The following is a 57671-nucleotide window of genomic DNA, read 5'->3' as shown; positions in this document are numbered from 1 at the left end:
TCCCTGCACTCCGCCGCCACGGCCGGCCGCCGCGAGCTCCTGGACGCACTGGAGAAGATCCCGCGCGCGGACGTCTCGGTCCGCGCCCTGGACGAGGGTCACCCGATCACCGCCTCCTTCACGCCCCAGGACGGCGCGGACCTGGTCGCCCTCTCGGTGCCGCTGCCGGCCTGGGGCCGGGTCTACGGAGTGGCTCTCGCCCTGCGTACCGGCCGCCCCTTCGAGGACGACGAGACGGCGGCGGCCCACTTCGCGGCACGGCTGGCCGCCGTGCACCTGCGGCACGCCGACGAGCACCGGGAGGTCGGCGCGCGGGTGTGGGACCTGCAGCGGGTGCTGCTGACCGACCCGGGGCGCCCGCACCCCAACGTGGACCTGGCGACCCGCTACCTGCCCGTGGGCAGGGGCACGCTGGTGGGCGGAGACTGGTGCGAGACCGTGCGCCTGCACTTCGGCCGGACCCTGCTGGTCATCGGCGACGTCATGGGGCACGGCCTGGACGCGGCGGTCGACATGAACGCCTACCGCTCGATGCTGCGCTACGTCGCCTCCACCGATCTGCCCCCGCACCGCATCCTGCGCCGGGTGGACGCCGCCATGTCCGAGGAGAGCGGCCGGCGCCCGGCGACCTGTCTGCTGGCCCTGGTGGACCCGGCACGCGCCACGGTTGCCTTCGCGAGCGCGGGGCACCTGCCGCCGGTCGTCTTCCACCGCGACGGCAGCGCCGGCCTGGTCCCGCTGCCCGTGGGGCCCCCGCTCGGCACGGGCCTGGGCACCTACGAGGTGTCAGCGCTGCCCCTCGCCCCGGACGACACGCTGATGATGTTCACCGACGGGCTGGTCGAGCGGCGCGGCGAGGACATCGACACCTCGCTCGCCCGGCTGTCCGCACTGCGGGTACGGCCGGGGCTGGAAGTCTCGGCCCTGCTGGACGAGATCCTGGACCGGCTGGGCGCCGAGCAGGCGGGCGACGACGTCGCCGCGCTCGCGGCCCGTCTGCGGCCCCGGCCCTGAGGAGCCGGGGCCGCCCCCGCTCACTCGGTGCCCTCGCCCGTGCCCGTGTCCGTGACTCCCGCCGGGGCGGCGACGGCGGGGGAGGAGGCCCACAGGTCGCCGGTGAGGCCGACCGGGTTGCCGGAGGGGATCAGCCCGGAGTCCAGCACCGCCCTGGCCAGCGGCTCCAGAAGAGCGGCCAGACGTGTGGTGCCGTCCCTGCCCAGGGCGGTCCACGGCCGTTCGGCGGCCGCGTCCGGCCGGGCCTCCACGTCGGCGTGGACCGCTGCTCCGGCCGCGGTCAGGGTGCCGTCCTCGCCCAGCCACCCGCGCTCGCGCAGCCCGGCCTCGGCCGCCCGCCACGCCGGCAGGTCCCACTTGCGGCCCTCGCGCAGCAGCGCCGCGTCCGACTCGCCGGCGGCGGCCTTCAGCACCATCGCGGCGACCGGTCCGAGGCCCTGGGCGACCAGGACGGCCACATGCCCGTCGCCGCGGTGCTCGCGCAGTGTGGTCAGGGCCTGCCAGAGCCGGACATGCGGCTCCTTGGGGCGGTCGAGAGCCTGGTTGGCGGCGCCGAGCACACGGCCCGCCGTGTCGGCGGCCGTCGCCGCCCGCCACGCCAGGTCGGCCGCCTCGGTCATGCGCCAACCCGTGACGGCGTCCGGTCCGAGCACCCGGGTCAGCGCGGCGTCCATCGCCCGCTGCCGGGCCGCGAGGACCTCGTCCGGGGCGGCGTACCGCCAGGCGTCCGGCAGGGCCCGCGCCACCCGGTCCGGATGGAAGACGTAGAAGCAACTGGTGACCACCGGCGCCGCGACCGGGCCGAGTGGGGCCGCGCGCAGCGCGAAGTAGCCCATCCAGAAACCCCGGAGGCCGACCTCGTCCGCAGCCCGACGGGCCTCCGGCGCGAAGTAGACCAGATCGTGCACCGGCTCGTACCGCTCCCACAGCGCCCGTGCCAGGACGTCACCCACGCCGGCTCCTCCCGTCTTGGTGTGACCGCGATCGGGTTGGTGGGACCACGGTCAGGAGCAGGATGCGTCATGACGGCGGTCATAACAACCCTCTGCCGCGTGACGGGACGTCGTAACCCCTGGGCACGCGCCGCACGGAGGCCCGACACTGGAGGGCATGACCCGTCGGCCCGAGCCCGCCGTGCCACCGATCGGGCGCCGTGCCGTGCTCCTGGGCACGGCCGGAGCCCTGCTCGGCGCGGCGGGCTGCGCCGGCGGCACGAGGGGGCGCCCGAACACCGCAGCCACGCCGACGGCCCCGGCACCCGGCTCGTCCCCGGCTCCCTCGAACCTCTCGGGCCCCGGGACGCCCTCGCCCACCGCGACCCCGGCCCTGCCCCGCACCGCGCCCTGGCAGGTCACGTCCGCCGAGGTCCACCCGGAGGTGAAACGGCGGGCCGTCGCCCTCGTCGAGGCGATCGGCGCCTGGCCGGACGGCCGGGGTGGTGCCCCGGCCGCCCGGGCCCGGGTGACCGCCCTGCGTCTGCCGGCCGCCCTGGTGGCACAGGCCGGACCGCTGCTGCCGGCCGCCGACGAGGCGGTGCTCCAGGTGGTGGACGCCCAGTACGGCGGGATCCTCGCCGACTCGGCCAGCGTGCTCGTGGTGTGCCGGCAGTGGACCCGGCGCGGCGGCGCGGTCCGGGCGGGCGGCACGACGGTGGACGTACGACTGGCCCGGACCGGGACCGGATGGACGGTCACCGACCTGCACCCGGCCCGGCCCGGCGCCCCGGCGGCCGCACCGCCGGCCCGGGTGCGCAGGGTGCTGGCCGATTCCCGGATCGTGCTGCCGCCCGCGGCACGGGCCGATCTGCGCAGCGGCCGGGTGCACGACAGCGTGCTCACCGCGATGCTGCACCTGGCGGGGAGGTACCGGATGTACGTGAGCGTGGTCCGCTCGGGGCATCCCCTGGACGTCTTCGGCACCAGCCGGCCCAGCGACCATCCGCCCGGGCGGGCCTTCGACGTCTGGCAGGTCGACGGCCACGCGGTCGTCGACCCGGCCACGCCCCGCACCCTCGTCGAGCGCTTCATGCGGGACGCGGCGGCCACCGGCTCCTACAACGTCGGCGGCCCGGTCCCACTGTCCGGCGGCAGCACCCCGGACCAGTTCTTCAGCGACGCCACCCACCACGACCACGTGCACCTGGGCTTCCGCGGCTGAGATCCACCGCGCCGCGCCCCCTCGCCGTCACGGCACGCCTGGAGCGGTCGCACACGCAAGCCGGCCATGCCCCCGGAGGCTGCCGGTGGCGGCTCGCGCGCGGGCGTCGTTCGCGCGCAGCAGGAGTACGGCGATGTCGTCGGTGTAGCGGCCCGTCGGCCAGGTGCGGTCGATGAGGGTGTCGACGAGCTTGTCCAGGTCGCGTTCGCCGCTGCCGGCCAGGAGCCGGGCGAGGTCGTCGACCGTCTCCCCGGCGTCGGTGCCGCGGACCTCCACCAGGCCGTCGGTGTAGAGGGCCAGGATCGCGTCCGGGGGCAGGGCGGCGCCGGTCACCGGGTAGCGGGCCCCGATGTCGACGCCGAGCAGCGGACCGGGGTCGACGTGCACCACACTCGCCCGGTGCGGCGGCAGGCGCAGCAGCGGGGGCATGTGACCGGCGCTGGCGAGCGTGACGTGGTGCCGGGCCAGGTCGAGGTGGACGTACAGACAGGAGACCAGCAGATCGGACTCCAGGTCGGCGAGCAGCCGGTTGGTGCGGGCCAGCACCTGGTCGGGCGGCGCGCCGGCGGTGGCGTGCGAGTGGATGGCGGTGCGCACCTGGCCCATGAGGGCCGCCGCGGCGATGTTGTGGCCTTCGACGTCGCCGATGACAGCCGCCGCGGTGGTGTCGTCCAGACGCAGCAGATCGTAGAAGTCGCCGCCGATCTGCAGGCCGTGACCGGCGGGCAGGTAGCGGGCCGCGACGTCCAGGCCGGGCAGGGCGGGCAGGGTGCGCGGGAGCAGCGCCCGCTGGAGTTCATGCGCCAGATGGTGCTCACTGTCGTAGAGCCGGGCCCGGTCCAGGGCCTGGGCGATCAGGCCGGACAGGGAGGTCAGGACGGCCCGCTCGTCGGCGGTGAAGGCGTGCGGCCCCTCGAAGGAGAGGACGCAGCAGCCCACCGGCCGTCCCATGACGACCAGCGGCAGGAAGGCCCAGGCATGCTTCCCGCTGATCCGGGGCGCCCGCGGATATCCGCGGGCCAGCTCCGCCGGGTCGGCGAAGAAGGCCGGGATGCCGCTGGTCAGGACCTGACCGGCCGGGGTGAGTTCGGTGTCCAGAGGCAGCCCGTCGAGGCGTTCGATGACGTCGGCCGGGTAGCCGCAGGATCCGGTGATCTTCAAACGGCCCGCGTCCGCGGCGGACAGCACCAGGCCCTGGGCGCCGAAGGCCGGCAGGACCTGGTCGGCCATCAGATCGACCAGGTCGTCCACGCCCACGGCCTCCGTGAGCGCGGTGGCCAGATGGACCAACTGGTACAGACGGCCGGTCGCGGCGATCTCGGGACGCTGCCCGGCAGGGTGCGGCGCGACGGCGGCCGACTGCTGCGCGCCGGGCAGGATCCGCACGCTGATGCCGCTGGCGTCCGGGTGGAGCTCGAAGGTCAGCCATTGGCCGGGCGGGCGCAGTGCGGAGAAGGACAGGGGCGCGCGGCTGACGACCGCAGTGCGGTAGTGGTCCTCGTAGACCGGGTCGTCCAGCCAGCTGAGGGCCCGCCAGGGCCGGGTGCCCAGCAGCAGTCCGGCGTCCCGGCCGAGCAGCCGGGCCGCGGTGGAGGTGAGGAAGGTGATCCGGCCCTCCAGATCGAGCGCCAGGGCGCCTTCGGGGAGGCGTTCGGCGTAGTCGGCGGCGGCCAGACCGGTCTGCGCGGGGTGCCGCGGGGTGTCGATGGTGACCACGCGCGGCTGGGCGGGCGGCGCCGGCGGCCGGGGCGCGTCGTCCAGGATCCGCGCCAGGCGGCGGGCGTGGGAGATCAGGTGGCCACGTTCGCGGGCGGAAGGCTCCCGCGTCCGGTCGGTGGGCCACATCAGGACCAGCCCGCCCCAGCAGCGCCGGACCCCGGCCAGCGGCAGGGCGGCGAGCGCGAACGGGTAGGGCAGCACGGCGGACACCCGTGGGTAGCGGCGGGCCATCTCGGCATGGCTGCCGACCCATACCAACCGGTTCTCCCGCACGGCCTCGGACAAAGGCAGCGGCGCGCCGATCGGCATGTGCTGCCAGGGGGCGGTGAACTCCACCGGCAGTCCGCACACCGTCACCAGCCGCAGCACCGGCCTCGCCTCCTCCGTCAGGAACAGGCCGCCGATGGAGGCGCCGGTGCCGCGCACCGTCTCGGCCAGGGCCGTGCCGAGCGCGTCGTCCACCGGCCCGGTGGCGTCCGGTGGCTTGTCCGTCCCGGACATGGCGTCCTCCTGTCCGGTGTCGTGGCGGGCGGCGATCCGCTGCACGGGGCACGGGCGCGGCGGCCGCGCCGCACCGGGAACAGGTCACTTCTACCCGGACCGTACGCCGGGATACGGAACCGTGCAGGAGCAAGCACGCCCTCTCTGCCCCACGTCCGCTCCGCGGGGCGTTGCTCCCGCGGCCGTCCGGTGTCGATCACGCCAGCGCCATCACCAGTGCGGCCACCACGGTGAGCGTCGCCACGGGCACCATGACCAGGCGCGCGCGGTGCACCCAGCCCGGCAGACTCCCGCCGCCGGTGCCGGGCCGACCGATTCGGCGCCCGGTATCCGGCTCGCCGAGGGCGCGGCCGGGCCCGAGCAGCGAGCGGCACCAGGGACAGTCGCCGTCCTCCCAAGCTTCCATCCACGCTTCCATGCCGCGCTCAACGACCCGTCCCGGCGCGGGCAACGCCCACGCCCACCACCGTGATGCCGTCGGCACCAGACCGTGAGCGGACGGTGCCCAGGGCGATCCGCGCAGCCCCGAGCGGCGCTCCGGGCCCGGCCCGGCGGCTTCCCCGGCCGGCCTCACAGGCCCCAGATCCCACGGGGCACGGGCACGGCGGGCACCGCCCCAGCCGTCGGTCCCCACCGGTCCGCGCCCGCCCCGGTGCCCCACGGCCGCAGCAGCGGCGTGCGGGGTTGCTGATCGGCGGGGGCGCGGGGCGCGGTCGGCTCGGCGTATGCGAAGGGCACCCACGGCATCCGGGACGGTTCGGGTCCCACGCGCCCCGTGGTCTGCCCCTGGGGTGTCGCCACGGCCGCGGGCGCGGCGGCTTGGGACGGTGACTGGTTGCCGGGACCGCCGGCCGCCTCCGTGCGGGGCCGGTCCACCGGGGGGCGGCCGGGGGAGCGCGGCAGGGCCCGAGAAGTGCTCTCCATACCGGAGCAAACGGCTCTTGCGCCCGGTCCGTACGCGTCGTGCCCCGGCCGCTCACCGCATCAGGTGAGAACACCCCTCGAACGGCCGCTTACGCTCATGCGACAAGCAGCCCGGACGGACCGCGCGGACGATCCGCGCGGACGATCCGCGCGGACGGACCGCCCGGAAGGCGGGCTGATTCCCCCGGTGACCGCCCCGCCCACGGAGAGACCACTGTCGTACCAGGTCCGGGAGGGTGTCACCGGGGCGTGGGCGCCGTACCGGCGCAGCGAGTCGCACTCGCCCGGTAGCAGGCCCGGTGTGCGTCCGGCGTCCGGCGGCCGCCGCCGTGGCGAGGCCGCCGAGCACGTCCGCGCGGTGCCGCAAGGCGGCCGGGGGGCAGCCGGTGCCGAGGACGACCTCGGCCGGGCCGCCCCCGGGGGCCGGGCTGGTGGGCTGCTCCAGGCAGTGCGTGAGCGGCCATGCGCTCGATCGCCGCGCAGCCGCGGGTCGTCCACGCGCGGCGGCCGCGAGCCGTCGTGAGCCTTGGTTCCGGGACGAGTTCGGGGACACCCCGGTCGCCGGGTGCCCGGCCGTGGTGAGGCGCGGCCGGCTGTCGGTGCCGGGGGCGTCGGTCCGGTCCTGCGCCCGCCCGCCGCGGCACACCCGGAGGCCACGGCGTCACCGCGGGAGTCCGGCTGAGCGGCTGAGACTTTCCCGTCGGGAGCGCGGTGGGAGTGCCCGCGGGCCGGAGGGCGGCGGCCGGTGGCCCGTGGCCGGCGACCGGTAGCCGGTAGCCGGTAGCCGGTGGCCGGTTGGGTCGGCCAGTTCTTCCCCGATCCCCCGGTCGTTCAGTTCTTCCCAGGTGTCAGCTCGGCCAGCAGCAGCGTCCGATCGTCCCTGACGTCGTCGGACGCCGAGACGTCGAGCAGCCGGCGGCACAGCGCCGGCAGGGCGTCCGGGCGCGTGATGTCCGGCAGGCCGGCGGCACCTGCGTCCAGGGCGCGGGCGAGCCGGGTGATGCCCTCGTCGATGTCATGGGTGCGGGACTCGACCAGCCCGTCGCTGTAGAGCAGCAGCAGGGTAGGTTCGGACAGGTGCAGCACGGTCGGCTCGTAGCGGCCCGTGCCGAGCCCGAGCGGCAGTCCGGCGCTGGCCAGGTCGACCCGCTCGGCCGGGTTGCCGGGCCCGCGGAGCAGCGGCGGCGGGTGCCCGGCGCCGACGAAGGTGCAGGTGTGCGCATCCGCGTCCCACTCCGCGTACATGCAGGTGGCGAACGAGGCGCCGGGGGTGTCGCCGGCCACCGCGTCCAGCCGGTCCATGAGCTCGGCCGGGCCGATGTCGAGCGCCGCCAGGGTGCGGACGGCCGTCCGCAGCTGGATCATCGCCACGGCGGACTCCGGCCCGTGCCCCATCGCGTCACCCACGATCATGGCGAGCCGCCGGCCCGCCCGGGGAAGGACGTCGTACCAGTCCCCGCCGATCACGTCGTCCTGCCCGGCCGGCCGGTAACCGTGGGCGACCCGGCAGCTCTCGAAGGCCTGCCCGGTGTCCGGGAGCAGGCTGCGGCGGATGGCGAGCGCGGTGCGGCGCTCGCGTTCGTAGCGCCGGGCGTTGTCGAGCGCCACGCAGGCCCGCGCGCCGAGCGACTCCACGGCCACCGCCTCGGTGCGCGCGAACGGCTCCTTGTCCGGCCCGCGTGTGCAGGCGATGAAGCCCACGGCCGTGCCGCGCAGCCGCAGCGGGACGATCAGGAAGGAGGCACTGCGCAGCAGGGCGTCCACCCCCGCGTCGCCCCGGCCGGTCCTGCGCAGCCGTTCGAAGGTGTGCCCGTCGACGCCGTCGAGCAACTGCGTCTGGCCGGTGGCGAGGGCGCGCGCGTACGGCGTCTCGCGGGGGAAGACCAGGACCTCGCCGACCGGCAGCAGGTGCTCCCAGTCCTCCGAGGTGTCCGACCCTATGCGCAGGGCGAGTCGGCGGGCCTCGATCTGCGGTGGATCGGCCGCCCTGCGCCCCTGCTCCTCCAGCAGCCAGCGCTGGAGCAGGTACACCGAGGCGGCGTCGCAGAAGCCCGGTGCGAGGGCGTGCGCGACGTGCCGGCCGGTCAGGTGCAGATCGAGCTCGGAACCGATGGCGTCGGCCGCGGGGGAGAAGTACGACCGGCGGCGCAGCGGCGCTGGGGAAGGAGCGTCGTCGGGCTGACTGCGTTCTGTGTTCCGCAGGGTCGTTGCCTTCCGGGTGGGGCCGGTAGCGGTGGGGGCGTCCGGCTGTTGCGGGCCGTCGGGCGGTGCGTCGTCGTATGCCGGGGGCAACTATATGATGCCCAGTCAAGGTCACCGAGCAGCAGGGGGAGTTGGTCATGCCGGACGGGGACGGGCTGCCACGGGGCGTGGATCCGGGCAAGGCCAGTGTGGCCCGTATGTACGATGCCATGCTGGGCGGCGAGCACAACTTCGCCATCGACCGGGAGGCGGTGGCCGCGTTCACCGCGATCGACCCCCAGGTCCGCACCCTGGCCCGCGCCAACCGCGCCTTCCTGGGCCGTGCCGTGCGCTTCCTGGTCGACTCCGGCGTGCGCCAGTTCGTCGACCTCGGCTCCGGCATCCCCACCCAGGGCAACGTGCACGAGGTCGCCCAGGCCGCCGGCCCCGGCGCCAAGGTGGTGTACGTGGACAACGACCCGGTCGCGGTCGCGCACAGCGAGGCGCTGCTCGCCGACAATCCGGACGCGGCGATCGTGGCCGCCGACATCCGCAGACCTGCCGAGATCCTCTCCTCGCCCCGGGTGCGGGCGCTCATCGACTTCGGGCAGCCGGTCGCCGTCCTGATGATCACGATTCTGCACTTCGTCACGCCCGAGGAGGATCCGGCCGGCATCGTGGCCGCCTTCCGGGACGCACTGCCTGCGGGCAGCTGGCTGGCCCTGACCCACGCCACGGACGAGGACCGCCCGGACACGGCGGCCGCCGTCGGGCAGTTGTACCGCGACCGGGCCACCTCTCCGGTGACGGCCCGCTCCCACGACCAGATCGGGGCCCTCTTCGACGGCTTCGACCTGGTGGACCCCGGCCTGGTCTACGTCCCGCTGTGGCGCCCGGACCGGGCGGAGGAGATCCCCGAGAACCCCTCCCAGTACTGGGTGTACGCCGGAGTGGGCCGCAAGAGCGCCTAGCTCGCCGCGCGGGCGGGCCGTGCGCCGGTGCTGCGATCGGAAGGGTTCACCGGCTTGCGACGCCCGGCACGGCACCTCGCCGCGTTGTCGCAGCACCCGGGTACGTCCAGTACGCGGGCGATGCTCCGCCTTGCGATGCACCGCACCGGACGCCGCGAGCTTTCCGGCAAACCCTTCCGGCCACAGCACTGGGCGCACGGCACCGACCAGCCCGCGCCCGGCGCACGGCACCGACCAGCCCGCGGCGGGTGCCGGCCGCGGCACCCGGGCCGGCGTGCCGGGCCCGAGTGCCCGCCCCGAAATCTTCGGTCACGGGGCCTCAGGCGGGCCGGATCGCGCTGTGGATGGCCTGGGGGCCCGCGAAGAAGATCGACTCCTCGCGTATCGGTGCCCCCGGACTCGGGGCGTGGACCATCGTGCCGTTGCCGCCGTAGAGGCCGACGTGGCTGACGTCGCCGTGGAAGAAGACCAGATCCCCGGGCCGCAGCTCGGCCAGCTGGATCGGGGCGCCGGAGCCGGACTGCTCGTAGGCGGTACGTGGCAGTGCCACCCCGGCGACCCGCCAGGCGGTCTGGACCAGGCTGGAACAGTCGTACGAGTCCGGTCCGGTGGCGCCCCAGACACACGGCCGGCCGATCTGCGCACGGGCGAAGGCGAGCGCCTTGACGGCCTTCCTCTCGTAGGCCGAGGCGGCTGTTGCGCCGAGGTCCACGGCTGGGGCGGGGGCGGTGGGCGCGGTGGGGGTTGCGACGGCAGGGACACCGAGGGGAACACCGGCGTCCGCGGCCGGTCCCCGGCCGCCCGTCGGGCCGGAGTCGAACAGCGCGGTGGCGCCGAGTGACGGGACGGCGTCGTAGGAGGGGGCGAAGGAAGCGGCGGCGTCGAAGGAGGGGGCGGCGTCGAAGGAGGGGGCGGCGTCGAACGAGGGGGCCGTCCCGGGAGACGGTGACGTGCCCAGGGCCAGCGGCGTGCCGAAAGCCGGAGACGCGCCGGGTGCGGCGTACGAGCCGGCTGACGCATACGTGCCCGGTGACGACGGCGTGTCCATGAGCGCGGTCGCGTCCGGGCGGGCGGCCGTGTCGAGGGATGCGACGGGCTGCGGCGGCCCCTGCGCCGGTCCCTCGGAAGGAGCGGTCCAGGATTCCTCGGCGGTGGACCAGGATTCCTCGGCGGCGGGCCGGAGCCCCCTCACCGAGGCTAGCCAGGACTCCTGCTCGGCCGGCCGGGCCCCGGCCACGGCGAGCGGCTGCGTGGCGTGCGGTGCGGCCTGCCCGGACAGCAGCTCGCGGGCCCGGGTGAGCTTGCTCTGCAGCTGGTCCTTGGAGGACCGCAACGCGGGCTGCCAGGGCCGGGCGGCGGACGCGGACGACGCGGCGCCGGCGGCCTCCGTCCGCGGCTCGGGCACGGCGGGCAGCGCCGCCAGGGGCGCGGCGGGCAGTTCCGCGACCGGCCCGGCGGCCACCGCGGTGGCGGCGGGCCCGGCGGTCAACTCCGGTACGGGCCGTGCCGTGGCCGTCGTGTCCGTCACTCCGGCGGTCAACTCCGGTACCGGTCTGGCGGGAGCCGAAGCCGCGGGGCCGGCGGTCAGTTCCAGCAGGGACGGGCCGGTCCCCTCCGGTCCAGGTGTCCGCGGACCCTCCACGGGGCGCCTCCGCGGCCCCGCACCCCGGGAGTTGGCGGGGTTCGGCCGGCGGCCGGGCGGCAGTGCGGCGGGCACGCTCGGCCCCAACTGGGCACGTGCCACGTCGAACCACTGCTTGGCCACGCTCTCCAGGGTCGGATCGGCCCGCCTGGCGGCGCCCCCGAGCGCCGAGTCGGGCCTCGTACGCCCGCCCTTGCTCATCGCGCGGGTGGCGTTGTAGTTCCCCGTGGCGGTCTCGGCCTGGTCGTAGAGGCTGTTGATCCGCCGCTCAACCTCGGGCGAGGGTCGTTCCGGCGCCAATGAAGACGCACTCCTTCCGTAGCCCGCCTACCGGGTCAGCTGTCGGGTTCGGGCGGGTGGTGCTTCGGAAGGCGTGCCCTACGTCCCTTGCGCCGATGGGCGGTTGGGCCGATTCACCCCAATGTCGGTCGGGTCCCCGGCTCCGGCCGGCCGCTGGGCGGACCGGACTCGGCGGAGGTCGCACGATCCGACGGGACTCGCCGGAGGCAATCGTGCGGCCTGGACGTCAACTTAGCGAACGTGTGTGCCTCGTGTGAAGGTTGAAGGGCGAAATGTCCGATACGTTTTCGTGACCTTTCCGGGTCGGGTGTCACCAGCCCGTCAGCAGCAGGTGGTTGAGCAGCAGCGCAAGCAGGGTCTGGGCGGCCAGCCAGCCCCGGGGGCGGGTGAGCAGGGCGCAGGCCGGAAGCAGCCACATCGCGAAGGGGAGCCAGATGCGTTCCGTCTCCGCCTTGCTCATGCCGGAAACGTCGGCGGCGAGGAGCGCGAGCAGGGCGCAGAGCACGAGCAGGCCGAGGCGGGCCTCGGCGGTCGCCGGACCGCCGGCCGGGCTCGGCCCCGGCTTCGTCCTCCGTCCTGCATCCGGGGTCGTGGGGTTGGTCTTCGGGCCTGCATCCGGGGTCGTGGGGTTGGTCTTGGGGCATGCATCCGGGCTCGTGGGGCTTGGGCTCGCTCCGGCATCCGGGCTCGCGGGGATCGGGCGCGGGCCGGTGTTCCAGGCCAGGACTCCCCTGCGGTGGCGGACCGTCGCGGTGCCTGCCCGGAACAGGCCGGCCGCCGTGGCCGGCCCCGTGATCAGCACGGTGCAGGCCAGGTTCGCCCACACCCAGTAGCCGTAGGGCCGGATGCCACCGATCCCCTGGTAGTACCGCGTGACCAGCAGCCGGTAGGCCTCCCACCAGTTGAAACCGGCGAGCGAGAACAGCACCGGCACGACGGCCAGCCCGGCGAGGAGCAGCGGCAGCCCCCGCAACAGCGCCCCTGCCCGCACGCGCCCCAGCAGCACCACGCCCGCCCCGATCACCGCGAACAGCGTGAGGCCGTACGACAGATAGCAGGTCAGGCCGAACAGCAGCCCTGATCCGAAAGCGGCCGCCGCCCGGGTTCCCGGGCGCGACCGCCCCGCCACCGCCAGGGCGAGCAGCGCGACGGACCAGGCGGCCGCGGCCGCGAACCAGCCGTCGGCCGACGCGCCCACCCACACCGCGGCCGGTGCCGCCACCAGGAAGGGCGCGGCCCGGCGCGCCAGGTCCTCCCCGGCCAGCGTACGCACGGCCACCAGTACGGCCACGCACGCCGTGGCTCCCAGGGTGATGCACCAGGCGCCGGCCCAGCCGCCGCCGCGCAGTCCGGCGCGGTCGAGCAGGACGAAGGTGAGCGTCGCGGCCGGGGGATGGCCGGCGATGTGGGCGGGCCAGGGGGCTGGGGAGCCCTCCACGATGTGGTGGGTGAAGTCGCGGAGCGTGGCCGGGATGTCGTGGAAGCGGCCGATCACCCGGAGGTACTCGTTGGTGGCGGTGAGCCGGGTGGCCACCCCTCGGTTCCAGCCGTCGACCAGCGCGAGCGACCAGGTCCAGGCCATCGCCGTGACCCAGGTGGCGGCGAGCAGAGGGCGCCACGGCAGCCGCCGGGCGAGTGGTGGCCCGAGGGCCACCACGGCGACCGCCAGCAGCACGGCGGCAGGTGTGCCCGGTCCCAGGTGCGGGTCCCACACGGCGAACAGCGGAGGCCAGCGCACGAACAGGGTGTGGTGGGCGGACTGGATGCGGCGGCCGACGAGGACGGCCGCCAGGACGAGCACGGCGGCGGCCAGGGCGGCGGACATGTCGCGAAGCAGAGGGTGAGGACGGCGGGTCACATCGGAACGCTAGGTCGGCGGACGGCGAACCGCCGGTCGCACGGCCCGGATGTCAGCGTTTCGTCATGGGTTGCGGACCCTCTTCGGCCCCGTCCCGTCCTACGGTCGGGACATGAGCGATCAACGGCTCCCCACCTCCCCCGGCTTCTGGCGCAGCCCCCTGCGCGGCCCCTGGTTCACCTCGGTGCTGGGCCTCGTCCTGCTCGTCGGCATCACCGTGCTGTTCGTGACGGGGCTGGTCTCCTACGCCGCCTACAACCCGGGCCTGTCCGCGGTGAACGACCAGACTCCCGGCAAGGGCCTCCTCGGCTTCTACCTCTTCACGTGGCCGACGCGTCCGGTCTGGCTGTACCGGCTCACCCAGAACGTCCACGTCACGCTCGGGATCACGCTGATCCCCGTCCTGCTGGCCAAGCTGTGGTCAGTGGTGCCCAGACTGTTCGCGCTGCCCCCGGCCCGCTCGCTGGCCCACGCCCTGGAGCGGATCTCGCTGCTGCTGCTCGTCGGGGGCGGCCTGTTCGAGTTCACCACCGGGGTGCTGAACGTCCAGTTGGACTACGTCTTCCCCGGTTCCTTCTACCCGCTGCACTTCTACGGCGCATGGGTGTTCTTCGCCGCCTTCGTCGTACACGCCGCCCTGAAGCTGCCCGCGGCTGTGCGCAACGTGCGGCGGACGCGGGCGAAGGCGGAGCCGGCGACGGTGCGGGAGACGGGAGACCTGGTCTCCCCGAGGCCCGACCCGCCCACCGTGTCGCGTCGCGGGGCGCTCTGGCTGGTCGGCGGCGGCTCGCTGCTGCTGTTCGTCACCACCGCCGGCCGCGGCTTCGACGGACCACTGCGGCGAACCGCCCTGCTCGCCCCGCACGGCGGGGCCGAGCCGGGCAGCGGGCCCGGCGGCTTCCAGATCAACAAGACCGCCGAGTACGCGGGGATCGACGCGGCCGAGACCGGTGAGGAGGCGTGGCGACTGGTCGTCACCGGCCGCACCGGCACCGTCCGGCTCAGCCGCGCCGACCTGCTGCGGCTGCCGCTGCACAGCTCGGCGCTGCCCATCGCCTGCGTGGAGGGCTGGTCGACCTCCGACCAGTGGTGGCGCGGCGTGCGACTGCGCGACCTCGCGGCGCTGGTCGGCCACGACGACGCGCCCGACGTCCTGGTGGAGTCGCTCCAGCGGCACGGCGCCTTCCGCCGGGCCGCCCTGCGCGCCAACCAGGTCCGCGACCCGCTCTCCCTGCTCGCCCTGTACGTCAACGGCGAGGACCTGACACCGGACCACGGCTACCCCGCCCGCGTCATCGTGCCCGCGGCGCCCGGCGTGCTGAACACCAAGTGGGTGGCCCGGATGACCTTCGGAGACCTGTGATGACGCCTCGCACGCCGCGACCGGCCGGCCTGCCCGGCCGACCCCGTCCGCCTCACCGGCCCCGCAGGCCCCGCCTGCCCCGTCTTCCGGTCGGCAGCCCCCTGCAACTGCTCCTGCTCGTGTGCTCGTTCGCGCTGGCCGGATACGCGGGGGTGCGGCTGCTCGCGGGCGACTGGCTCCCGGTGGTCCTGTGGATCGTCGGCGCCGCGCTGCTGCACGACCTGGTGCTGCTGCCGCTGTACGCGTCGGCCGACCGCGCCGTGGTACGGGCCTGGGGCGCGGCCGGCCGCCGGGAGTGGGCGGTGTACGTCCGCGTCCCGGCGGCCCTGTCGGGGTTGCTGCTCCTGGTGTGGTTCCCGCTGATCAGCGGACAGGTGGACCAGCGTTACCGGCTCGCCACCGGGCTGTCGGCGGACGGCTTCCTCGCCCGCTGGCTGCTGATCACGGCCGTGCTCTTCGGAGGTTCGGCGCTGGTCCTCGTGCTGCGGCTGCGCAGGGCGACGAAGCACCGGCCGCCCGCCGTCCACTGATCGCCGGGCCGCCAGCCCGCCCGGGCGGCGTGGCGCAGCAGGGCGGGAGTGCCGACCCGCGCCCACGGGAAGGGGCTGCCCGCGCCGCCGCCGGCGTCGCCCGTGTGGACGACCTGGACGTCGACGCGCTCGTCCACGTCCACCGGCGCGGTCTCGGCGATCAGCAGACCGCCCGGGCGCAGCAGCCGGGCGAGCCTGCGGAGCAGGGCGCGCGGATCGCCGCCGATGCCGACGTTGCCGTCCATCAGGAGCGCGGTGTCCCAACGGCCCTCGCCGGGGAGCGGTTCGAAGACCGAGCGGCGCAGCGCGGGGCCGCCGATCCGGGTCGTCCGGCCGATGGCGGCCTCACTCACATCGATGCCCAGGACGTGCCGGCCCCGGGAGGCGAGTGCCGCGACCAGCCGGCCCGGCCCGCACCCCACGTCGAGGACCGCGCCCTCGCAGCGGCCCAGCACCTCCAGGTCCACAGGGTCCGGCTCGGCGCACCACCGTTCGACCTCCAGTGGCAGCAGCCAGCCGTCGGTGCGCCGCAGGAACAGCGGGCCCCGGCCGGTGCGCAGGGCGGCCGAGTAGGGCTCGTCGGCGGCCCAGGCGGGCACGGACGGCGGTGCGGACGCCGCCGGGGAATGCACCGGCGCGATCTCGTGCGGGGTGGTCATCGGGCCGGTCTCGTGGCCGGTGCTCAAAGGGCGGGTCTTGTCTGCGGTGCTCACGGGGACGGTCCCGGGTGCGGTGCTCATCGGCCCACGACCGCTCCGAGGCGGGCGAGCCGCGCGGCGAACCGGCTGCGCGGAGCGCGCTCGGCGACGGCCTTGGCGTCGGCGGCGGTGTCGACGTCACGCAGGCACGGCAGATCGCGCACGCGCAGGCCCGCGGCCACCAGCCGCTCCCGCTGCACGGCGCCGGTGGCGGCCGTCGACATGGGCACGCCGCGCAGCAGCGTGGGGTCGGGTGAGGCCAGGCCCAGGGCCCAGAAGCCACCGTCCTCGGCCGGTCCGAAGTACGCGTCGCAGGCGGCGAAGTCCACGGTGAGCAGCTCCGGGGTCACCTGCGGAGTGTCCATCCCGATCAGCAGCGCCGGGCCGGAGCAGCCCGCGAACGCGGCGGCCAGCCGTTCGTCCAGGCCGCCCTCGCACTGCGGTACGACGTCGAAGCCGGGCGGCAGCCAGGGGCCGGGCGAGCCGTCCAGGACGAGGACGCGCCGGGCGGCCGGGGCCGCGGCCACGGCATGCAGGGTGTCCGCCAGGGCCGCCTCGGCGAGCGCGGCCGCCTCCCGTGGGGTGAACGGCGGGGTCAGCCGGGTCTTCACCTTTCCCGGCCGTGGTTCCTTGGCGATGACGAGCAGCGTGGTCACCGTGGGACTCCTCCTGTGCCGTGCGGGGCCGTGCCGTGCGGGGCCGTGCCGTGCGGGACCGGGGTGTCAGGGCCCTCGGTGTGCGGGTCCCCGTTGTGCGGGACCCCGCTCTGCGAGGGCGGTTCGGCCAGTACCCGGCTCATGTCCCGGACCGCCTGCCAGGTCCCGCGCCAGGTGCCGGTCACCTTCGAGGCTCCGGTGCGGGGCAGGTACGGCACGTCGTGCTCGGTGATGCGCCAGCCCGCGTCGGCGGCCCGTACCACCATCTGCAGGGGGTAGCCGCTGCGGCGGTCGGTGAGCCCCAGGGCGAGCAGCGGCGCGCGGCGGGCGGCGCGCAGGGGACCGAGGTCGTGCAGGCGCAGGCCGGTGCGGCGGCGCAGCATCCGGGCCAGTGCGAGGTTCCCGGCCCGGGCGTGCGCCGGCCAGGCGCCCCGGCGCTCGGGACGGCGCCGGCCGAGCACCAGGTCGGCCGCGCCGGCGTGCACCTCGTCGACGAAGGGCACCAGCAACGCCGGATCGAGGGAGGCGTCGCAGTCGCAGAAGCAGACGATGCCGGCGGTGGCGGTGGTCAGCCCGGCGTGGCAGGCGGCGCCGAACCCGCGGCGCGGCTCGTGCACGACGGTCGCGCCCAGCTCACGCGCAAGCTCGGCCGAGCCGTCGGTGGAGCCGTTGTCCACGACGAGGGCGCGCCAGCCCGCCGGGATCCGGGCGAGCACCCAGGGCAGGGCGCCGGCCTCGTTCAGACACGGGAGCACCACGTCGACGTCCGATGGTGTGGGAGAGGTCGTCACGGGTTTCACCCTACGAACGCAAACCAGGCATTTCGGGCATGGGCTCCTTACGAAACGCGGACGTCGGGGGCCGGGTGGGGTCCGGAGGCGGCAGGGCCGGGGGCGTGGTGCCAGGCTGGACGCATGCAGCAGCCGTACGAGCCCATCGAGGCCGGCCCCACCGATCGGCGGTCCGGTCCGGCCGCCCGTGTCCTGGTCGTCGAGGACGACCCCACCGTCGCCGAGGTGGTAGCCGGCTACCTCGACCGGGCCGGTCATGTCGTGGACCGGGCCGGGGACGGGCCGGCGGCGCTCGCCCGGGCCGCCGCCAACTGGCCGGACCTGGTGGTGCTCGACCTGATGCTGCCGGGCATGGACGGCCTGGAGGTGTGCCGCCGGATGCGCGGACAAGGGCCCGTGCCGGTCATCATGCTCACCGCCCGAGGTGACGAGGACGACCGCATCCTGGGGCTTGAGGTCGGTGCCGACGACTACGTCACCAAGCCGTTCAGCCCCCGTGAACTCGTGCTGCGCGTGGAGTCGGTGCTGCGCCGCACCCGGCCCGCCGCCGCGCCGCAGCCACTGGCCACAGCCGGTCTCGCCGTCGACCCGGCCGCCCGGCGCGCCACCAGGAACGGTACCGAACTCGCCCTGACCCTCCGCGAGTTCGACCTACTCGCCTTCTTCCTCCGCCATCCCGGCCGGGCCTTCAGCCGAGAGGACCTGATGCGTGAGGTGTGGGGCTGGGACTTCGGTGACCTGTCCACCGTCACCGTCCACGTCAGGCGGCTGCGCGGCAAGGTCGAGGACGATCCGGCGCGGCCCCGCCTCATCCAGACCGTGTGGGGCGTCGGGTACCGGTTCGACCCGGTCGGCCAGGAAGGGAGTTGACCGTGCGCGACACCCTGCTGATCGCTCTGTACGCCTTCCTCGGGGCCGCCGCGACCGGCCTGGTCGGGGCGGGCGTGCTGCGGCTGATCCGGCGGCGCTCGCTGACCGCGTCGCTCACCGTGGTGGCGGCCGTGGCGGTGGGCGCGATGCTGGCCGGCACGCTGGCCGTGGCCGAGGCGATGTTCCTGTCCGCGCACGACCTGTCCGTGGTCACCACGGTGGTGGCGATGGCGGCGGTGGTGTCGCTGGCGACCGCAATGCTGCTGGGTCGGTGGGTCGTGGCGCGCAGCCGGGAACTCGCCCGTGCCGCCCGCTCGTTCGGCGACGGCGGCGACTTCGCCGTGCCGCCCGTTCCGGCGACCGCCGAACTGGAGTCGCTGAGCCGTGAGTTGGCGGCGACCAGCGCCCGGCTCGCCGAGTCGCGGGAGCGCGAGCGCGCCCTGGAGTCCTCCCGACGTGAACTCGTCGCCTGGATCTCGCACGATCTGCGCACCCCGCTCGCCGGACTGCGCGCCATGTCCGAGGCGCTGGAGGACGGGGTGGCCCCGGACCCGGACCGCTACCTCAAGCAGATCCGCACCGAGGTGGAGCGCCTGAACGACATGGTCGGCGATCTGTTCGAGCTCTCCCGCATCCACGCCGGCAGCCTCGCCCTCACCCGCTCCCGCATGTCGCTGTACGACCTGGTCGGCGACGCCCTCGCGGGCGCGGACCCGCTGGCGAAGGAGCACGGAGTGCGTCTCGTCGGCGACCGAGTGGAGCCGGTGCCGGTCGAGGTGGACGGCAAGGAGATGAGCCGGGTACTCGGCAATCTGCTGGTCAACGCGATCCGCCGCACACCGGCCGACGGCACGGTCGCCATCGCCGCCGAGCGCTCGCCCGAGGGCGTCGTGCTCTCCGTCAGCGACGGCTGCGGCGGCATCCCGGAGGAGGATCTGCCCCGGGTGTTCGACACCGGCTGGCGCGGCACCCATGCCCGCACACCCCCGGCGGGGGCGGGCCTCGGCCTCGCCATCGTCCGGGGCATCGTAGAGGCGCACCAGGGACACGCCGTCGTACGCAACATCCCCGGCGGCTGCCGCTTCGAGGTGACGCTGCCCACCGCGGAGCGGTGAACCGCACGGCGGCGACGAGCCCTGGCCGAGGCGCGCACCGGCGCGCACAGGAAGGAAGCGGGCTGGAAGAGAGGGGTGCCCGGGATCCGGCGCCGCGGCGCCATGAAGCCGCGACGCCGTGAAGCCATGGAGTCGTGAAGCCGTCGGAGGCTGTTCGGGATAGCCCGCGCGGCCGAAGCGAGACCGGCGCCCCACGGAGCCGGAGCCGGAAGCCCCCGGGGCCGAGCCGCACAGACGGCCGGCTCCGCGGGCCTGCCGGTCCCACGGGGCCTGCCGGTCGTACGGGGCCTGCCGGTCGTACGGGGCCGGGCTCAAGAGGCCCTGCCATCTCTTTCGGCTGTCACTCGGCCGACCCTCCCAAGGCTGCATCAGCCGCAGTGCCAGCCGGTCTCTTCCTCATGTGCGACCAGTTGTTCGAAGGCCGGGCGCAGCCCGCGGATGAGACTGGTGCACAGGTTCTCCCACGGGAAGTTGCCCAGGTTCTCCCAGGGGAGGCTGGTGCCGGGCGTCCGGGTGAAGGTGGGCTCCCAGTCCGCGGAGAAGTGGATGACACCGATCACTGGATCGACGAATCGTCGATGGGACGCGCAGTCAGGGAGGGAGGGCGGGGTTTTGCCCTTCCACGTCTGGTTCCTTCTGGATTCTGGAAGAGCCCGTAGAGCCGTTTCATGCTTTTTTCGGATCGTCTCGTACTCTTCCTCGTGCATCATCCCGGGCACAAACAGGAGCAGGCGCTGGGGCGGGAGAATACGCACGGCTTCGGAGAGTTCCCACATTGTTCCGGCGCTTGAGCCCAGCGTGAGGGTGACCAGGCGGGCCCGCTCCATGAGTTGCCTTACTGGTTGATGCCAGGATGTTTTCGGCAGATACATGCGCACTGCTCCTGCAAAGGGAAGGATTTCGCCAGGGGCGCCGACGGCGACCATCGGCCCGACGGGGCGCAGTGCGTCAGCGATGTGTTCTTCCTCATCGCGGCTGGACGTGACCAGGCCGATCAAGCCGCCCGTAGCATCGGGCCCCGTACCAAGGTGATCGAAGAGTTGCTTCTGCAGTGCGGTACGCGCTTTGTCGTCCTCGAATGATCTCAGGTACAGCACGTAGGAGCCGGGGCGGAGAACATTCGGTGAGGCAATGGGCAGTTTGAGATGCCTGCGGCCTCTCAGGAACAGCTTCCGACTCTGATTGAGCGCGGACACGCCCATCATCGCCAGTATGAGGAAGAAGCCGCTCGTCGACGAGACAGGAGTAGCCAGGAGGTGGTGAGCTCCCCAGAGCGATATTCCGAGAGCTGCCAGGCAGAACAGCCAACCGGCCAGCCACATCACGACCCCCCTGAACGGGGACTGACCGGGAAGGAGGGCGTAACGAGGGCCCTGCTGCGTGTCGTCCTTGGTCCCCAAGGTCCGTGCCCGGGCGCGCGTTCTGCTCTCGCCGGCGTGGCGGCGGCTCTGCGGGACCGGCTGGCCTGAGTCGGCGTGCAGACTTACGGCTGAATTCGCGACAACTTGTGATGGCTCCGGCGGTGTGGTGAGAGGGTAGGGGAAACTCCAGGAGCCCTGCCAGGACAGCCTTTTGCCGTACGGTAGAGCCCAGAAGATGCCTGCCGTAGAGAGCGAGAGTGTCAGGAGGATCGACCACCACCCCCCAGGATCTTCGCTGATTTTTCCGGACAGGGACAGCAGGATGCGGATGGCCAGAGCGACCAGCAGGACGGGCACGAGTACCCGCAGCAGCACGCCGGCCAACTGGAAACGGGTCTTGTAGTGCGCCAGGAACGCCACCAGCGCGTGTCCTATCAGAAGACCATAGAAGTAACTGTGGGCAACACCCAGAGCGGCGAAGAATAAGAAAGTGACGGGAAACCGCAGACTGCGGCCCGGTCGGAAGGGGGCCCTGGGCGGCGCATGGAAGAGGGTCCTGGGCGGCACGGGGATCTGTATGACCCATGCCGTCAAGATTCCGAGGACGTAGCCTGGTGCGGGGATCACATCGGTGAGCTTGGGTCCCCCCGCACCAGCGAGAGTGCTGTAACAACTGACGCCCAATGTTCCTCCCCGCGGCGGATCTGCTGCTGTGGCGAGAGTTCGCTTGTGCGGCAGCCCCCCCCACTGACGACGAAGTGTGCCTTGCCGTCCCAGCCGACTCATCTTGTGTCGGCTGACACTTGGGCGGGCATCGATGACGATGCCATCTCACCGCCCTGCGGTTCCAGGCGCGGCGCAGAGTGGGGCTGCAGTCGAGGATCGGTCACGCTTGCTGACCTTGGGGCGCGCCACGTCCTGACGGCGCGAGGTGGCCGCCGCGCCGCGTGCCCGGCGGCCGTCGGAGATGCGCGGCAGCAGGTCGAAGTTCGGCAGCCGGGTGATGCCGAACCCGACCGACTGGCGTGCGAATCGGTGTAGTTGGCCTCGATGTCCATGGTGGTGCGGTGCCGCATCGCGCCTCGACCATCGGGGCGGCCTCGGAGGCAGTGCAGTTGATGAGCTGGGAGCGGATGGCCAGGGACTTCTTCTCCACGTGCCGAGATCACCGCCGTTTGCGGCTGGTGACAGGGTTCCTACCGACACCCCCGCCGGCGCGTCGCGCTCCCGCCCGTCTCGTCCCCCCGGAGTCCCGCCCGGGCGAACTCCCGCATCCCCTCATCGAAGCCGACTTCGGCCTTCCAGCCCAACTCGGAGCGCAGTCGTGAGGAGTCCGCGGTGATGTGCCGTACGTCGCCCAGGCGGTACTCGCCGGTGACGACGGGTTCGGGGCCGCCGTACGCGGCGGCGAGCGTCCGTGCCATCTCGCCGACCGTGTGCGGTTCGCCGCTGCCGGTGTTGTAGGCGGTGAGGGCGCCCCGGGCCGCGTCCGCCTCCAGCGCCGCGACGTTGGCCGCGGCCACGTCCCGCACGTGCACGAAGTCCCGTCGCTGCCGGCCGTCCTCGAAGACGCGCGGGGCCTCACCACGGGCCAGGGCGGAGCGGAAGAAGGAGGCGACGCCGGCGTACGGGGTGTCGCGCGGCATCCGGGGCCCGTAGACGTTGTGGTAGCGCAGGGACACCGCCGACCCTCTCGTCGACCGTGCCCACGCGGCCGCCAGGTGCTCCTGGGCCAGCTTGGTGGTGGCGTACACGTTCCGCGGATCGGCGGCGGCGTCCTCGCCGACCAGCCCGGGGAACAGCTCCGCGCCGCACACCGGGCAGGCCGGCTCGAACCGGCCCGCGTCCAGGTCGGGTACGGCCCGCGGCCCGGGCCGCACCGGCCCGTGCTCCCGGCACTCGTAACGCCCTTCGCCGTAGACGACCATCGAGCCGGCCAGCACCAGGTGCCGTACACCCGCGTCGGCCATCGCGGTGAGCAGTACGGCGGTGCCCAGGTCGTTGCGGGAGACGTACTCGGCCGCGTCCGCGATCCCGTTGCCGAGACCGACCATCGCCGCCTGATGGCACACCGCGTCCGCCCCCACGAGGGCGCGGCCGACCGCAGCACGGTCCCGTACGTCCGCACCCGCGTCCGTGCGCACGTCGAAGACCACGGGCTCGTGCCCGCGCTCCGCGAGCGTCTCTACGACATGGGACCCGATGAACCCGGCACCGCCGGTGACCAGTACGCGCATGCGCCCACGCTAGGCCCGCGGGCGCGCCGGACCGTGCGACCCGCCCGCCACGTCACCACTCCGTAAGACGGTGTGAGACCGGACGTCGGACGAGCAGCGTGGCACCCTGGCCCCATGTGCGGTCGCTATGTCTCCGCCCGTGGTGCCGAGGACCTGGTCCAGCACTTCAGGGTGACCGAGTGGCGTCCCGAGCAGGCACTGGAGCCGAGCTGGAACGTCGCCCCGACCGACGAGGTGTGGGCCGTACTGGAGCGCGTCCCGCGCGAGGACGGCGACGCGGGCGCCGTACGCAGGGAACTGCGGCCACTGCGCTGGGGGCTGGTTCCGTCCTGGGCGAAGGACGTGCGGACCGGCGCCCGCATGATCAACGCCCGGGTCGAGACCGTGCACGAGAAGCCGGCCTTCCGCCGAGCCTTCGTCAGGCGCCGCTGTCTGCTGCCCGCCGACGGCTTCTACGAGTGGCAGGAGGTCAAGGCCGCGGACACCGGCCGGACCCGTAAGCAGCCGTACTTCATCCACCCCGAGGACGGCGGGATCATGGCGCTCGCCGGGCTGTACGAGTACTGGCGCGACCCGGCGGTGACGCGGGACGACGACCCCGCCGCCTGGCTGACGACCTGTACCATCATCACCACCGAGGCCACCGACGCGGCCGGCCGAGTGCACCCCCGCATGCCGCTCGCGCTGACCGAGGACCACTACGACGACTGGCTCGACCCCCGCCACCAGGACCCCGGCGAGCTGAGGGAACTGCTGAGCCCCCCGGCGGGCGGCCACCTGGACGCGCGGCCCGTGTCCCCGGCCGTCAACAGCGTCCGCAACAACGGACCCCAGCTTCTGGAGGAGACGGCGCCGTAACGCGCCCGGGCATCCCCGCACCTGCTCCGGACGAGCATCCGTCACCCCCGCCGACCGGCCGTCCGGGCGTTGCGCCCGGGCCTCAGCCGGGTCGGCGCTTACCGTGCTCTCAAGGTGACCGTCGGTCGGGAACGGGAGGCGTGGTGGCGGATACGGGCGGTCCGGCGGCCGGGCGGGGCCATGCGCGCCGCGCGGGCGGCGTGGTGCTGGGCAGCCGGCCGGCGCGCCCCGGACGGCTTCCACCGCGCCCCCGCTCCGCGCCCCCGCCCACCGGGCACCCGGTGCCCTGGCTGCGGATCGCCGCCGCCTACTCCTGGCGGCTCATCCTCGTCGGCATCGTCGTCTACGGCGTCTTCACCGTCCTCGGCCGTTTCCGTCTCATCGCGGTGGCCCTGTTCCTCGCCCTGGTCCTCACCTCGCTCCTGCGCCCCCCCACCGACCTGCTGAACCGCCTCTTCCCCAGGCCGCTGTGCGTGGCCGTCGCCCTGGTCGGCAGCCTGCTCCTGCTGCTCGCCCTGCTGGCCCTGGTCGGCAACGCGGTGGCGGGAGCATGGGGGACACTCGCGGGTGAGTTCGGCGGCGGCATCCAGCGGATCGAACAGTGGCTCCAGCGGCCCCCGTTCCGGCTCGGTCCGGGCAAGCTCTCCGACCTGCAGAAGCAGATCCTGTCCTACCTGTCGGCGCACCGGGCCGGCCTGCTCAGCCGGGCCCTGAGCGGCATCGGGCAGGTCGTCGAATGGGCCGCCGCGGGCGTGCTCGCCCTCTTCTCGTCCGTCTTCTTCATCCACTCCGGGGAGAACCTCTGGCGCTGGGGCCGGGACCAGTTGCTGCCCAGCGGGGCCCGGCAGGTGTGGGACCGGGCCGGCCACGCCGCCTGGCGGACGTTTGCCGGCTACACACGAGGCATCATCATCGTGGCCGCCACCAACGCCGTACTCGTCGGCGTCGCCCTGTTGATCCTGCGGGTACCGCTCGCGCTGCCGCTGACGCTGCTGGAGTTCTTCGCCGCCTTCGTGCCCCTGGTGGGGTCACCGGTCGCGCTCGGCGTGGCCACGGTGGTCGCCCTCGCGGGACGCGGTCCGCTCACGGCGGCGGCCGTGCTCGCGCTCATCGTCGTCATCGGCCAGATCGAAGGGCACCTGCTGCATCCGCTGGTGATGAGCTGGGCGGTCCGCCTCCATCCGCTCGTGATCGCCATCTCCGTGATCGCGGGCAGCATCGTCGGGGGCGTGATCGGCGCCGTTGTCGCCGTCCCGTTCGTCTCGGTCGTCTGGGCCGTGCTCTCCGCGCTGCGGCCCGCGCCGTCGTAGGACCCCGCGCGCCGCGCCGGTCGCCCGTACCCGGTGCCACGGGCGACCGGCGCGGCGCGCGGGGCGGAAACCGGCAGTGGCGGCCCGCCCGCGCCGGGCGCCGGGCTTTTCGGCCACTGCCGAAAGGGGCACGCGTAGGTGGTACGCCCCCGATCGGAGGAACGGTGCCGCGATGGCCGAGTACGAACGTTCACGCACCATGCCCGCGCAGCCCGAGCACGTCTTCGACCAGGCGGCCAACGTCGCCCAGCTCGGCGCCTGGCTGCCGGACGATCTGCACGTGCACGCCGAGGAACCCCCTGCCGTCACCGTCCACGAGGACCACACCGACCAGGACACCGCCGCCGTGCTGCGCGCCGAACGCGACCGGATGCGGATCGAGTGGGGCACCCGCGAACAGGGTGGTTACGCGGGCTGGCTGCAGGTCGCCGGGCTGAGCAGCGGGGCCAGCGAGGTGACCGTCCACCTGTCGTTCTTCGAGGACAGCCACGACCCGGGCGAACATGCCGTCCGCGACGCCCTGGACAGCAGCCTGCGGCGGCTGGAGGAGCAGGTGAGGCTGCGGGTCGACAACACGGCCGGCTGACCGTGGACCGCGGCCGGCGGACCGTGGACCGCGGCCGGCCCTCACGCCACCCGGCTGCGGTAGGACTCCGGATACCGGTCGGTGAACTTGACCGCCCAGACCAGAAGGACGACCGGGACGACCCAGTTGAGCCAGTCGCTCGCGGTGGGCGCCCGTACGGCCAGCCAGGTGGAGACGGCCATGACGGCGAACACCGTCGCCCACACCGTGGTCAGCACCACGTTGATGTGCTTGAAGACGGGTGACCCCCAGAACTGGGGCGGGGTGACCTGCCGCGCGTACGGCGCCGTGAAGGGATCGAACAGCAGGGACGCGTAGGCGACCACCGCCACGGCTCCGTTGGAGATCACCTGGGCGTACGTCTCCAGCCAGATCAGCTGCTGCCGGTTCAGGGCGAGCGCCAGAACGGTGACGACGGCGAAGAACACGATGGCCGTCATGTCGAGGATGTACAGCCGGCCCCGGGCGATGTCCCTGGCGGAGAGTCCGATCGCGGCGATGAGCGCGGCCAGCGCGGCGTACTTCCACGTACTGGGGCTCGCGACGACCCCGAAGACGATCCAAGGGGCGAAGGAGTAGAAGACACCGGCGTTGCCGACCGGCCTGCGCGGCGGTGCCTCCGTCGCCACCTGCTGTTCCATGGGAAGCCTCTCCGTCTCGAACCCGGCGCGTGCGAACGGCTGCTGACCGGCCGTCATCCCCGTCGTCTCGCGCAAAAGGCGCGGCGCGGGAGTGATGGCCGCGGCCGCCGGCCTGAGATGTACGGCGCGGTGGGCCGGCCGTCGCCGAACGGGGAGGAGCACGTCCTGGTCCCGACGCCGCCGTGCCGCCCCTGTGACGTTCCGCGGGCGGGCCCTGCGGCAGCGGGCCCCGTTGTGGAGGCCTCGCCGGACGGGGCGGGCCACGGTTGCGGCTCTCTCCGGTAGACGCTAGTCGCCCGTTCGCGGGTCGGCATCCCGAGCGGAAGCGCGGGTCAACGCCGCTGTCCGCGGTGGCGGAACGCCGTGTGGCGGGACCCGCGCATCACCCTTTCGGAGTAGTTGGTCAAAGGTGGGCGAATGCGCATAAGACGCCCGTCGCCGGGCACCCGGAAGATGCACAAGGGGGTGCGTCACATGTCCACGGGAACACTTCTCGCGATCATCATTGCAGTCGTCGTACTCGCCCTGATCGCCGTGGCAGCCTCACTGCTGATGCGGCGCCGGCGCCTTCGTGAGCGCTTCGGCCCGGAGTACGAGCGGACGGTCGAGGGCGCCGAGAGCCGGCGGGCCGGCGAGCGTGAGCTCAAGGCCCGGGAGAAGCGGCACGACGCCCTGGACATCAAACCGCTGCCCGACGTCACACGCGACCGCTACTCACGGGAGTGGAGCAGCGTCCAGCAGGAGTTCGTCGACCGGCCCGAGGACGCGGTGCACGACGCGGACCGGCTGGTCACGTCCCTGATGCGCGAGCGCGGCTACCCGACCGAGGGATTCCAGCAGCAGGCGGAGGTCCTCTCGGTGGAGCACGGCCGCACCCTCGAGCACTACCGCGCCGCTCATGAGATCGAGACGCTCAGCACGAGCAGCAGGGCCACGACCGAGCAGCTGCGGGGCGCCATGGTGCACTACCGCGCACTCTTCGACGAACTGCTCTCCGACGGAGGGCGCACCCAGCACGCCCCGTCCTGAGACCGGACTCCACCCCGAACGCCGGCCGCCCGTGACGGCGGCCCGCAGGGAGGAACACCCCATGCACAGCAATGAGGAACGGCGCCGCGCCGGCGGCGGACTGTCCACAGAGGATCTGGCCCAGCCTCCCGGCAGCCCGGCCGAGGGCGACGCCCCGGTACAGGGCGGACCGGTACAGGAAGGCAGGGGCGGACCGGTACAGGAAGGCAGGGGTTCCCGGGCCCCGGTCTTCCCCGGCGAGAGCACGGGGGAGGCGGCACCCGGGCAGACCGCCGGGCAGCCCACCCCGGAAGCCACGGGAGAGCGGCCCGCGACCACCGGGTCCGAGACCACGGACACCACCGGCGAGGAGACCCCGCGGCTGCTGACCGCCGACGAGGAGCAGGATTTCCGTGACCGTTGGCAGGAGGTCCAGGGCCGGTTCGTGGACGACCCGCGCGAGGCCGTGCACACCGCCGACACCCTGGTCGCCGACGTCATGCAGACCCTGGCCGCCACCTTCGCCCGGCACAAGCAGGAGCTGGAGGGCCAGTGGAGCCAGGGTGAGCGGGTGGACACGGAGGACCTGCGCAAGGCGCTGCGCCGCTACCGCTCGTTCTTCAACCGTCTGCTCAGCAACTGACGGCCTTCGGCGGTCACCCGGCCACCGTGGTGGTGACCCGTACGACGCACGGCTCGCGTGGAGTGGAGCCGAAACCGAACCGCACGGGAGGCGTGACCGCCGCCAGCGGCCCGAGATCCTCGCCCTCGAAGGCGGCGGTGGCCCGTCCGACCGGGCGGAGGTCCTGCGCGCCGTACCACTCGTACCGTCCGCCGCCGGCGCTGCCGCAGGTGCGCACACCCCGCAGCAGGCGTGCCGGCCGGTCGAGGGCCTGGATCCAGCGGGGACTGGCGGCCAGCGCGCGCGGCACCGTCCTGAGTGCGAGCCCCAGCGGGCCGCGCGGTCCGGTGGTGAAGCCCAGGGTCAGCGACGGTGTGCCGACGGTCCAGGAGTTGCTCGTGACCGTCACGCCGACCGGTTCGATCCGCACTTCGTCGAAGGAGTAGGTGTCCGCGATGAAGCGTGCCGTCTCGCGTCCGGGGGCCAGCAGGATTCGGTGACCGTCGTTCCGCTCCAGCATGACGTCACTGAACGGCCCGAAGGGCGAGCGCGCCCAGTGGCCCAGCGCCAGCCGCGTACCGGAGGCGGTGCCGATTCCCGCGATGAAGCCGTCGAACACCCAGCGTGTACGCCCGGACGGACGTCCACCGGCGCCGCCCCGCCGGCGACGGACACTGCGCGGACCGCCGTTCACCCGACACCTCTTCACTCGATGCACTCGATGCACTCGGATTCGCTCGGATCCACCCGGATCCACCCGGATCCACCCGAATCTACCCGGATCCACCCGGACCGTCCCGCGCGGGTGCGCGGCTGACGGGGCGGACGGCGCCGCCCGTGTCGGCGGCGTTCACGGCGCTCCGGCGCTCCGGAGTTCACGGCGCCCGGGCGGGTTCCCGCTGCCGGCACCGCGAAACGGCGGCTCCCGCGTCCGGACGTATCGGCCGCCGCTGTCCGGGTACACGTGCGGCACCCGCAGCGCATGGTGCGGTGGCGGTGCATCGACCACCTGACGTGGGCCGAAGGGCCGCACCGGCGTGTCGTACGGACGGCCGCGGGCGCTGAGGGACGATGAGGTGCCTTGACAGCCACGAGGCCGGGCCTGGAATGGAGGAGGGGCTGCGGTGGACCAGCGGGTCACGGGGCGGTGGGCGGGTGAGGGGACGGATGTCCACGGCCCCGGCCGGGACCGGGCCGGGAGCGACGTGCGGCGGCGGATTCCCCGCACCGACGTGGTCCTGCGGGACCCCCGCCTGGTGGACGCGCTGGGACGCCTCGGACCGGGCCCGGTCAAGGACGCCGTCCGGCAGGCGCAGCAGCAGGCACGCCACGGCGCCATCGCCCCCGAGGAGGTCGCGGACACCGCGGTCGCGCTGCTGCCGCGCGCGGTCGGCGGACTGCGGCCGGTGATCAACGCAACCGGCGTACTGCTGCACACGAACCTCGGCCGGGCCTCGCTGTCGGCGGCGGCCCGGCAGGCGGTGCAGGAGGCCGCCGGGCCCACCGACGTCGAACTGGACCTGGCGACCGGAGTCCGGGCCCGCCGCGGCCGCTCCGCCCTGAGCGCGCTGCGCGGCCGGGTGCCGTCAGCCGCCGCGGCACACGTGGTCAACAACGGCGCCGCCGCCCTCGTCCTCGCCGCCACCGCGCTCGCCGCCGGGCGGGAGATCGTCATCAGCCGTGGGGAGATGGTCGAGATCGGCGACGGCTTCCGGCTGCCGGACCTGCTGGTGTCCACCGGAGCCCGGCTCCGTGAGGTGGGGACCACCAACCGGACGGGCGTCGCCGACTACGCCGAGGCGATCGGCCCCGAGACCGCCTTCGTGCTGAAGGTGCATCCCTCCAACTTCCGCATCACCGGCTTCACCCGGGCCGCCGACGCCGGTGAACTGTCGGCGCTGGGCGTGCCCGTGGTCGTCGACATCGGCTCCGGGCTGCTCGCCCCCCATCCGCTGCTGCCCGAAGAGCCGGACGCGCAGACCCAGTTGAGGGCCGGCGCGGCGCTGGTCACGGCGAGCGGGGACAAGCTGCTCGGCGGCCCCCAGTGCGGACTGCTCCTGGGGGACGAACACCTCGTCCGTGCCCTGGCCCGGCACCCGCTGGCCCGTGCCCTGCGGGTGGACAAGCTCACCCTGGCCGCGTTGGAGGCCACCCTCACCGGCCCCGAGACGCCGACCGCCGCCTTCCTGGCCGCCGGCCCGCAGGAGCTCATGCGCCGCGCCGACCGGCTCGCCACCGCGCTGAGTGGCGCCGGGCTCGACGTCCGGGCCGTCGCCTGTTCCGCCACCGTGGGCGGCGGCGGAGCACCCGGCGTGACACTGCCGAGCGCCGCCCTGTCCCTGCCGGAGTGGTACGCCGAAGTGCTGCGCACCGGTGCGGTCCCGGTGGTGGGGCGCCTGGAGGCGGGCCGGTGCCTGCTGGATCTGCGGGCGGTGCCGGCACCGGACGACGAACGGCTGGCCGAGGCCGTGCGGTCGGCCGCGAAGAGGTAGGAGGACGCCATGCGGGTGCTGGCCACCGCGGGCCACGTCGACCACGGCAAGTCCGCCCTGGTCCGGGCGCTCACCGGAATGGAACCCGACCGCTTCGAGGAGGAGCGGCGTCGCGGACTCACCCTGGACCTCGGCTTCGTGTGGACCCGCCTCGACGCCGAGGACGACCATCTCGCCTTCGTGGACGTCCCCGGTCACGAACGGTTCGTGTCCACCATGCTCGCCGGGGTCGGGCCCGTGCCCGCCGTGCTGTTCGTGGTGGCCGCCGACCAGGGCTGGCAGGCCCAGACGCAGGAGCACCTGGCGATCCTCGACGCGCTCGGCGTACGGCACGCCGTGCTCGCGGTGACCCGCAGCGACCTCGCCGACCCCGGACCGGTGCGCGCCGACGCCGTGAAGCGGCTGGCCGAGACCTCGCTCGGTGCCGTGCCGTCCGTGGCGGTGAGTGCCGTGACCGGTGCCGGGCTGGACGAACTGCGCACCGAGCTGGCGCGGCTGGCCCGCGCGCTGCCCGTGCCGTCCGCCGAGGCGGACCTGCGGCTGTGGCTGGACCGCGCCTTCACGGTGCGCGGGCACGGCACGGTGGTGACGGGCACGCTCGGCTCGGGCACCCTGCGCGTCGGCGACCGGCTGGTGACCGGGGACGGCTCCACCGCGCTCAGGGTGCGCGGGCTGCAGTGTCTGCGGCAGGAGCGGACCGCCGTCAGCGGAGTGGCGCGGGTGGCGGTCAACGTCCACGGCCCCCTGAACCGTCCCCTGGGGCGTGGGCAGGTACTGCTCGCCCCGGACCGCTGGCTGCTCACCGACCTGATCGACGTACGCGTCACCGGCGAGCCGGTCGGCGACCTGCCCCGGACGGTCACCCTGCACATCGGCACGACCGCGGTGCCCGTGACCGTCCGGCCGCTGGGCGAGGACACCGCCAGACTCACCCTGCGCCGCCCGCTGCCCCTGCGGATCGGCGATCGGGCGGTCCTGCGCGAACCGGGCGGCGGGCGCCCGCCCTGCGGGGTGACCGTGCTGGACGTCCGCCCGCCGCAGCTGACCCGGCGCGGCGCGGCGAGGACCAGGGCCGCCGAACTTGCGACCATGACCGGCCACCCGGACGGGGCGGCCGAACTACGGCGGCGCAGGCTGATCTCCCGCGCCGAACTCCTGGCCATGGGGGTACCGCCGCCCGCCGCTCCGGTCACCGGGGACTGGCTCGCCGACCAGGCGCACTGGGCCGCCCTGCGCGGGCGGCTGGCCGCCGAGGTCGAGCGGTACGCGGGGCAGCACCCCATGGAGCCGGGCCTGCCCACCGAGGCGGCCCGGCGTCTGCTGGGACTGCCGGACCGGGCGCTGGTGGACGCCCTCGCCCAGACTCCGGGTGAGCCCGGACTGCGGCGGAGAGACGGCCGCCTGTACGGCCCCGGGAGCCTCCGGCCCACCCTTCCGCCGCCCGTTCAGGCGGCCGTCGACGCCGTGCGCCGCGAACTGGAACGGGCACCGTTCCGGGCGCCGGAGGCCGATCGTCTCGCCGAACTGGGCCTGAACCGCAAGGCCGTTGCCGCGGCCGTCTCGGCGGGCGCGCTGCTGCGGATCGGCGACGGCATCGTGCTGCTCCCGGGCGCGGACGCCCGGGCCGCCGCGGTGCTGTGCGGCCTGCCGCAGCCCTTCACGCTCAGCGAGGCGCGCCAGGCACTCGACACCACCCGCAGGGTCGCCGTGCCGCTGCTGGAGTTCCTCGACCGCCACGGCCGCACCGAGTGGGTGGACGACCGGCGCAGACGCTGCCGGCCGGATGCGGCGGCAAGCGGAGGCGGACGGGAATCGAACCCGCCTGCCCGAGATCCTCGGACACCTCGGTTTTGAAGACCGGGAGGGCCACCAGGCACCCACACGCCTCCACCGCCCGTCAGGCTACCGGAACCACCCGGCAGCGCCGGCTCCGGCGCCACCCCCGGCACCGGCCACGGCCGACCACCCACCCAGGAGACCCGGCATGACCGCCGCCCGCGAAACGCCCGTACGGCTCACCCAGTTCGCCCACGGCGGCGGCTGCGCCTGCAAGATCCCGCCCGGCGAGCTGGAGGACGTGCTCGGCGGGCTGGCGGCGACGCTCCCGGCCCCGAGCGACACCCCGCTGCTGGTCGGCCTGGCCACCGGCGACGACGCGGCCGTCGTCGCGCTGCCCGGGCCGGGCGGTGCCGCCGCGCAGGCGATGGTGGCCACCGCCGACTTCTTCACCCCGGTCGTCGACGACCCCTACGACTGGGGACGCATCGCCGCGGCCAACGCCCTGTCCGACGTGTACGCGATGGGCGGCCGTCCCGTCCTGGCGGTGAACCTGCTGGCCTGGCCGCGTGACGTGCTGCCGTTCGACCTGGCCCGCGAGGTCCTGCGCGGCGGCCTCGAGATCGCCACCGAGGCCGGCTGCCACGTGGGTGGCGGGCACAGCGTCGACGACCCCGAACCCAAGTACGGCATGGCCGTCACCGGTCTCGCGGACCCGGCGCGGCTGTTGCGCAACGACGCCGGCCGGCCCGGTCTGCCCCTGTCGCTGACCAAGCCGCTCGGCCTGGGTGTGCTGAACAACCGTCACAAGGCCACCGGGGAGCGGTTCGAGCAGGCGGTGGCCACCATGGTGGAACTCAACCGGGACGCGGCCGCCGCCGCCCTGGCCGGCGGCGCCTCCTGCGCGACCGACGTGACCGGCTTCGGCCTCCTCGGCCATCTGCACAAGCTGGCGCGGGCGTCGGGCGTGACCGCGGTGCTCGACACCGCGGCCGTACCCTATCTGGACGGGGCCCGGGAGGCCGTGCGGGACGGGTACGTCAGCGGCGGCACCCGGCGGAACCTGGAGTGGGTGGCGCCGTTCACCGACTTCGGCGGCACGGGCGCCGACACCCGTCTGCTCCTGGCCGACGCCCAGACCTCCGGCGGACTGCTGGTCGCCGGGGAGGTCCCCGGAGCCCCGGTGATCGGCGAACTCGTCCCACGCGGACCGCACTCGGTCGTCCTGAGCTGACCCCCGAACCCCGACGCCGACCCGATCGGGCGCCCCGGCCATGACCCGGGCCCCGCTGGGACTCCATGCGCCGCCGGGACTTCATGTGCCGCCGGGACTTCATGTGCCGCCCGGACCGTGCGCGCCGACGGGACCCCGGACCCCGGCCGCAGGCCACGCCCCGGTGACCGATGGGCCGTGGCGGGTCTCCGGGGCTGCGCGGGAAGGCGCGCCCCGGCAGCGACCCGGACCACGGACCACGGGGCACGGACCACGGACCACGGACCACGGACCACGGACCACGGACCACGGGGCAAGGGGCACGGGGCAAGGGGCACGGTGTGCGCTCCCGCGCGGACGCCGGGCTCCTGCCGCCGTACGGTCAGGGCTCGGTGCCCGTCCGTTCGTCGATGCCCGCCCGTGCCCGGTAGGAGCGCACCAGCTCCGGCGCGGCCGGGCCCCGGGGACGGCGCCCCGGCCGGATGTCGACGGCGAACGCCTTGGTCTCCTGGATGTGGGTGTTGGGGTCGAGCGACAGGTGCACCAGCTCGTTGGCCGCGTCACCCGTGCTGTAGCCGTTCGGTCCCCAGTGGTAGGGCAGGCCCACCTGGTGCAGGGTACGGCCGTGCACGGTCAGCGGCACCACGCGGTCGGTGACCAGCACCCGTGCCTCGATCACACCCCGGGCACTGACGATCGTCGCCCAGCCGGTGTGCTCCAGGCCGCGCTCGGCGGCCAGTTCCGGCGACACCTCGCAGAAGAACTCCGGCTGCAGCTCGGCCAGGTAGGGCTGCCAGCGCGACATGCCGCCCGCCGTGTGATGCTCGGTGAGCCGGTAGGTGGTCGCGACGTACGGGAACACCTCCGAGCCCGGTTCACCGCCGCTGGGCTGGTAGCGGTTGTCCGGAATCGGCGGCATCAACTGCCTTACCGGATTGCGCTGTTGCGTGTACAGCAGGTTGGGGAAGGGCGAGTCCTGCGGCTCGTAGTGGGCCGGCAGCGGTCCGTCGGTGAGCCCGGAGGGCACGTACAGCCAGGCCTTGCCGTCGGCCTGCATCACGAACGCGTCGGTGCCCGACAGCGCCTCGGGACCGGTCGCGTCCTCCGGGGGCCGGTAGCCGGGGGACTTGTCGCTCTTGAAGTCGGCGATGTCGTGCCCGGTCCACTTCCCCTCGCCGGCGTCCCACCACACCAGCGCCTTGCGCTCGCTCCACGGCCTGCCGTCCGGGTCGGCGGAGGCGCGGTTGTACAGGATGCGGCGGTTGGCCGGCCAGGCCCAGCCCCACTCGGCCGCCACCCAGTTCTGCTCGGAGCCCGGCTTGCGGCGCGCCGCCTGGTTCACACCGTCGGCGCGGACCCCGCAGTAGATCCAGCAGCCGCAGACCGTGGAGCCGTCGGGCTTGAGCTGCTCGTAGGAGGCCAGTGGATTGCCCTCGGCGTCGTGGCCGTTGATCTCGGTGAGGACCGCCTCCGCGTCGGGTTCGGCCAGTCGGCCCTTGGTCGGGTAGTCCCACGTCAGGTCGAGCAGCGGCCGGTCCATCGCGTCGCCGGACCCGGTGAGCTTCTGCCGGATGATCCGGCCCAGGTGGAAGGCGAACCACAGGTCGCTGCGCGTCTCGCCGGGCGGCTCGACGGCCTGGTGGTGCCACTGCAGCAGCCGCTGGGTGTTGGTGAAGCTGCCCTCCTTCTCGGTGTGCGCGGCGGCAGGCAGGAAGAACACCTCGGTGCCGATGTCCTCGGTGCGCAGCTCCCCGGTCTCGATCTCCGGGCCGTCCTTCCACCAGGTCGCCGACTCGATGAGGGAGAAGTCCCGCACGACGAGCCAGTCCAGGTGGGCCATGCCCAGGCGCTGCAGCTTGGCGTTGGCGGAGCCGACGGCCGGGTTCTCGCCCATGAGGAAGTAGCCCTTGCAGGTCCCCTCCAGCTGGGCCATCACCGTCTCGTAGGTGGAGTGGGAGCCGGTCAGCCGCGGCAGGTAGTCGAAGCAGAAGTCGTTGTCGGCGGTGGCCGCGTCGCCCCAGTACGCCTTGAGCAGGCTCACCAGGTAGGCCCGCATGTTGCCCCAGTAGCCCTTGTGCGCCGCCTCGGCCTCGACGAAGGCGTCGAGGTCCTCGTTCTTGTGCGCGTGCGGCATCGGGATGTACCCGGGCAGCAGGTTGAACAGGGTCGGGATGTCCGTGGAACCCTGGATGGAGGCGTGCCCGCGCAGGGCGAGGATGCCGCCGCCCGGCCGGCCGATGTTGCCGAGCAGGCTCTGCAGCACGGCGGCCCCGCGGATGTACTGGACGCCGACGGTGTGCTGGGTCCAGCCGACCGCGTAGGCGAAGGCGGTGGTCCGCTCGCGTCCGGAGTTCTCCGTGACGAGTTCGCACACCTGGCGGAACAGGTCCTGCGGTACGCCGCAGATCTGCTCCACCATCTCCGGGGTGTAACGGGAGTAGTGCCGCTTGAGGACCTGGAAGACGCAGCGCGGGTGGGTGAGCGTCTCGTCGCGCTCGGGCTCGCCCTCGGCAATCGCCGCTCCGCCGGAGCCATGGGCCTCGCCGCGCGCGGCCTCCGCCACCGAGCTCCCGCCGCCGGTGCGCTTGTCGTACTCCTCGTCGCGCTGCCCCGAGGCCGCCTGGACCTCCGTGCCCTCGTACTGCCAGGTGCTGTTGTCGTAGCTGCGGCTGTCGGTGTCCAGACCGGAGAAGACTCCGTCCAGGTCCTCGGTGTCCCGGAAGTCCTCCCGCAGCACCACGGGCCCGTTGGTGTAGGCCACGACGTAGTCGCGGAAGTACTTGTCGTTGCTCAGGACATAGTTGATGATCCCGCCGAGGAAGGCGATGTCCGAGCCCGCGCGCAGCGGCACGTGCACGTCGGACAGCGCGCTGGTCCGGGTGAACCGCGGATCGACGTGGATCACCTTCGCCCCGCGGGCCTTGGCCTCCATCACCCACTGGAACCCGACCGGATGGCACTCGGCCATGTTCGAGCCCTGGATGACGATGCAGTCGGAGTTCTGCAGGTCCTGCTGGAAGGTGGTCGCGCCGCCGCGGCCGAACGAGGTTCCCAGACTGGGAACGGTGGAGGAGTGTCAAACACGCGCCTGGTTCTCGATCTGGATCGCTCCCAGGGCGGTGAACAGCTTCTTGATCAGGTAGTTCTCCTCGTTGTCCAGCGTCGCCCCGCCCAGGCTCGCGATGCCGAGCGTGCGCCGGGTGCGGGTGCCGTCGACCTCCCACTGCCAGCCCGTGCGGCGGGCCTCGATCACCCGGTCGGCGATCATGTCCATCGCCGTGCCGAGAACGAGGCGCTCCCACTCGGTGCCGTGCGGGCGCCGGTACAGGACGTGGTGCTCGCGGGAGTCACCGGTGGTCAACTGGAGGCTGGCCGCTCCCTTGGGGCACAGCCGGCCGCGGGAGATGGGGGAGTCGGGGTCGCCCTCGATCTGCGTGACCCGCTCGTCCTGGACGTAGACGTTCTGGCCGCAGCCCACCGCGCAGTACGGGCAGATCGACTTCACCACCCGGTCGGCGGTCGCGACCCGGGGGGTGAGCCCGCGCGCTGGGCCCGCTCTTGGCGGCGGCCCCGCGGCCCAGGGGATCGGTGCCCTTGAGCTGGCGGTAGACCGGCCAGGAGTCGATCCAGGTACGTACGCCCATGACATGAGCCCTTTCGGTGCTGCTCGGGTCTGCTCGGTGCCGTCCCTCCGCGGTGCGTGCCCTCAGCCGGGGCGGCGTCGTGTCACGAGTCCTCCTGTGGATGATTCTCGCGCAGCCGCGCCGGCACGGCATCCGTCGGCGGGCAGGCTCCGCACCTGGCTGTCACCGGGCATGGAGCCCACCTCCTCCCGGTCCGGCTCCGGCTGCTGCGAAGTACCCGCGGTCCCCGGGGCGAAACCGGCGGCCCACGGGCCCTGCGCGCCGCCGGCCTGGAGGCGTCCGGAGCGACCGACCTCGCCCACCGGCTCGCGGCCGCAGTGCGCCGAACGCCTCCGAAGACGTCAGCCGCCGCGGGCCTCGAGCCGCTCCCGCTGCGGTACGACGGTGTACTTGGGGTCCTCGGCCGAGTCCACCCCGGCGTGGAACACACCGAACCTCAGCGCGGCGGAGCCGGACAGCAGGGCCACCCCGGCGGCCACTGCCAAACCCCGGCTGCGCCGTCGTCCCGCGGCCGCCGCCAGCGCGGCGCCGCCCGCGGTGAGCAGCTCCGCGGCGCGCAGCAGCATGTGCGGCCTGCCCTGCTCGAACGGCTCGGCCGCCAGGCCCATCCGGCGCTTCATCAGCTGGAAGGCGCCCAGTTCCAGGGCCGCACCGAGCACCGCCATGCGGTGGGCCGGCCCCGCCTGAGCGCACGGCACGCAGGCCAGCGCGAGCCCGGCCGCCGCACTGGCGCCGGAACCCGCGAAGGCGAACGGCAGCTCGCGGTAGCCCTCGTGCCAGGAGGGCACCGCGGTGTCGGACAGCAGTACGGCGGTGTAGGTGGCGACCGCCGGGCCGAGGACGGCCGCGGCCGCCGTGGCACCGGCGCCCACCAGGCGAAAGCGGCCCGCGACGTCGGTGGCCGCGGCGGCCGCCGTCAGCGGCACATACCCGGCCAGCAGCCACGACCCCACGCTCATCGGGGAGGTGGGCTTGAACACGCGGAGCATGTTGACGAAGCGCGCGGGCCGGCCCAGATCGTGCACGAGTGCGCCCAGCGACAGAGTGATGGCGCTGGCCGAGCCCAGCTTGGCCACCCGTGCCAGCTCCGGCCGCCCGGTGGCATGCCCCCCGGCCGCCAGCAGCGACGACGCGCCGGCCAGACCGCCGAGGTAGAGGTAACCGGCGATGTCCAGGGGCTCCCAGGTCGGCCTGTTGAGGATCGGTTTGCCGTAGTACGACGAGAACTGGGCGTCGGGAACCAGCGGCTGCTCGCCTCGGCCACGGCGTCGCCTGCGGCGCCCGGCCCGAGCACCCGTAGGGGCGTCCCGTCCGGGCCGCGCCCCCTCGACCCCCTCGCGGGTGACGTCCGATCCGCTCATCGCGCCCTCCTGACGAAGCTCGCGGCGCCCAGTGCGGCGAGCGACACCGCGGCCATCGCCGCGTGCTTCCACATCGCCGGCAGGTCCCGGGTGGTGACGACCGGGTCCGGCGGCAGACCGTAGACCTCCGGTTCGTCCAGCAGCAGGAAGAACGCGCCGTCGCCGCCGACCCCGTCGTCCGGGCTCTCGCCGTACAGGCGGGCGTCGGTGACACCGGTCGCGTGCAGCTGGGCCACCCGGGCGGCCGCCCGCTCGCGCAGCTCCTCCAGCGGGCCGAACTGGATGGAGACGGTGGGGCAGGACTTGGCGCAGGCCGGTTCCATGCCGACGCCGAGCCGGTCGTAGCACAGCGTGCACTTCCAGACCCGGCCGTCCTCCTTGCGCTGGTCGATCACCCCGTACGGGCAGGCGGGCACGCAGTAGCCGCAGCCGTTGCACACGTCCTCCTGGACCACGACCGTGCCGAACTCGGTGCGGAACAGCGCTCCGGTGGGGCACACGTCCAGGCAGGCGGCGTGCGTGCAGTGCTTGCAGACGTCGGAGGCCATCAGCCAGCGCAGCTCGGTACGCCCGTCGGGTGACACGGGCGAGATCTCCCCGGCCGGCGCGCCCGCGGGTGCCGACTCCGGAGGGGGCGTGGTGGCGCCGGGGCCGGGGGAGGAGGCGGAGCTGCCGAGGTTGCGTGCCGCCTCGAACACGTCGAACCCCTGGTGGCCGGCCCCTGGCTCCTGGCCGCCCAGCGGCTTGCGCTGTTCGATGAAGGCCACATGCCGCCAGGTGTCCGCGCCGAGCCCCTGGGTGTTGTCGTAGGACATCCCGGTCAGCTCCAGGCCGTCCTCCGGCACGGCGTTCCACTCCTTGCACGCCACCTCGCACGCCTTGCAGCCGATGCACACCGAGGTGTCGGTGAAGAAGCCCATCCGTGGTGGGGCGTCGGCGTATCCGGCGGCCCGGGCCACGTTCGGCTGCGGCCCGAACAGCTGGTTCCCGGACGGGGGCGGCGGGACACCGCCCGCCCCGTTCACCGCCGCTGTGTTGCCCTCGGTCATGCTCCGACCTCCTCGGCTCAGCTCCCAGCGCTGCCCCTGGCTCCTTCGGGGGCCGGCCCGTACCGGGGCGGACACGGGCGGGCCCGTCGGGAACGACGGACGGCCGGTGAACGCCTTGCGCGGGAACCGCTTGCCCGCCGTGCCCGCCGTGCCGGGCGGCGGGCGGCCGCCGGGCACGGCCGCCACCCGTTCGCCGCGGGACGGTGGCCGGGGCGGAGCGTGCCCGGCAGACGCCGCCACGCCGTGCCCGCCTTTCTGCCGGCGCGCTCAGCCCTGCGCCCTCTGTGCTCGTTTGTGCTCGTTTCGAGCCTGGCACGGGTGCCCGGGTGGTGCGCGCCCGAAACCGCGCCGGGCGCGGGGACACGCAGGCGGTCCAGGGCGCGGGGCCGCCGCATACGGTTCGTACGCCGTCGGGACGCCGGGACGAGCAACCGTGCGGGTGAACCGCGCGGCCCGCGGTTTCGGCGCCGTGGCCCGGGAAACTCCCGTCACACCTCGAACCGATCAAGGAGGAGCCGATGACCGTGACCGTGGAAATGCTCCGGGCCCATCCCGCCGACCTCGGCGCCGTGCACCGCGAGACGCTGGCCGACTGCATCGACCGGTGCCTGGACTGCGTCCAGGCCTGCACGGCCTGCGCCGGTGCCTGCCTGGCCGACGACATGGTCGCCGGCCTGCGCAGATGCATCCGTACCGATCTCGACTGCGCCGACATCTGCGACGCCACGGCGCGCATCCTGTCCCGGCACACGGGCTACGGCGCGGACATCGTCCGCGATGTACTGGCGGCCTGCGCGGCCGCCTGCGAGGCGTGCGGCGAGGAGTGCGCGCGGCACGCCCGGGCGCACGAGCACTGCGCGGTGTGCGCGCAGGCATGCCGCCGCTGCGCACAGGCGTGCCGGACACTGCTCGCCGCCCTGGGCTGACCGGGAGAACTCGGGGCCGCCTCCACGGCCGCCGCTGCTCGTCGTGCCGGGAAGCCGATGGCGGGTCGGCATCCCCGGCCCGTGCAGACCGGTGCGGCCGCCGAGCTGCTCAAGGGTGAGCACCGGCGTACCACAGGCCGGGGCACGGTCGATCTCCGCGGCCCAGCGCTCCTTCTCCACGATGGGACGCTCGCGGCGGCCGCCCCCGCAACGCCGCCGTGCCGCCCGTCAGCCGGTCAGGTGACGTTGGATCCAGTCGGCGGTGGCCCTGCGGAAGGTACGGCGGTTGTCCGCGCGCCGGAAGTAGTGCCCTTCGTCGCGCAGGACGAGCAGTTCGGCCTCCACCCCGCGCTCCCGGGCCGCCCGGACGAACTGCTCCGACTCGCCCGGCGGCACGTTGGTGTCGTGCTCGCCGTGCACGGCGAGCACGGGCACGCGCAGCGCGTCGATCCGGCTCATCGGCGACAGCGAGCGCAGCAGCTCGCGGTCGCGCTCCGGGTGCCCGTACTTGTGCGCGGCCGACTGCGCGATCCACGGTTCGGTGCCCGCGAAGAAGGTGGCGAAGTCCGACATCCCGCAGACCGGCACCCCGGTGCGGAACAGGTCCGGATGCCACACCAGGGAGGCCAGCGCCAGATAGCCGCCGTAGGAATGGCCGATCACGGCCAGCCGGCGCGGGTCGGCGAGGCCGGCCAGGACCGCGTGGGCCGCACAGTCGGCGACGTCGTCGATGGCGGCGAACCTGCCGCGGCCCAGGTCCGCGTCCACGAACGAACGGCCGTACCCGGAGGAGCCGCGCACGTCGGGCGCGAAGACGTCCAGTCCCCGGCCCAGCAGCTCGTGGAACAGTGGTTCGAACACCGGCCGCTCCTGCTCCTCCGGACCGCCGTGCAGATGGAGGACGCAGGGCGCGGGTTCGGCGAGGGAGCGGCCCGCGGCCCGGTAGTACCAGCCGCCGAGGCCCAGCCCGTCCCGGGCGACGGGGCGCATCGGCACCGGGCGCACCGTCGGATGGCTGCCGGGTGCCGCGTCCTCGTCCCGCGAGGACCACGGGGTGCGCAGTGCGGTGCCCGGCGGCAGCCACCACACGCCCGGACGGCGCTGCGATCCGGACAGCGCCAGCAACGGCGCGTCCGCGAGGGCGGGGGCGGCCACCCGGGTGACGACCTCGTGCGGCAGCGGCACCGCGCGGGCGGGTCCGACCGCGGCCTCGGCCGGTCCGTCCGTACCGTCCGTACCGTCCGTACGGGCCGGTACCAGCGGGGCCACCTCCAGTTCGCTGACCCCGCGCATGTTCCAGGACAGCACACCACTGCGGCCGTTGCGGTCCAGGGCCAGCAACTCCAGCCCGCCGCCATCCCGTTGCGAGGCCACCGTCAGACCGAGCCGCTGCCCGCGCGGACCGAGGCGGACCGCGTACAGGGCGGCGTACTCCCGGGCGTGGTCGCTGCGCAGCCAGAGCGTACGGCCGTCCGGCGCGAATCCGCCGATCCACGGATCGCCGTCGGCGACCGGCACCGAACATGTCACGCGCAGATCGCGGATGCGGACGACGAGGGACTCGCGACGGCCCCGCGGCCCCCGGCGCAGCAGCGCCAGCCGCCCGTCCCGGCTCAGGTCGCACACCCGCAGGGTCGCGGCCTCACGCTCGCTCGCCAGCAGGACGGGGGCGGCCGAACCGTCGGGGTCGACGAGGTACGCCGACAGCGTCCTGGGCGACGGCTCGCCGGATCCCGGCCGGGCATCCGGGGACACCGCGGGCAGGCCGGGTGCGACCCGGCCGGGCCGTGGTTCCGCGCGGGGCGGTGTGCCCAGCAGCGTCGCGCGGCCGTCCCGGGTGGTCCAGCCCTCCGGATGGGACGCGGCCGCGGCACCGGCCGCCCCGGAGAAGCCCGCGACGCCCGCGACGCCGATCCCGCCCGTATCGGCGAGCCCGAGGTCCGGCTCCACGGCGACGGTCACGGGCAGGTGCTGCGCGGGGGCCTCGGCGACGGTCACGGCGACGGCCGAGCCGTCGTGGGTCCAGCAGCCCAGGTGCGCGGAACTGCCCGGTTCGCCGCCCGCCAGGATCCGCCGCCCCGTGCCGTCGGGGCGTACGCACAGCACCCGCGTGTGTTCCCCGCCGCCCGGGGCGATGGTGTACGCGATCCAGCGGCCGTCGGGGGACCAGGAGACCTCGGTCACCGGATGCGGGTCGGCGTCCAGCAGGTGGACCACATCGCCGTCGACCGGTCCCGCCCACAGCTGGGGCACGCCGGCCCGGTCGCAGACGAAGGCGGCGTTGCGGCCGCCGGGATCCACCGAGGGGTACCAGCAGCCGTGCGAGACGAGCAGCCGTGGCGCCCCTTCCTGGGGGACGGCCGTGTCCGGCAGGGACACGGGGTCGGGCGCGGGCTGCGCGGTCACGGGCCGTGCGCCGTCGGGCAGCTCGGTGGCCAGGACCGAGCGCGCCCGGTCGACCACGTCGGTGGCCCGGACCGCGGGCATCCGATCCACCAAGCCCTCGGCGGCGATCGTGTGGCCCTCGTCCGCGCCCTCGTCCGCCCGGTCTCCGGTTCCGGCGGCGCGGCCCCAGCCCCGTCCGCCTTCGGTGCCGACCGTACGGCCCGGGTCCGGCCCGTCCCCGGAACGGCCGGCCCCGCTCCGGTACGGCACCCGTCGGGCCAGGTCCGCCTGGCTCACCAGATCTGCCTGGTCCACCGGGTCCACCGGGTCTGCCTGGTCCACAGGGTCCACAGGGTCCACCGGGTCTGCCGGGTCCACCGGGGCCACCGGGCCTGCCTGGTCCACCGGGTCCTCCCGGCCGACCTCGTCAAGCGGGTCCTCCCGACCCGCCGATTCTGCCCGGCCGGCCCGGTCCGTGCGGCCCGCCCGATCCACCGGGGCCGTCCGGTCCTCCCGGTCCGGGCCGGCCGTCCGGTCCTGGGCCTGGGGCTTCGGGGCCCGCTCGCCGTTCAGCTGATTTCGTGCGTCTGCAGCCATATTTCCAGCAAAGCAACCTGCCACAACGCGTTCGCGCCGCGCCTGGTGCGGTGCGTGTCGGGCGCTGCGAGCAGCTCGTCGACGAAACTGCGGCGGAAGATACCGCGCTTTTGGGCCTCCGGCGCCGAGAGGGCCTCGCGGACCCGTTGCAGCACCGGTCCGGCCATGTGCTTGATCGCCGGGACGGGGAAGTAGCCCTTGGGCCGGTCGACGACCTCGCGCGGCAGCACCTCGCGGCCCGCGGCCTTCAGCACGCCCTTGCCGCCGTCCGCCAGTTTGAGGCCGGGCGGGCAGGCGGCGGCCAGCTCGACCAGTTCGTGGTCGAGGAACGGCACCCGGGCCTCCAGGCCCCAGTCCATCGTCATGTTGTCGACCCGCTTGACCGGGTCGTCGACCATCATCACGTGCGTGTCCAGCCTCAGGTCCGCGTCAAGGGCCGTCTCGGCGCCCTCGGCCGCCATGTGCGCGCGCACGAAGTCGCCGGAGACGTCGTGCTGGGGCAGTACGCCGGGTTCCAGCATGCGGGCGAGGTCGGCGTGCGGCCGGTCGAAGTAGGTCTCCGCGTAGGCGTCGGCCGCCTGCCGCCGGGGCACGCGGGCCATGTCCGGGTACCAGTGGTAGCCGGCGAAGACCTCGTCGGCGCCCTGTCCGCTCTGCACGACCTTGACCTCCTTGGCCACCTGTTCGGACAACAGGTGGAAGGCGACCACGTCGTGGCTGATCATCGGCTCGCTCATGGCGTGCACGGCCCCGTCCAGGGCCTGCGAGACCCGGTCGGAGGGCACCATCAGCTGGTGGTGGTCGGTGCCGAAGTGCCGCGCCACCAGGTCGGAGTAGTGGAACTCGTCGCCCTCCTCGCCGCCCTCGGACTCGAAGCCGACGCTGAAGGTGGCCAGGTCGTGCTGCCCCTCGTCGGCCAGCAGCGCCACGATGAGGCTGGAGTCCAGGCCGCCCGACAGCAGCACGCCCACCGGCACGTCGGCCACCATCCGGCGGCGAACGGCGGTGCGCAGGGCGTCCAGCACCGCGTCCGTCCAGTCCTGCGCGCCCAGCCCGGCGTGCTCGGGCCGGCGGGTGTAGTCCGGCTGCCAGTAGCAGTGGTCGCGGTGCGTGCCGTCCGGCTCGACCACCCGGACGGTGGCGGGCGGCAGTTTGCGTACGCCGTTGAGGATGGTCCGGGGCGCGGGCACGGTGGCGTGCCAGCTGAGGTACTGGTGCAGGGCGAACGGGTCGATCGAGGTGTCCACGCCGCCGGCCGTGAGCAGCGCGGGCAGCGAGGAGGCGAACCGGAGCCGGCCGGGGGTCCCGGTGAGGTACAGCGGCTTGATGCCGAGCCGGTCGCGGGCCAGGACAACCCGCCCGGTGTCCTGTTCGGCGATCACGAAGGCGAACATGCCGTGGAAGTGCTCGACGCAGGAGGTGCCCCATTCCTGGTACGCCTTGAGCACCACCTCGGTGTCGGAGTGCGAGAAGAACCGGTGGCCGCGAGCGGTAAGCTCCGCCCGCAGTTCGCGGTAGTTGTAGACGCACCCGTTGAAGACGCCGACGACGCGCGCCCGGGGGTCGGCCATCGGCTGGGCGCCGCTCTCGGACAGGTCGATGATCTTCAGCCGGCGGTGACCGAGGGCGATGGGCCCCTGGGACCACAGCCCGCGGCCGTCGGGGCCGCGCGGGGCGAGCCGGTCGGTCATGCGCTCGACCGCGGCCAGGTCCGGCTGCCGGCCGTCGAAGCGGATCTCACCGCTGAGCCCGCACATCAGGCGGACCTCCCTTCCACGGAGTCCTCGTGCGCCCCCGGCGGCCTTTCGCCGGACGGAGTCGCGGACCGGCGTCCGCGGGCGGTCGCACGCGGGGCGGCCGTGGTGGCCGGGGCGGCGGCTGTCGTGGAAGTGGGGACGTGGGCCATGGCGCTGACGCTCTCCTGGGATTCGGATCGGATGCCCGGCCGGGACGGCCGGTCCGCTGCAAGCGGTGCGGGCGAGGGCGAGGGCCGCCGTGCCGGCCGCCGGCCCTCGTGGCGGTCGGCGGGAACCCGCCGACGCGCCGGAACACCGGACGGGAACGGGACCCGGCGGCGGGGTCCTCGGCCCATGCGCCTCAGGCGGCGGTGCCGCCGGCGACGGGGCGGGGCCGGCGGGCCCGGGTGGCGCCGGCCGGCACCGGGGCCCTACGTGCGGGGGCGCCGCGGGTCTCGGCGGCCATCAGGTCGACGCTGGCGAGCAGGTCCTCGCCCTCGGCCGCCCGCCGCAGCCGGTCCGCGGCGCTGCCCTCGGCCAGCGCCCGCGCCAGCAACTCGCGGACGGTCTTCCAGTCGCCCGACGCCTCCAGCGCCGGGCGCAGCCGGGCCAGCAGGTGGTCCAGGGCCACGCGGGCGGGGACGGAACACCGGGTGACCGGGTCGACCAGGGACCCTTCGAGACCGGACCGGGCGGCGCGCCAGGCTGCGGCCCGCAGCCACTCGTGGTGGCCGTCGCACCCGGAGGCCTCGCCACGGCCCAGCCGGTCGCACGCGTCGCGGACGAGGGCCCGGAAGAGCCCGGCGACCAGCACCACCGTCTCCGCGCGCGGGCACGCGTCGCAGATCCGCAGCTCGAGGGTGCGCTGGTGCGCGGAGGGCCGTACGTCGTGGTAGTCCATTCCCGCGTCGCTGATCACGCCCGAGCGGATCAGCTGTTCCAGCGCCGCGTCGTAGGCGGCCGCGTCGGGGTAGCAGCCGGCCGGCCCGGCGGTGGGCCAGCGCTGCCACAGCATGGTGCGCCAGCTCGCGTAGCCGGTGTCCGCACCGAGCCAGAAGGGCGAACTCGCGGACAGCGCCAGCAGCGGTGGCAGCCACGGCGAGACCAGGCACATGGCGCGTACGGCCGTGTCCCGGTCCGGCACGTCGACGTGTATCTGCGCGCTGCAGATGAGCTGTTCGTCGGCGACCCTGCGGTACTCCTCGGCCATGTGCCGGTAACGGGGGCCGTCGGTGACGTCCCGGGAGGAGAGCCGGGCCAGCGGAACGGTGCCGGCCGCCACCACCGCGAGGCCGAAGGAGGAGGCCGCCGAGTCCAGCCGCCGCCGGGCGCCCGCCAGATCCGCGTGGAGGTCGTCGAGGGTGCCGTGCACCCCGCTGTTGCTCTCCACGACCGACCGCTGCAGCTCGGTCGTGAACCCCGGTCTGTCCAGCCGGTCCAGTACGGCGCGGGCGCGTGGCACGAGCCGGCCGCTCTCCACGTCGAGCACGTGGAACTCTTCCTCTGCCCCGATGCGCAACAACGTCACGTTCTCCCCTTGCCCTCGTGATCACCCGGCCCACGTCCGGGTCCTGCTGGGGCCACGGCTCCGGGATCGGTCCCCCGAGTGCCCGTTCGGCACGTTCGCAAGCATTGGGCGACATCCGATGACCCTGCGCTCTCGGATGAGCGCGTACCGGAGCGGTTCCCGATCCGGTGCGACTTGGGGACTCCTTGGATTTTTCGTCCAGTGGTCTAGACTCGCAGTACAAACGACGGAGCCGGGGTGGGCTGTGCCGGGAGGGCGCGTGGCGAGGAGCGAGGCCGATGCCGATGCCGTGCTGGCGGCGCTGACACCCGTCGTGGACGGCATCGCCGCGACGCTGGGCTCCTTCTGCGAGGTCGTCCTGCACGACTTCCGCCGCCCCGAGAGGTCGGTCGTCGCCATCGCCGGCACGGTCACGGGGCGCACGGCCGGCGGGTCGATGAGCGAGATCGGCATGGGCCTGCTCGCCCGCGGCGACGAGGCGGCCGACCAGCTCAACTACCTCACCCGCACACAGGAGGGCACGCTGGTGAAGTCGTCGACCATGCTGCTGCGCGACTCCGCGGGCGCGGTCTTCGGCGCGCTGTGCGTCAACCTCGACATCACGGCACTCGACCAGGCGCACGCGCTGATCGGCGGGCTCGCGGGTACGGCCACCGGCTCCGCCGCGGTCCCGACCACCACGTTCGGCGACGACATCGGTGCCGTGGTGGACGCGATCGTCGACACCCACCAACTGCGCGCGCACAAGCAGTGGACCGACCTCAGCCGGCTCGAACGCCTTGAGCTGTTCCGGGGCCTCGACGACCGTGGGGTCTTCGCCGTGCGCGGCGCGGCCCAGCAGGTCGCGCAACGCCTCGGCATCTCGCGGGCGTCGGCCTACAACTACCTCGCCAGGGCGAGATCGGCATCCGACGCATCCGATGCCGCACCCGACGCACCCGACGCAGCCCAGGCACCCGACGCCCCCCACGCGGCCGGCAGCGAGCCCGCCGCTCCCCACCAGGATGGAGCACCGGCATGACCCACACCCCGCCCGTCACCCTGGAGGACGTCCGCGACGCCGCGGAACGCATCAAGGGTGTCGCGCACCGCACCCCCGTGCTGCGCTCGCGCACCCTGGACGCCCTGGTCGGCGCGGAGGTCTTCGTCAGGTGCGAGAACTTCCAGCGCGTGGGTGCCTTCAAGTTCCGCGGTGCCTACAACGCCGCGTCACGGCTGTCCGCGGCCCAGCTCTCCAAGGGCGTCGCCGCGTACTCCTCGGGCAATCACGCCCAGGCCGTGGCGCTCGCCGCCCGGGAGCTGGGCACCACCGCGGTCATCCTCATGCCCGAGGACACACCGCGCTCCAAGCGCGAGGCGACGGCCGGCTACGGGGCGGAGGTCGTCACCTACGACCGCTACACCGGCGACCGCGTCGCCATCGGGGAGGCTCTCGCCGCCGACCGAGGGCTGGCGCTGATACCCCCGTACGAGCACCCGCACGTCATCGCCGGGCAGGGCACCGCGGCCCTCGAGCTGATCGAGGAGGCCGGTGACCTGGACGCCCTGGTCGTCCCGGTCGGAGGCGGCGGCCTGATCGCCGGCAGTGCCACGGCCGCCAAGGGCCTGCTGCCCGGGGTGCGGGTCATCGGGGTGGAGCCCGAGCAGGGCGACGACACCAAGCGGTCCCTCGAAGCGGGCCGGCGCGTCTGCGTGCCCGTTCCGCGCACCATCGCGGACGGGCAGGCCGCCGACGTCCCCGGCGAACTCACCTTCTCCGTCAACCGGCGGCTGGTCGACGGCATCGCCCTGGTCGGCGACGATCAGATCCGCGAGGCGATGCGATTCGCCTTCGAGCGGCTGAAGTTCGTCACCGAACCCAGCGGGGCGAGCGCGCTCGCCGCCCTGCTGTCCCAGCGCATCGACCGCGTTCCGCCGCGGATCGGCGTCATCGTCTCCGGGGGCAATATCGACACCGAGCGCTTCACACAGATTCTGAGCGGCTGATCAGTCCCACAGCGGAAGCCTCACCACACGCCCGTACACGTCCGGCCGGGCGCCCGGGAAGACGAGGGTGATCTGCGTGAAGTGCTGCACCTGCGGGTGCTTCTTCCAGGGCTTGGGGTGCTCGAGCCGTACGACGACCGGGTACGCGTGGAACTTGCCGGCCGCGCAGTAGGGCTTGCAGTCGTTGACGAAGTTGACGCCCTTTGCCACCGCGGACCGGGCGTTCCACTGCGACCAGTGCAGTGCGGACAGTCGGCTGTTGCCGTCACCGCAGGCGAGGATGAACGCGTCCGGGCGCGCCTGCGGATGCCAGAGGCAGTCCACCAGCACGGGCTGCTTGGGCTGCCGCTGCCCGGCGTGCGCGGGCGGGGTGTGTGTGGCCGCCGGTGACGCCGCGGGAGCGGCGGAGGCCGTTCCCAGGCCCGCGGTCAGCAACGCCGCGGCGCCGAGGGTCACCGCTGTCCTCACTGAGTGTCTGCCCATGTCCGCTCCCGGCCGACGACGTCCGAACTCTGTAACGACGCTACGGCCGCGTCAGACGATGCACCACTCGAACGCAGCAGCGCCGCGTCTCAACGGGCGGACGGCTGCGCCCGCACACCCAGTGGCGGGTCGTCACCGTCCATGTCCGGCTGGCAGGTGTCGCACAGTTCGTGTTCTCCGTCGCGGGTGATGACGGTTCCCCAGCCCAGGCAGTGCTCGCAGTTACGAGCCAGGCTCAGATCGGGGTGCGGAGGCGGGGTGGGGCTGTGGTGGGCTCCGTACGCCATACGGAAGCGGCTCCTCGAAGTCGCGGTGGGGGTGCACACCATTTTGTCGGATTTTTCTGAGTTGTCCAGGAGGTTTCTTCAGGTAGTCGCAGCCGTACGCTCAGCAAGCGGGCGCGGGACCGGCCACAGGTCCTAGGGACGCACCCCGTCGATGGCCACGTTCAGATGGCGCGGGCCGCGCAGCACCGCGTTCTGCCGGTACGGCGGCGGGTCCTCGACCAGCCGGGGGTTCTCGAGGCGACGGGCCAGTTCGGAGAGTGCGATCTGGGTCTCCAGACGGGCCAGGGGGGCGCCGAAGCAGCTGTGAATGCCGCTGCCGAATCCGAGGTGCTCGATGTCCCCGCGGTCCGGGTCGAACCGGTCCGGCTCGTGGAAGCGCTCCGGGTCCCGGTTGCCCGCGCCGAGGACGAGCCAGATCCGCGAGCCCTTCGGGATCGTGACCCCGCGCAGTTCGATGTCCGCGATGCAGGTGCGCTGCGGCACCAGCTGCACCGGCGGCTCGTAGCGCAGCAGTTCCTCCACGATGTTGACGGACAGCTCCGGGTCCGTGCGCAGCCGCTGCAGGACCTCGGGGTGGCGCAGCAGGGTGAGCATGCCGTTGGTGATGAGGTTGACCGTCGTCTCGTGGCCGGCGATCAGCAGCAGCACCGCCGTACTGAGCACCTCCATCATCGACATGGACCCGTCCGGGCCGTGACTGGCCGCAAGGTCCGACAGCATGTCGTCTCGGGGCTCCTTGGTGCGCTCCTCGACCAGCCCGGCCAGGTACATGCCCAGCTGCATCCGCGCCTCCTGCGCGGCCTGCTGGAACTCGGAGGTGGCGCCCTTGCGCGTGTCCGGGTCCAGGCTGGCGACGAGCGGATCCACCCAGGTGCGGAAGCGCGGCTCGTCCTCGCGCGGCACTCCGAGCAGCCGGCAGATGACGGTCACCGGGAAGGGGTAGGCGAACTCGTCGACGATGTCGATCTGCTGGGCGTCGCCGAAGCCGTCGATGAGCTCGGAGACGATCGCGCCCAGATCATCGCGCATGGAGTCGATCCGGCGCGGCCGGTGCGGCGGGCCGAAGGAGCTGTTGGCGATCCGCCGCAGCCGGTCGTGCTCGGGCGGATCGAGCCGGATGAAGCTCGGCGGCAGTCCCGTGGCCTCCGGTCCCGAGATCTCGTCATCGCCCGCGGCGGTGACGTTGGCGGCGTCGGAGCTGATCCGCGGGTCGTGGAGCAGGCCCAGGATGTCGTAGTACGAACTGATCACATAGGGTCCGTCCTCCTCCTCGTGCAGCACCGGCGTCTTGCGGAGCTCCGCGTAGAGCGGATACGGGTCTGCGCGGTTGGCGTAGTCGGTGATGCGGCGCAGGATCGAGGCCTGGGCTTGCGTCATGAGGCGTTCCTTGGGGCGTGGAGGTCGGGGACGGGCCGGGCGGCCGATCAGTGACGGCCCGGGGTGAAGACCAGGCGCCGGTCCGCGGGGGAGTAACCGCTCAGGGTGACGGTCGGGCCGTGCGTCGGCAGGGACGGGTCGGGGAAATCGGCCGGGACCGGCTTGCGGCCCTCGGGCCGGCGGTCCACCGTCGGGAACTCCAGTGGGAACGGCGCGCCCGTCTCGATCAGCCGCTGGTAGAACTCCAGCCACCGCGTGTTGTCGAAGCTCACGGCGGCGATCACACGGCCCTGGTAGCCGTACACCCCGACGAACCGCCGCTCGGCGAGCGAGCCCTGCGTGATCATGATCTCGTCGCCCATGGAGGGCACCCCGACCGACTTGATGTTCACGCCGAACTGCGAGGACCAGAACGCGGGGATCCACATGTGCGGGCGCCGCTCCGAGCTGGCGCTGATCATGTTGTGCGCCGCGACCTCGGCCTGCGCGACGGCGTTGCCCCAGTGCTCCAGGGACAGGAACTGGTAGCCGAACAGCGGGTGCGGTGAGCGCGCGACGTCACCGGCGACGTAGATGTCGTCGGTGACGATCCCCCGGAAGTCGAACGCCCGGCAGCCCGCGTCGCAGGCGATGCCGCGCGGGCCCGCGCCCAGCCCGGATCCGGCCAGCCAGTCGGTGTTGCGGGTCGCGCCCAGTGAGACGACCACGACGTCCGTCTCCACCACACTGCCGTCGGACAGATGGACGGCCCGCACCCGGCCGGTGGAGTCGCCCTCCAGGCCGGTGACCATGACTCCGGTGCGCAGATCCACCTTGTTGTCACGGTGCAGTTCCGCCGCCACCGCTCCGACAACCCCGCCGAGGGCGCCCACCAGCGGCGCGTCCGCGCGTTCCGCCACGGTGACCGCGATGCCCCGGTCCCGGCAGGCCGAGGCGATCTCCGAACCGGTGAACCCGGCGCCGATGACGAACACCCGGCGCGGCGAGGCGGTCATCCGCCGGTGCAGGGCGACCGCGTCGTCCCGGGTGCGCAGCACGACGACCCCGTCCAGCTGGGCCTCCTCCTCCTTCGGCCACGGCCGGGCGCGCACACCGGTGGCGATCAGCAGCCGGTCGTAGGGCACCTCGTCACCGTCGGCCAGCCGCACCCGCTTGGCCGCCATGTCCAGACCGGTCGCGGCGACGCCCAGGCGCCAGGTCGCGTCGATCGCCCGGCGCCGCGGCAACTCGGTGTGGTCCGGGGACGCCATGCCCAGCAGCACCGCCTTGGACAGCGGCGGACGATCGTACGGCTCGTACGGCTCGTCACCGATCATGGTGAGTGAGCCGGTGAAGCCCTCGGCGCGCAGCGTCTCGGCGGCCCTGAGCCCCGCCAGCGAGGCACCCACGACGACGATGCGGCCCTCGCGCCTGAGCCACTCGTGGAACTCCTCAGCGGGCATCGGACTCCTCCCGCCCGGCAGCGGCGTGTCCGGTGGCCGCCTCGTCCAGCCCATCCGCGGTGATCGCCTGCACCGGGCAGGCGGCGACCGCGCGCGCCACCTTCTCCCGCTGCTCCTTGTCGGCACGCGGGTTGTAGACGAGCGATTCCTCGCCGTGCATGGTGAACACGTCCGGCGCGAGAAACGCGCACTGCGCGTATCCCTGGCACTTGTTGAGATCGACGACAAGCCTCATTGGCGACCCGCCCTTCCGGCGGCCAGGTCCTCGGAAACCACCCGCACGGCGGGACCCTCGGACGGCGGTCATCTCCCTCGTCAGGATCGGAGCCCCGGCGGGCCCGCGCGCGCCCGGGCCCGCCGAAGGGGTGACGGGCCGGCCTCGCGGGAAGCGGGGTCAGGACGCCGTCGCCCCGGCACCGGGCCGGGCACGGCGGCTGCTGACCACGAGGATGTACGAGCTGAGGACCAGCGACCACGCGGGGAACACCAGCTCGGCCCACGGGACATTGGAGGCGACGAACAGCAGCATCAGCGCGGCGAGAAAACCGAGCAGGGTCAGCCACCGTGGCAGGACCCCCAGGCGGTGCCCCATCACCGACAGGGAGCACGCGAAGACCGCTGCCATCCGCATCGCGTATCCGGTCATCAGCGTGTACGCGAAATGGCGGCCGAAGTCCCAGGTGGGCAGGCTCGGGGTGGCACCGGCCGGGTGCGCGGTGGCCAGCACGGCCGCGGCCGCCGCGGCCGCCCCGAACATCGTGGCCACGAAGACCAGCCCGCTGCCGAGGAGCACCGTGGCCAGGAACTTGTCCTCGGCTTCACCGACATGGGTCCGTACGACGCCGACGAACCACAGGAAGAAGATACCGGCGAACGGCACGAGCGCGAGCGCCGCCTCGACGGCGCTGCGTCGCGTGGAGTCGGTGAACCCCTCGGCGGTGACCGCGTCCGCGCCCTCGGGAATCCCCAGCCGGACCAGGACGATCGCGGCCGCGAGCAGCACCGCGAACAGTACCCCGGCCAGTCCGGCCGCCCGCGGGGTCTGCAGCGCCTGCTCCGCCGACCCGGTCCTCACCTCTGCCATGACCCGCCCGCTTCCCCCGGCCGGCACTGTCACTTGCGGTAGCCCAGGACGGTCATCATGCCGGACTCGGAGTGGTACTGGTTGTGACAGTGGAGCATCCACAGGCCGGGGTTGTCGGCGTAGAAGTCCACCACCAGCTTGCGGTGCGGCAGCACGATGGCCGTGTCCTTGCGGGTTCCGACGTCCCAGATGCCGGTCAGCGCGAAGGTGTGGCCGTGCAGGTGCAGGGGATGCCACATGTCGGTGGCGTTGACCAGGGTGAGCCGGACCCGCTCGCCCTGACGCACCGGATGGCGCTGTGTGACGGAGTAGGGCCGATGGTCGAACGCCCAGTCGAACTTCTTCATGCTGCCGGTCAGCCGGATGAGGATGTTCCGGTCCGGGTCGCGCTTGGAGAAGGCCACCGAGTCGTGCGGCACCATGCGCCTGGCCGGTACCAGCCGCCCGTCCAGCTCGTCGGGGTGGACCGAAGGCGAGGGCAGGTCCTTTCCCTTGTCGGTCCGCAGTACGGCCAGCGCCCTGGCCTTCTTCCCCTCGGCCATTGCCACCAGCGGGAACACCCCGTCCTTGGCGGTGACGAGGACGTCGTAGCGCTCGGCCATGCCGAGCAGCAGCGCATCCGTCCACTGGTGCTCGACCGGGTAACCGTCCGTGTGTGTCACCGTCATCCTGTGGCCGCCCAGCGCCACCCGGAAGGCGGTGTCGGAGCCGGCGTTGATGATCCGCAGCCGGATGCGGTCCCCGGGACGCGCCCGGAACACCGACGGAGCGTGCGGCAGACGGCCGTTGACCAGGTAGTACGGGAAGTCGACGTTGCCGCCCATGCTGTTCAGCATGGCGCTGTGGGAGTCCCGCATGACCCGGGAGGGGCCCTTGGACGTGCCGTGGTCCGGCCCGTGTCCGCCGCCGGCCTTGCGATGACCGCCGGACCCCTCGTGGTCCGATCCTCCGCCCATGCCCATGCCCATGCCCGTCGGCATCCTGCCCCCGTGCAACTGCGCGAGCACCCCGTCCGGGGTGGAGCCGTCGACCCCGTCCACCCAGTCGTCCAGGACGACGACCCACTCCTTGTCGTAGGACAGCGGCTCCCTGGGGTCGTCCACGATCAGCGGCGCGTACAGACCGCGGTCGAGCTGCATGCCCGAGTGCGAGTGCAGCAGGTAGGTGCCGGGGTAGGACACGGCGAAGCGGTAGTTGAAGTCCGCACCGGGCTTGATGCCCTCCTGGGTCAGGTCCGGCACGCCGTCCATGTCGCAGCGCAGGCGAACACCGTGCGAGTGCAGCGTCGTGGACACGGGGAGGTGATTGGCGAGCGTCAGGTCGAGGACGTCCCCCTTGGTGACCCGGACCGCCCTGCCCGGCAGTATGTCGCCGTACGCCCACGACCTGATGGTCCGTCCGCCGAGGTCGAGCGATGTCTCGGCGGCGGTGAACCGGTACTTGCGCACCGGCCCGTAACCGCGCTGCTTCTCGGTGGCCAGCACCTCGGGGTCGGACGGGTTCACGTACCCCTTGGGTCCATCAGGGACGAAACGGCGGTGGCCGGGGTCCGGGCCCCCGGGCCCCGGCCCGGACCCCGAGCCGCGGGTGGAACCCGCGTGCGACCCGGACCCCGAGGGGGAGTCGGACCCGGAACATGCGCCCAGGAGACCCGAGCCGGCCGCCATGATCGAGGCACTGAGCAAGGTGCGCCGCGTATGTGTGTGCATGACTGAATAACACACGTTTTCCGACGATATGTGGGAGAACTGGAGCGGCGCGTCCTGTGATCTCGGCAGGCAATTTCCGCGTTCCCGGCCGACACGCCCGGCCTGTGGCGGTCAGGCCGGCCTGTGGCGGTCAGGCCGGCCGGTGGCGGTCAGGCCGGCCGGGGTGGGCCGAGGCCGACCGAGGTGAGCCGGGGGCGGGTGGGGTGAGCCGGGGGCGGGTGGTGACGAGCTCCGTCCCTGGAGCGGCAGCAGCCAGGCCGCCGTGGTGCCGATCGCCGCTTCCCTGCTGCCCGCCTCGGACAGTGTGACGGCCGGATGGTCCACCACTCGGCGGCCAGGGTCCACCAGTCGGCCGGACGCGTCCTCGGTCGCCGGCGGGTGGGCGTGCGCCCTGCGCATGGAGCGCCCGGCGCGAGGGCGGGCGATCCCGACGGCCTGTCCCGATGAAGCGCCGCCGGTGGCCCTTGAGGCGGCCGATGCGTTGCCCGCGAGCCGGGCGCGGCCCGCAGGGCGCCGCTCATCCGCCGGTGACCAGGGTGATGCGAACCAGCCGGCTCCGGCTCTTGACTCCACGTCAGGATCGCCTCCACCATCCAGACACCCCCGCTGAATGTGGACATGACATAAGGGTGCCGCGGTACCGCCGCGGAGACCGCCCGTGTCCACCCCGGAAGACGGAGCCCCCCCCACATGAAGCTCTCCGCTCCCGTACGTCTGTCGGCGGCCCTCACCGTCACCGCCGCCGTGGTTCTGACCGGCCAAGCCGCCGCACCCGACCTCCCCGTGGCCAATGTCAAGGCCCACCTGGCGCAGTTGCAGTCCATCGCGACCGCGAGCGGCGGCAACCGCGCGCACGGCCGCACCGGCTACAAGGCCTCGCTCGACTATGTGAAGGGCAAGCTGGACGAGGCCGGGTTCACCACCGCCGTACAGCAGTTCACCGCCTCCGGCCGCACCGGCTACAACCTGATCGCGGACTGGCCGGGCGGCGACACCGGCCACGTGGTGATGGCCGGCGCCCACCTCGACAGCGTGACCGCGGGCCCCGGCATCAACGACAACGGCTCCGGTTCGGCAGCCGTCCTGGAGACCGCCCTCGCGGTGTCCCGGGCCGGCTATCGGCCCGCGAAGCACCTGAGGTTCGCCTGGTGGGGAGCGGAGGAACTCGGCATGGTCGGCTCCCGCAGCTACCTCAACGGCCTCTCGGCCACCGACCGGTCCGGCATCAGCGGCTACCTCAACTTCGACATGATCGGCTCGCCCAACCCCGGCTACTTCGTCTACGACGACGCCCCCGCCATCGAGAAGACCTTCAAGGACTTCTACGCCGGGCTCGGCATCCCCACCGAACCGGAGACCGAGGGTGACGGCCGCTCCGACCACGCGCCCTTCAAGAACGCGGGCATACCCGTGGGCGGCGTCTTCAGCGGAGCGGACTACGTCAAGACCGCGGCGCAGGCCGCGAAGTGGGGCGGCACCCCGGGCCGGGCCTTCGACCGCTGCTACCACGCGTCGTGCGACACGTCTGCCAACATCGACGACACCGCCCTGGACCGCAACGCGGACGCCGTGGCGTACGCGGTGTGGACGCTGTCCTCCTAGTGTCCCCCTGCGTCCGGCGCCCGGGCGACGCGCGGGAAGGCATGAGATTGCTGTGAATTCCCGGGGCGTTTGAACATCCCCCCGCCCAACTCCGTATGGGACGGGGGGATTGCCATGCCCGGCCGAGTCAGGACGCCTAGGAGTACTTCCGTGAGACGCAACACGCGCAGACGACCCACAGGCCCGCGACGCGCCACGTTCGCCGCGGTCGCGCTGATGCTGGGCGGAGGCGGCCTGATGGTGGCCAACGTCTACGCCTCGGCCACCGAAGGAACCTGGGACGGACAGTCGGTGGAGAAGTCGGCGCCCGGCCAGGGCTGGAACTCGGGGGCCGCCACGATCGACTGCCCGGACATCGGCACGCGGCTCACCGCGGTGCCGGAGGAGGCGAAGGCGACCGTCGGGGAGCAACTCGCCGCCCTGGACGAGCAGATCGCCAAGGCCTATCAGCAGCTGCAGAGTTCCGGCCAGGGCGGGCAGCAGGGCGGCGGCTCCGTCGCGGACACGATCATGAATCCGCTGAAGGAGCAGCGGACCGCCACGATCGGACGCATCGCGGACGCCATCGACCGCGCCGGGGACCGCCCGGCGGGACTCGACGCCCTGGCAGCCTGCACCCTGCGCCCGTCCGCCAACCAGGGTGACGGCGGCCAGAACGGCCAGGACCAGAACGGGCAGAACCAGAACGGCCAGGACCAGAACGGGCAGAACCAGGGCGGAGGCCAACAGCAGGGTCAGCAGGGCCAGCAGGGTCAGCAGCAAGGGAACGGCGGGCAGGCGGGCAACGGTCCCGTGGTCGCGGACTACGCCGACATCACCACCGTGCAGCCCAACGTGCCGAGCCCGCGCGAACAGGCGGACGCCTCAGGCGGCAGCTTCACCTCCAGCTGCGGAGTGAACGCCAATGGCCTGTTCAACTCGGACAACGTGATCGTCGCCCCCGGCGTCACCAATGGTGCCCACCACTTCCACGACTACGTCGGCAACCAGGCCAACAACGCCTTCGCCAGTGACGACGACCTCGCCAAGGGCGACACGAGCTGCGCCGACAAGGGCGACAAGTCCACGTACTACTGGCCCG

Annotated in this window: 43 protein-coding genes, 1 tRNA gene, 3 pseudogenes and 1 riboswitch (2 of these 48 only partly in view); of the genes and pseudogenes, 20 read left to right on the top strand and 27 right to left on the bottom strand. The window is 73.6% G+C overall.

All coding sequences use genetic code 11. From position 1 onward, the window contains the following. Positions 1 to 1014 carry the 3' portion of a PP2C family protein-serine/threonine phosphatase gene (locus ACH4UM_RS32370; RefSeq protein ID WP_398187131.1) on the top strand. The gene continues 219 nt to the left of window position 1, outside the view, so only the last 1014 of its 1233 coding nucleotides appear in the window; its start codon lies off the left edge, out of view; it ends in the stop codon at positions 1012 to 1014. Positions 1015 to 1034: 20 nt separating this feature from the next. On the opposite strand, the gene ACH4UM_RS32365 is transcribed toward ACH4UM_RS32370, so the two are convergent. Next, positions 1035 to 1967 carry a hypothetical protein gene (locus ACH4UM_RS32365; RefSeq protein WP_398187128.1) on the bottom strand — a complete coding sequence of 311 codons (933 nt, stop codon included), beginning with the start codon at positions 1965 to 1967 and terminating at the stop codon, positions 1035 to 1037. A gap of 157 nt (positions 1968 to 2124) precedes the next feature. On the opposite strand from ACH4UM_RS32365, the gene ACH4UM_RS32360 reads away from it, so the two are divergent. Further along, positions 2125 to 3171, top strand: a complete 1047-nt coding sequence (locus ACH4UM_RS32360; protein ID WP_398187126.1) for a hypothetical protein — start codon at positions 2125 to 2127, stop codon at positions 3169 to 3171. Positions 3172 to 3198: 27 nt separating this feature from the next. Here ACH4UM_RS32360 and ACH4UM_RS32355 read toward each other — a convergent pair whose 3' ends face one another. The 3 genes from ACH4UM_RS32355 to ACH4UM_RS32345 all read right to left on the bottom strand — a co-directional run bounded on the left by ACH4UM_RS32355 (position 3199) and on the right by ACH4UM_RS32345 (position 8607). Continuing rightward, complete coding sequence (locus ACH4UM_RS32355; protein WP_398187123.1) at positions 3199 to 5391, bottom strand: SpoIIE family protein phosphatase; 2193 nt, start codon at positions 5389 to 5391, stop codon at positions 3199 to 3201. A gap of 196 nt (positions 5392 to 5587) precedes the next feature. Next, a complete protein-coding gene (locus ACH4UM_RS32350) occupies positions 5588 to 5797 on the bottom strand; it encodes a hypothetical protein (protein WP_398187120.1) in 210 nt (69 codons plus the stop codon). Between the two features lie 1349 nt (positions 5798 to 7146). Then, positions 7147 to 8607 (bottom strand): PP2C family protein-serine/threonine phosphatase, encoded by a 1461-nt coding sequence (locus ACH4UM_RS32345; protein WP_398187117.1) that lies wholly within the window; start codon positions 8605 to 8607, stop codon positions 7147 to 7149. A gap of 47 nt (positions 8608 to 8654) precedes the next feature. Here ACH4UM_RS32345 and ACH4UM_RS32340 point away from each other — a divergent pair, with 47 nt between their 5' ends. Continuing rightward, positions 8655 to 9467, top strand: coding sequence for an SAM-dependent methyltransferase (locus tag ACH4UM_RS32340; protein WP_398187114.1), 813 nt, complete (start codon positions 8655 to 8657; stop codon positions 9465 to 9467). Between the two features lie 319 nt (positions 9468 to 9786). Here the strand turns inward: ACH4UM_RS32340 and ACH4UM_RS32335 are convergent, their stop codons facing one another. Beyond that, positions 9787 to 11409: an NlpC/P60 family protein gene (locus ACH4UM_RS32335; RefSeq protein ID WP_398187112.1), complete on the bottom strand. Its 1623-nt coding sequence runs from the start codon at positions 11407 to 11409 to the stop codon at positions 9787 to 9789. An 8-nt stretch (positions 11410 to 11417) separates the two neighbouring features. After that, a riboswitch (cyclic di-AMP (ydaO/yuaA leader) is annotated at positions 11418 to 11593 on the bottom strand. 126 nt (positions 11594 to 11719) lie between these two features. Next, positions 11720 to 13234 (bottom strand): hypothetical protein, encoded by a 1515-nt coding sequence (locus tag ACH4UM_RS32330; protein ID WP_398187109.1) that lies wholly within the window; start codon positions 13232 to 13234, stop codon positions 11720 to 11722. Positions 13235 to 13379: 145 nt separating this feature from the next. On the opposite strand from ACH4UM_RS32330, the gene ACH4UM_RS32325 reads away from it, so the two are divergent. Both ACH4UM_RS32325 and ACH4UM_RS32320 read left to right on the top strand, forming a co-directional pair. Further along, positions 13380 to 14630: a molybdopterin-dependent oxidoreductase gene (locus tag ACH4UM_RS32325; protein ID WP_398187107.1), complete on the top strand. Its 1251-nt coding sequence runs from the start codon at positions 13380 to 13382 to the stop codon at positions 14628 to 14630. Further along, complete coding sequence (locus ACH4UM_RS32320; protein ID WP_398187105.1) at positions 14597 to 15160, top strand: hypothetical protein; 564 nt, start codon at positions 14597 to 14599, stop codon at positions 15158 to 15160. The genes ACH4UM_RS32325 and ACH4UM_RS32320 overlap by 34 nt, the downstream gene beginning before the upstream one ends. A gap of 137 nt (positions 15161 to 15297) precedes the next feature. Here the strand turns inward: ACH4UM_RS32320 and ACH4UM_RS32315 are convergent. The 3 genes and pseudogenes from ACH4UM_RS32315 to ACH4UM_RS32305 all read right to left on the bottom strand — a co-directional run. Further along, a pseudogene (locus ACH4UM_RS32315) lies at positions 15298 to 15819 on the bottom strand (class I SAM-dependent methyltransferase); the annotation flags it as partial. Positions 15820 to 15896: 77 nt separating this feature from the next. Continuing rightward, positions 15897 to 16514 (bottom strand): DUF2064 domain-containing protein, encoded by a 618-nt coding sequence (locus ACH4UM_RS32310; protein ID WP_398187102.1) that lies wholly within the window; start codon positions 16512 to 16514, stop codon positions 15897 to 15899. Beyond that, the gene (locus tag ACH4UM_RS32305) at positions 16511 to 17314 is read right to left on the bottom strand and encodes a glycosyltransferase family 2 protein (RefSeq protein WP_398187100.1); all 804 of its coding nucleotides are present in this window, start codon (positions 17312 to 17314) and stop codon (positions 16511 to 16513) included. The genes ACH4UM_RS32310 and ACH4UM_RS32305 overlap by 4 nt, the downstream gene beginning before the upstream one ends. Before the next feature lie 114 nt (positions 17315 to 17428). Between ACH4UM_RS32305 and ACH4UM_RS32300 the strand changes: the two genes are divergently transcribed. Together ACH4UM_RS32300 and ACH4UM_RS32295 are read left to right on the top strand one after the other, a co-directional pair. After that, a complete protein-coding gene (locus tag ACH4UM_RS32300; RefSeq protein ID WP_398187097.1) occupies positions 17429 to 18175 on the top strand; it encodes a response regulator in 747 nt (248 codons plus the stop codon). A 2-nt stretch (positions 18176 to 18177) separates the two neighbouring features. Beyond that, positions 18178 to 19290 carry a sensor histidine kinase gene (locus ACH4UM_RS32295; protein ID WP_398187094.1) on the top strand — a complete coding sequence of 371 codons (1113 nt, stop codon included), beginning with the start codon at positions 18178 to 18180 and terminating at the stop codon, positions 19288 to 19290. Positions 19291 to 19658: 368 nt separating this feature from the next. Here the strand turns inward: ACH4UM_RS32295 and ACH4UM_RS32290 are convergent, their stop codons facing one another. Continuing rightward, positions 19659 to 21071: a hypothetical protein gene (locus ACH4UM_RS32290; protein ID WP_398187091.1), complete on the bottom strand. Its 1413-nt coding sequence runs from the start codon at positions 21069 to 21071 to the stop codon at positions 19659 to 19661. Positions 21072 to 21847: 776 nt separating this feature from the next. After that, positions 21848 to 22888: an NAD-dependent epimerase/dehydratase family protein gene (locus tag ACH4UM_RS32285; protein WP_398187088.1), complete on the bottom strand. Its 1041-nt coding sequence runs from the start codon at positions 22886 to 22888 to the stop codon at positions 21848 to 21850. Between the two features lie 114 nt (positions 22889 to 23002). Here ACH4UM_RS32285 and ACH4UM_RS32280 point away from each other — a divergent pair, with 114 nt between their 5' ends. The 3 genes from ACH4UM_RS32280 to ACH4UM_RS32270 all read left to right on the top strand — a co-directional run bounded on the left by ACH4UM_RS32280 (position 23003) and on the right by ACH4UM_RS32270 (position 25642). Further along, positions 23003 to 23746: an SOS response-associated peptidase gene (locus tag ACH4UM_RS32280; protein WP_398187086.1), complete on the top strand. Its 744-nt coding sequence runs from the start codon at positions 23003 to 23005 to the stop codon at positions 23744 to 23746. A gap of 143 nt (positions 23747 to 23889) precedes the next feature. Further along, positions 23890 to 25056, top strand: coding sequence for an AI-2E family transporter (locus ACH4UM_RS32275; RefSeq protein WP_398187303.1), 1167 nt, complete (start codon positions 23890 to 23892; stop codon positions 25054 to 25056). A 172-nt stretch (positions 25057 to 25228) separates the two neighbouring features. Continuing rightward, positions 25229 to 25642: an SRPBCC family protein gene (locus ACH4UM_RS32270; protein WP_398187083.1), complete on the top strand. Its 414-nt coding sequence runs from the start codon at positions 25229 to 25231 to the stop codon at positions 25640 to 25642. Between the two features lie 41 nt (positions 25643 to 25683). Here ACH4UM_RS32270 and ACH4UM_RS32265 read toward each other — a convergent pair whose 3' ends face one another. After that, the gene (locus ACH4UM_RS32265) at positions 25684 to 26283 is read right to left on the bottom strand and encodes a hypothetical protein (protein ID WP_398187080.1); all 600 of its coding nucleotides are present in this window, start codon (positions 26281 to 26283) and stop codon (positions 25684 to 25686) included. 474 nt (positions 26284 to 26757) lie between these two features. Between ACH4UM_RS32265 and ACH4UM_RS32260 the strand changes: the two genes are divergently transcribed. After that, positions 26758 to 27312 carry a hypothetical protein gene (locus tag ACH4UM_RS32260; RefSeq protein ID WP_398187077.1) on the top strand — a complete coding sequence of 185 codons (555 nt, stop codon included), beginning with the start codon at positions 26758 to 26760 and terminating at the stop codon, positions 27310 to 27312. A gap of 61 nt (positions 27313 to 27373) precedes the next feature. Then, entirely contained in the window at positions 27374 to 27934 is a 561-nt protein-coding gene (locus ACH4UM_RS32255; RefSeq protein WP_398187075.1) for a hypothetical protein, read from the top strand. 13 nt (positions 27935 to 27947) lie between these two features. Here ACH4UM_RS32255 and ACH4UM_RS32250 read toward each other — a convergent pair whose 3' ends face one another. Further along, positions 27948 to 28532 carry a hypothetical protein gene (locus ACH4UM_RS32250; protein ID WP_398187072.1) on the bottom strand — a complete coding sequence of 195 codons (585 nt, stop codon included), beginning with the start codon at positions 28530 to 28532 and terminating at the stop codon, positions 27948 to 27950. 505 nt (positions 28533 to 29037) lie between these two features. Between ACH4UM_RS32250 and selA the strand changes: the two genes are divergently transcribed. Both selA and selB read left to right on the top strand, forming a co-directional pair. After that, complete coding sequence (gene selA / locus ACH4UM_RS32245; protein ID WP_398187070.1) at positions 29038 to 30405, top strand: L-seryl-tRNA(Sec) selenium transferase; 1368 nt, start codon at positions 29038 to 29040, stop codon at positions 30403 to 30405. 9 nt (positions 30406 to 30414) lie between these two features. Continuing rightward, positions 30415 to 32118 (top strand): annotated as a pseudogene (gene selB, locus ACH4UM_RS32240) (selenocysteine-specific translation elongation factor); the annotation flags it as partial. Between the two features lie 82 nt (positions 32119 to 32200). Here the strand turns inward: selB and ACH4UM_RS32235 are convergent. Next, a tRNA-Sec gene (locus ACH4UM_RS32235) sits at positions 32201 to 32294 on the bottom strand. A 95-nt stretch (positions 32295 to 32389) separates the two neighbouring features. On the opposite strand from ACH4UM_RS32235, the gene selD reads away from it, so the two are divergent. Further along, entirely contained in the window at positions 32390 to 33415 is a 1026-nt protein-coding gene (gene selD / locus ACH4UM_RS32230; RefSeq protein ID WP_398187067.1) for a selenide, water dikinase SelD, read from the top strand. Between the two features lie 361 nt (positions 33416 to 33776). Here the strand turns inward: selD and fdh are convergent. The 3 genes and pseudogenes from fdh to ACH4UM_RS32215 all read right to left on the bottom strand — a co-directional run bounded on the left by fdh (position 33777) and on the right by ACH4UM_RS32215 (position 39448). Beyond that, positions 33777 to 37038: pseudogene (fdh, locus tag ACH4UM_RS32225) on the bottom strand (formate dehydrogenase). Positions 37039 to 37379: 341 nt separating this feature from the next. Then, a complete protein-coding gene (gene nrfD, locus ACH4UM_RS32220) occupies positions 37380 to 38399 on the bottom strand; it encodes an NrfD/PsrC family molybdoenzyme membrane anchor subunit (protein WP_398187065.1) in 1020 nt (339 codons plus the stop codon). After that, positions 38396 to 39448 carry a 4Fe-4S dicluster domain-containing protein gene (locus tag ACH4UM_RS32215; RefSeq protein ID WP_398187063.1) on the bottom strand — a complete coding sequence of 351 codons (1053 nt, stop codon included), beginning with the start codon at positions 39446 to 39448 and terminating at the stop codon, positions 38396 to 38398. The genes nrfD and ACH4UM_RS32215 overlap by 4 nt, the downstream gene beginning before the upstream one ends. Before the next feature lie 518 nt (positions 39449 to 39966). Between ACH4UM_RS32215 and ACH4UM_RS32210 the strand changes: the two genes are divergently transcribed. Further along, positions 39967 to 40374, top strand: a complete 408-nt coding sequence (locus ACH4UM_RS32210; RefSeq protein ID WP_398187060.1) for a four-helix bundle copper-binding protein — start codon at positions 39967 to 39969, stop codon at positions 40372 to 40374. A 228-nt stretch (positions 40375 to 40602) separates the two neighbouring features. Here ACH4UM_RS32210 and ACH4UM_RS32205 read toward each other — a convergent pair whose 3' ends face one another. The 3 genes from ACH4UM_RS32205 to ACH4UM_RS32195 form a co-directional block, all read right to left on the bottom strand. After that, on the bottom strand, positions 40603 to 42861 hold the full coding sequence (locus ACH4UM_RS32205) for a S9 family peptidase (protein WP_398187300.1): 2259 nt from the start codon (positions 42859 to 42861) through the stop codon (positions 40603 to 40605). A 467-nt stretch (positions 42862 to 43328) separates the two neighbouring features. Continuing rightward, positions 43329 to 45113 carry an N-acetylglutaminylglutamine amidotransferase gene (locus ACH4UM_RS32200; protein ID WP_398187057.1) on the bottom strand — a complete coding sequence of 595 codons (1785 nt, stop codon included), beginning with the start codon at positions 45111 to 45113 and terminating at the stop codon, positions 43329 to 43331. Positions 45114 to 45453: 340 nt separating this feature from the next. Then, complete coding sequence (locus tag ACH4UM_RS32195; RefSeq protein WP_398187297.1) at positions 45454 to 46611, bottom strand: YbdK family carboxylate-amine ligase; 1158 nt, start codon at positions 46609 to 46611, stop codon at positions 45454 to 45456. Between the two features lie 268 nt (positions 46612 to 46879). Here ACH4UM_RS32195 and ACH4UM_RS32190 point away from each other — a divergent pair, with 268 nt between their 5' ends. Continuing rightward, the gene (locus tag ACH4UM_RS32190) at positions 46880 to 47641 is read left to right on the top strand and encodes a transcriptional regulator (protein ID WP_398187054.1); all 762 of its coding nucleotides are present in this window, start codon (positions 46880 to 46882) and stop codon (positions 47639 to 47641) included. Then, positions 47638 to 48606, top strand: coding sequence for a pyridoxal-phosphate dependent enzyme (locus ACH4UM_RS32185; protein ID WP_398187052.1), 969 nt, complete (start codon positions 47638 to 47640; stop codon positions 48604 to 48606). Before ACH4UM_RS32190 ends, ACH4UM_RS32185 begins: the two co-directional genes overlap by 4 nt. On the opposite strand, the gene ACH4UM_RS32180 is transcribed toward ACH4UM_RS32185, so the two are convergent. From ACH4UM_RS32180 to ACH4UM_RS32150, 7 genes are all read right to left on the bottom strand, one after another. Continuing rightward, a complete protein-coding gene (locus ACH4UM_RS32180) occupies positions 48607 to 49089 on the bottom strand; it encodes a hypothetical protein (protein WP_398187049.1) in 483 nt (160 codons plus the stop codon). A gap of 89 nt (positions 49090 to 49178) precedes the next feature. Next, entirely contained in the window at positions 49179 to 49376 is a 198-nt protein-coding gene (locus ACH4UM_RS32175) for a hypothetical protein (protein WP_398187046.1), read from the bottom strand. Between the two features lie 132 nt (positions 49377 to 49508). Next, a complete protein-coding gene (locus ACH4UM_RS32170) occupies positions 49509 to 50753 on the bottom strand; it encodes a cytochrome P450 (RefSeq protein WP_398187043.1) in 1245 nt (414 codons plus the stop codon). A 47-nt stretch (positions 50754 to 50800) separates the two neighbouring features. Then, positions 50801 to 52195 (bottom strand): NAD(P)/FAD-dependent oxidoreductase, encoded by a 1395-nt coding sequence (locus ACH4UM_RS32165; RefSeq protein WP_398187040.1) that lies wholly within the window; start codon positions 52193 to 52195, stop codon positions 50801 to 50803. Next, positions 52185 to 52430 carry a ferredoxin gene (locus tag ACH4UM_RS32160; protein WP_398187037.1) on the bottom strand — a complete coding sequence of 82 codons (246 nt, stop codon included), beginning with the start codon at positions 52428 to 52430 and terminating at the stop codon, positions 52185 to 52187. Before ACH4UM_RS32160 ends, ACH4UM_RS32165 begins: the two co-directional genes overlap by 11 nt. Positions 52431 to 52589: 159 nt before the next feature. Then, entirely contained in the window at positions 52590 to 53279 is a 690-nt protein-coding gene (locus tag ACH4UM_RS32155) for a hypothetical protein (protein WP_398187033.1), read from the bottom strand. Between the two features lie 29 nt (positions 53280 to 53308). After that, positions 53309 to 54988: a multicopper oxidase family protein gene (locus tag ACH4UM_RS32150; protein WP_398187030.1), complete on the bottom strand. Its 1680-nt coding sequence runs from the start codon at positions 54986 to 54988 to the stop codon at positions 53309 to 53311. A gap of 690 nt (positions 54989 to 55678) precedes the next feature. Here ACH4UM_RS32150 and ACH4UM_RS32145 point away from each other — a divergent pair. Both ACH4UM_RS32145 and ACH4UM_RS32140 read left to right on the top strand, forming a co-directional pair. Beyond that, positions 55679 to 56590: a M28 family metallopeptidase gene (locus tag ACH4UM_RS32145; RefSeq protein ID WP_398187027.1), complete on the top strand. Its 912-nt coding sequence runs from the start codon at positions 55679 to 55681 to the stop codon at positions 56588 to 56590. Between the two features lie 216 nt (positions 56591 to 56806). After that, positions 56807 to 57671 carry the 5' portion of a DUF1996 domain-containing protein gene (locus ACH4UM_RS32140; RefSeq protein WP_398187294.1) on the top strand. It continues 1172 nt past the right edge of the window, so only the first 865 of its 2037 coding nucleotides appear in the window; its start codon is at positions 56807 to 56809; the stop codon falls past the right edge of the window.

Source organism: Streptomyces sp. NPDC020801 (genome assembly GCF_044334385.1).
GTDB lineage: Bacteria > Actinomycetota > Actinomycetes > Streptomycetales > Streptomycetaceae > Streptomyces.
Note: the sequence above shows the minus strand (reverse complement) of the source record. Positions and strands in the feature narration are given on the sequence as shown.

Bases quoted from the DNA above. Each gene is read 5' to 3' on its own strand.
- ACH4UM_RS32180 (WP_398187049.1), bottom strand. From the start codon at position 49,089: ATGGGCAGACACTCAGTGAGGACAGCGGTGACCCTCGGCGCCGCGGCG.
- ACH4UM_RS32170 (WP_398187043.1), bottom strand. From the start codon at position 50,753: ATGACGCAAGCCCAGGCCTCGATCCTGCGCCGCATCACCGACTACGCC.
- ACH4UM_RS32330 (WP_398187109.1), bottom strand. From the start codon at position 13,234: ATGTCCGCCGCCCTGGCCGCCGCCGTGCTCGTCCTGGCGGCCGTCCTC.
- ACH4UM_RS32270 (WP_398187083.1), top strand. From the start codon at position 25,229: ATGGCCGAGTACGAACGTTCACGCACCATGCCCGCGCAGCCCGAGCAC.
- ACH4UM_RS32340 (WP_398187114.1), top strand. From the start codon at position 8,655: ATGCCGGACGGGGACGGGCTGCCACGGGGCGTGGATCCGGGCAAGGCC.
- ACH4UM_RS32350 (WP_398187120.1), bottom strand. From the start codon at position 5,797: ATGGAAGCTTGGGAGGACGGCGACTGTCCCTGGTGCCGCTCGCTGCTC.
- ACH4UM_RS32265 (WP_398187080.1), bottom strand. From the start codon at position 26,283: ATGGAACAGCAGGTGGCGACGGAGGCACCGCCGCGCAGGCCGGTCGGC.
- ACH4UM_RS32285 (WP_398187088.1), bottom strand. From the start codon at position 22,888: ATGCGCGTACTGGTCACCGGCGGTGCCGGGTTCATCGGGTCCCATGTC.
- ACH4UM_RS32355 (WP_398187123.1), bottom strand. From the start codon at position 5,391: ATGTCCGGGACGGACAAGCCACCGGACGCCACCGGGCCGGTGGACGAC.
- ACH4UM_RS32325 (WP_398187107.1), top strand. From the start codon at position 13,380: ATGAGCGATCAACGGCTCCCCACCTCCCCCGGCTTCTGGCGCAGCCCC.
- ACH4UM_RS32360 (WP_398187126.1), top strand. From the start codon at position 2,125: ATGACCCGTCGGCCCGAGCCCGCCGTGCCACCGATCGGGCGCCGTGCC.
- nrfD (WP_398187065.1), bottom strand. From the start codon at position 38,399: ATGAGCGGATCGGACGTCACCCGCGAGGGGGTCGAGGGGGCGCGGCCC.
- ACH4UM_RS32200 (WP_398187057.1), bottom strand. From the start codon at position 45,113: ATGTGCGGGCTCAGCGGTGAGATCCGCTTCGACGGCCGGCAGCCGGAC.
- ACH4UM_RS32280 (WP_398187086.1), top strand. From the start codon at position 23,003: ATGTGCGGTCGCTATGTCTCCGCCCGTGGTGCCGAGGACCTGGTCCAG.
- ACH4UM_RS32175 (WP_398187046.1), bottom strand. From the start codon at position 49,376: ATGGCGTACGGAGCCCACCACAGCCCCACCCCGCCTCCGCACCCCGAT.
- selD (WP_398187067.1), top strand. From the start codon at position 32,390: ATGACCGCCGCCCGCGAAACGCCCGTACGGCTCACCCAGTTCGCCCAC.
- ACH4UM_RS32260 (WP_398187077.1), top strand. From the start codon at position 26,758: ATGTCCACGGGAACACTTCTCGCGATCATCATTGCAGTCGTCGTACTC.
- ACH4UM_RS32160 (WP_398187037.1), bottom strand. From the start codon at position 52,430: ATGAGGCTTGTCGTCGATCTCAACAAGTGCCAGGGATACGCGCAGTGC.
- ACH4UM_RS32255 (WP_398187075.1), top strand. From the start codon at position 27,374: ATGCACAGCAATGAGGAACGGCGCCGCGCCGGCGGCGGACTGTCCACA.
- ACH4UM_RS32165 (WP_398187040.1), bottom strand. From the start codon at position 52,195: ATGCCCGCTGAGGAGTTCCACGAGTGGCTCAGGCGCGAGGGCCGCATC.
- ACH4UM_RS32185 (WP_398187052.1), top strand. From the start codon at position 47,638: ATGACCCACACCCCGCCCGTCACCCTGGAGGACGTCCGCGACGCCGCG.
- ACH4UM_RS32205 (WP_398187300.1), bottom strand. From the start codon at position 42,861: ATGCCCGCGGTCCGGGCCACCGACGTGGTCGACCGGGCGCGCTCGGTC.
- ACH4UM_RS32150 (WP_398187030.1), bottom strand. From the start codon at position 54,988: ATGCACACACATACGCGGCGCACCTTGCTCAGTGCCTCGATCATGGCG.
- ACH4UM_RS32210 (WP_398187060.1), top strand. From the start codon at position 39,967: ATGACCGTGACCGTGGAAATGCTCCGGGCCCATCCCGCCGACCTCGGC.
- ACH4UM_RS32145 (WP_398187027.1), top strand. From the start codon at position 55,679: ATGAAGCTCTCCGCTCCCGTACGTCTGTCGGCGGCCCTCACCGTCACC.
- ACH4UM_RS32215 (WP_398187063.1), bottom strand. From the start codon at position 39,448: ATGACCGAGGGCAACACAGCGGCGGTGAACGGGGCGGGCGGTGTCCCG.
- ACH4UM_RS32300 (WP_398187097.1), top strand. From the start codon at position 17,429: ATGCAGCAGCCGTACGAGCCCATCGAGGCCGGCCCCACCGATCGGCGG.
- ACH4UM_RS32155 (WP_398187033.1), bottom strand. From the start codon at position 53,279: ATGGCAGAGGTGAGGACCGGGTCGGCGGAGCAGGCGCTGCAGACCCCG.